Origin of the sequence: Bacteroides sp. RTP31139st1_H2_RTP31139_211217 (genome assembly GCF_040227615.1) — a bacterium.
GTDB classification, from domain to species: domain Bacteria; phylum Bacteroidota; class Bacteroidia; order Bacteroidales; family Bacteroidaceae; genus Bacteroides; species Bacteroides uniformis.
On record NZ_JBCNZM010000025.1, the window covers coordinates 1 to 45,371 of the forward strand.

Annotated in this window: 34 protein-coding genes and 2 pseudogenes; 14 read left to right on the forward strand and 22 right to left on the reverse strand. The window is 45.7% G+C overall.

All coding sequences use genetic code 11. From position 1 onward, the window contains the following. Positions 1 to 149: 149 nt before the first annotated feature. Positions 150 to 1,853, forward strand: a complete 1,704-nt coding sequence (locus tag ABUA47_RS06095) for an AIPR family protein (protein WP_035449084.1) — start codon at positions 150 to 152, stop codon at positions 1,851 to 1,853. Positions 1,854 to 1,965: 112 nt separating this feature from the next. Here ABUA47_RS06095 and ABUA47_RS06100 read toward each other — a convergent pair whose 3' ends face one another. From ABUA47_RS06100 to ABUA47_RS06145, 10 genes are all read right to left on the reverse strand, one after another. Further along, a complete protein-coding gene (locus tag ABUA47_RS06100) occupies positions 1,966 to 5,949 on the reverse strand; it encodes an Eco57I restriction-modification methylase domain-containing protein (RefSeq protein ID WP_005777385.1) in 3,984 nt (1,327 codons plus the stop codon). Between the two features lie 6 nt (positions 5,950 to 5,955). After that, positions 5,956 to 6,972, reverse strand: a complete 1,017-nt coding sequence (locus ABUA47_RS06105; RefSeq protein WP_349831461.1) for a restriction endonuclease subunit M — start codon at positions 6,970 to 6,972, stop codon at positions 5,956 to 5,958. Between the two features lie 251 nt (positions 6,973 to 7,223). Next, on the reverse strand, positions 7,224 to 8,435 hold the full coding sequence (locus tag ABUA47_RS06110) for a site-specific integrase (RefSeq protein WP_035449082.1): 1,212 nt from the start codon (positions 8,433 to 8,435) through the stop codon (positions 7,224 to 7,226). Positions 8,436 to 8,440: 5 nt separating this feature from the next. After that, a complete protein-coding gene (locus ABUA47_RS06115; protein WP_005777379.1) occupies positions 8,441 to 9,229 on the reverse strand; it encodes a hypothetical protein in 789 nt (262 codons plus the stop codon). After that, positions 9,226 to 10,278 carry a relaxase/mobilization nuclease domain-containing protein gene (locus ABUA47_RS06120; protein ID WP_032541434.1) on the reverse strand — a complete coding sequence of 351 codons (1,053 nt, stop codon included), beginning with the start codon at positions 10,276 to 10,278 and terminating at the stop codon, positions 9,226 to 9,228. Before ABUA47_RS06120 ends, ABUA47_RS06115 begins: the two co-directional genes overlap by 4 nt. Continuing rightward, positions 10,275 to 10,625 carry a plasmid mobilization protein gene (locus ABUA47_RS06125; RefSeq protein ID WP_005777375.1) on the reverse strand — a complete coding sequence of 117 codons (351 nt, stop codon included), beginning with the start codon at positions 10,623 to 10,625 and terminating at the stop codon, positions 10,275 to 10,277. The genes ABUA47_RS06120 and ABUA47_RS06125 overlap by 4 nt, the downstream gene beginning before the upstream one ends. Before the next feature lie 176 nt (positions 10,626 to 10,801). After that, the gene (locus tag ABUA47_RS06130) at positions 10,802 to 11,521 is read right to left on the reverse strand and encodes a hypothetical protein (RefSeq protein WP_005777373.1); all 720 of its coding nucleotides are present in this window, start codon (positions 11,519 to 11,521) and stop codon (positions 10,802 to 10,804) included. A gap of 34 nt (positions 11,522 to 11,555) precedes the next feature. Continuing rightward, entirely contained in the window at positions 11,556 to 11,867 is a 312-nt protein-coding gene (locus ABUA47_RS06135; RefSeq protein WP_005777371.1) for a helix-turn-helix domain-containing protein, read from the reverse strand. Positions 11,868 to 12,040: 173 nt separating this feature from the next. Then, positions 12,041 to 13,231, reverse strand: coding sequence for a hypothetical protein (locus ABUA47_RS06140; RefSeq protein WP_032541432.1), 1,191 nt, complete (start codon positions 13,229 to 13,231; stop codon positions 12,041 to 12,043). A gap of 10 nt (positions 13,232 to 13,241) precedes the next feature. Further along, on the reverse strand, positions 13,242 to 14,612 hold the full coding sequence (locus ABUA47_RS06145; RefSeq protein WP_005777367.1) for a site-specific integrase: 1,371 nt from the start codon (positions 14,610 to 14,612) through the stop codon (positions 13,242 to 13,244). A gap of 187 nt (positions 14,613 to 14,799) precedes the next feature. Between ABUA47_RS06145 and ABUA47_RS06150 the strand changes: the two are divergent. The 7 genes and pseudogenes from ABUA47_RS06150 to ABUA47_RS06180 form a co-directional block, all read left to right on the forward strand. Then, positions 14,800 to 17,418, forward strand: a pseudogene (locus tag ABUA47_RS06150) (SusC/RagA family TonB-linked outer membrane protein); the annotation flags it as partial. 32 nt (positions 17,419 to 17,450) lie between these two features. Then, positions 17,451 to 19,244, forward strand: a complete 1,794-nt coding sequence (locus ABUA47_RS06155; RefSeq protein WP_005833034.1) for a RagB/SusD family nutrient uptake outer membrane protein — start codon at positions 17,451 to 17,453, stop codon at positions 19,242 to 19,244. 22 nt (positions 19,245 to 19,266) lie between these two features. Beyond that, positions 19,267 to 20,445 carry a hypothetical protein gene (locus ABUA47_RS06160; RefSeq protein ID WP_008665153.1) on the forward strand — a complete coding sequence of 393 codons (1,179 nt, stop codon included), beginning with the start codon at positions 19,267 to 19,269 and terminating at the stop codon, positions 20,443 to 20,445. A 310-nt stretch (positions 20,446 to 20,755) separates the two neighbouring features. Continuing rightward, positions 20,756 to 22,093, forward strand: coding sequence for an alpha-amylase family glycosyl hydrolase (locus ABUA47_RS06165; protein WP_008665154.1), 1,338 nt, complete (start codon positions 20,756 to 20,758; stop codon positions 22,091 to 22,093). Positions 22,094 to 22,096: 3 nt separating this feature from the next. Beyond that, the gene (locus ABUA47_RS06170; RefSeq protein WP_051642928.1) at positions 22,097 to 24,244 is read left to right on the forward strand and encodes a glycoside hydrolase family 97 protein; all 2,148 of its coding nucleotides are present in this window, start codon (positions 22,097 to 22,099) and stop codon (positions 24,242 to 24,244) included. 378 nt (positions 24,245 to 24,622) lie between these two features. Next, complete coding sequence (gene gdhA, locus ABUA47_RS06175) at positions 24,623 to 25,960, forward strand: NADP-specific glutamate dehydrogenase (protein ID WP_005827003.1); 1,338 nt, start codon at positions 24,623 to 24,625, stop codon at positions 25,958 to 25,960. Between the two features lie 138 nt (positions 25,961 to 26,098). After that, positions 26,099 to 27,262 (forward strand): M24 family metallopeptidase, encoded by a 1,164-nt coding sequence (locus tag ABUA47_RS06180; protein ID WP_035449341.1) that lies wholly within the window; start codon positions 26,099 to 26,101, stop codon positions 27,260 to 27,262. Between the two features lie 195 nt (positions 27,263 to 27,457). On the opposite strand, the gene ABUA47_RS06185 is transcribed toward ABUA47_RS06180, so the two are convergent. Together ABUA47_RS06185 and ruvA are read right to left on the reverse strand one after the other, a co-directional pair. Continuing rightward, positions 27,458 to 28,450 (reverse strand): DUF3843 family protein, encoded by a 993-nt coding sequence (locus tag ABUA47_RS06185; RefSeq protein ID WP_035449080.1) that lies wholly within the window; start codon positions 28,448 to 28,450, stop codon positions 27,458 to 27,460. A 23-nt stretch (positions 28,451 to 28,473) separates the two neighbouring features. Continuing rightward, positions 28,474 to 29,076 (reverse strand): Holliday junction branch migration protein RuvA, encoded by a 603-nt coding sequence (ruvA, locus tag ABUA47_RS06190; protein ID WP_005833022.1) that lies wholly within the window; start codon positions 29,074 to 29,076, stop codon positions 28,474 to 28,476. A gap of 195 nt (positions 29,077 to 29,271) precedes the next feature. Here ruvA and ABUA47_RS06195 point away from each other — a divergent pair, with 195 nt between their 5' ends. Next, complete coding sequence (locus tag ABUA47_RS06195) at positions 29,272 to 30,171, forward strand: diaminopimelate dehydrogenase (protein WP_005826990.1); 900 nt, start codon at positions 29,272 to 29,274, stop codon at positions 30,169 to 30,171. Between the two features lie 133 nt (positions 30,172 to 30,304). Here ABUA47_RS06195 and rseP read toward each other — a convergent pair whose 3' ends face one another. The 7 genes and pseudogenes from rseP to tsaB all read right to left on the reverse strand — a co-directional run bounded on the left by rseP (position 30,305) and on the right by tsaB (position 37,170). Continuing rightward, positions 30,305 to 31,636 carry an RIP metalloprotease RseP gene (gene rseP, locus ABUA47_RS06200; RefSeq protein ID WP_005826988.1) on the reverse strand — a complete coding sequence of 444 codons (1,332 nt, stop codon included), beginning with the start codon at positions 31,634 to 31,636 and terminating at the stop codon, positions 30,305 to 30,307. Between the two features lie 112 nt (positions 31,637 to 31,748). Then, entirely contained in the window at positions 31,749 to 32,894 is a 1,146-nt protein-coding gene (locus ABUA47_RS06205) for a 1-deoxy-D-xylulose-5-phosphate reductoisomerase (RefSeq protein WP_035449079.1), read from the reverse strand. Between the two features lie 36 nt (positions 32,895 to 32,930). Beyond that, entirely contained in the window at positions 32,931 to 33,788 is an 858-nt protein-coding gene (locus tag ABUA47_RS06210) for a M23 family metallopeptidase (RefSeq protein WP_005826982.1), read from the reverse strand. Beyond that, positions 33,785 to 34,321 carry a ribosome maturation factor RimM gene (gene rimM, locus ABUA47_RS06215; protein WP_035449078.1) on the reverse strand — a complete coding sequence of 179 codons (537 nt, stop codon included), beginning with the start codon at positions 34,319 to 34,321 and terminating at the stop codon, positions 33,785 to 33,787. Before rimM ends, ABUA47_RS06210 begins: the two co-directional genes overlap by 4 nt. A 1-nt stretch (position 34,322) precedes the next feature. Next, positions 34,323 to 35,637: pseudogene (murA, locus tag ABUA47_RS06220) on the reverse strand (UDP-N-acetylglucosamine 1-carboxyvinyltransferase). Positions 35,638 to 35,735: 98 nt separating this feature from the next. Then, the gene (locus tag ABUA47_RS06225; RefSeq protein ID WP_005826977.1) at positions 35,736 to 36,356 is read right to left on the reverse strand and encodes a DUF4290 domain-containing protein; all 621 of its coding nucleotides are present in this window, start codon (positions 36,354 to 36,356) and stop codon (positions 35,736 to 35,738) included. Between the two features lie 121 nt (positions 36,357 to 36,477). Next, on the reverse strand, positions 36,478 to 37,170 hold the full coding sequence (gene tsaB, locus ABUA47_RS06230) for a tRNA (adenosine(37)-N6)-threonylcarbamoyltransferase complex dimerization subunit type 1 TsaB (RefSeq protein ID WP_005833019.1): 693 nt from the start codon (positions 37,168 to 37,170) through the stop codon (positions 36,478 to 36,480). Positions 37,171 to 37,261: 91 nt separating this feature from the next. Between tsaB and ABUA47_RS06235 the strand changes: the two genes are divergently transcribed. The 5 genes from ABUA47_RS06235 (at position 37,262) to ABUA47_RS06255 (ending at position 41,909) form a co-directional block, all read left to right on the forward strand. After that, on the forward strand, positions 37,262 to 38,146 hold the full coding sequence (locus ABUA47_RS06235) for a YicC/YloC family endoribonuclease (protein ID WP_035449074.1): 885 nt from the start codon (positions 37,262 to 37,264) through the stop codon (positions 38,144 to 38,146). Positions 38,147 to 38,182: 36 nt separating this feature from the next. Continuing rightward, positions 38,183 to 38,746, forward strand: a complete 564-nt coding sequence (gene gmk / locus ABUA47_RS06240; RefSeq protein WP_005826973.1) for a guanylate kinase — start codon at positions 38,183 to 38,185, stop codon at positions 38,744 to 38,746. Continuing rightward, positions 38,743 to 38,979, forward strand: coding sequence for a hypothetical protein (locus ABUA47_RS06245; RefSeq protein WP_005826972.1), 237 nt, complete (start codon positions 38,743 to 38,745; stop codon positions 38,977 to 38,979). Before gmk ends, ABUA47_RS06245 begins: the two co-directional genes overlap by 4 nt. A gap of 22 nt (positions 38,980 to 39,001) precedes the next feature. After that, positions 39,002 to 39,571, forward strand: coding sequence for a nicotinate (nicotinamide) nucleotide adenylyltransferase (gene nadD, locus ABUA47_RS06250; RefSeq protein ID WP_008665167.1), 570 nt, complete (start codon positions 39,002 to 39,004; stop codon positions 39,569 to 39,571). A gap of 133 nt (positions 39,572 to 39,704) precedes the next feature. Then, the gene (locus ABUA47_RS06255) at positions 39,705 to 41,909 is read left to right on the forward strand and encodes a beta-N-acetylglucosaminidase (RefSeq protein WP_117945632.1); all 2,205 of its coding nucleotides are present in this window, start codon (positions 39,705 to 39,707) and stop codon (positions 41,907 to 41,909) included. 95 nt (positions 41,910 to 42,004) lie between these two features. On the opposite strand, the gene ABUA47_RS06260 is transcribed toward ABUA47_RS06255, so the two are convergent. The 3 genes from ABUA47_RS06260 to ABUA47_RS06270 all read right to left on the reverse strand — a co-directional run. Then, complete coding sequence (locus ABUA47_RS06260; protein WP_035449070.1) at positions 42,005 to 43,186, reverse strand: GTP-binding protein; 1,182 nt, start codon at positions 43,184 to 43,186, stop codon at positions 42,005 to 42,007. A gap of 186 nt (positions 43,187 to 43,372) precedes the next feature. Continuing rightward, the gene (locus ABUA47_RS06265; RefSeq protein ID WP_005826963.1) at positions 43,373 to 44,710 is read right to left on the reverse strand and encodes an NADP-specific glutamate dehydrogenase; all 1,338 of its coding nucleotides are present in this window, start codon (positions 44,708 to 44,710) and stop codon (positions 43,373 to 43,375) included. Positions 44,711 to 45,073: 363 nt separating this feature from the next. After that, the coding region (locus ABUA47_RS06270; RefSeq protein ID WP_349831462.1) for a phosphate acyltransferase at positions 45,074 to 45,371 on the reverse strand (298 nt) is incomplete at its 5' end.

Here is a 45,371-nt window from a genome sequence, read left to right on the forward strand (position 1 = left end):
GGTTTGATTGTATTCACTGCCGCAAAGCTACAACCAAACCTCAAAGTGTAAAAGGTGCATTTGTTCGAATGCTTACTGTAAAAGAGGTATTATATATTTCACTAATAAATGCTAAATAGAATATTAACACCATATAAATAAAAGCAAGTATGTCAAATAAAAATCTTACAAATAATCAACTTCTACTCAAAGAAATAATATCTCAAGAATATGAAGACAACAATCAATTTGCCTCACTTGATACTTTTTTTGAATTATTTTCAGCGGGTCAAATATTAAAAGATTACGCATTTAGTAATGAAGAAATAGAAAGTGGCCTTACAGGCGGAGGAAATGATGGCGGTTGTGATACTGCCTACGTTCTCTTAAATAATGAAATTATTACTTCTGACCAAATAGAATCTCTTGACTGTCCCAAGGGTTCATCTTTGCAGTTTATTATAATCCAGTCTAAGAATACATTGGGTTTTGGTGAAGATGCTATTATGAAATGGAAAACAATATCAGATAATTTGTTAGAAATGTCTAATGACATAAACCAATATAAAGAAAGATATAGCGAGGGAATCAGAGATGTTTTCGTTTTGTTTCGCGACGCAATGACAAAATTAATCACTAAGCAACTTAAAGTTTCTTTTAAGTATTATTACGTAACCTTGGGAATTGAAGTACATCCAAATGTATTGGCTCAGGCAGACGAACTTAAAGATATTGTCCGAAAGAAATACCCTAGTGCTACAATTTCTGTACAGTTTGTAACAGCAGACGAACTAATGTTATTATATAATAGTGAACCTGATGTTAACATAACTATAACTTTAGCCGACCAAGCTATTACACTTGGTAAACAGAATGAATATGTGACACTAATAAATATAGCAAACTACTATAAATTCATTACAGACTCCTCTGGTAATCTATTAAAAGGTATTTTTGAATCTAATGTTCGTGATTACCAAGGGAATAATTCGGTAAATTCATGCATAGCAAACACCTTAAAGAATAAAAACGCAGAGGATTTTTGGTGGTTAAATAATGGTATTACCATATTGTCTGATAAAATCACGCCAATTACAAGCAAACAGTTATCTATTGATAATCCTGAAATCGTTAATGGACTTCAAACGTCCACGGAGATATATAATTATTTTTCAGAAAACAAAGATAAGTTAGATAGTGAAAATAGGAATGTGCTTGTAAGATTTATAGTTCCAGATACAGAAGAGGTTCGTGATGATATTATATTTGCAACTAATAATCAAACCAATATCCCAAAATCTTCACTCAGAGTTACAGATGCAATACATCTCCAAATAGAGATGTTCTGTAAAACGAGAGGTTTATATTATGATAGGAGAAAGAATTATTATAAAAATCTCAAGAAAAAAGCTACAGATATTATTAGTGTATCTTTCTTGGCTCAGTGTCTAATAACCCTATTATTAAGAAAACCAGATTTTGCTCGAGCACGACCATCAACATTGCTTACGGATGATAGAACATATAATCAATTATATGCTGAGAATGGTAATTTATTAGTCTATTATAATGTTGGCAAACTCGGAAAGAAGGTGCAAGGCAATTTACGCAAGACGCCAGATTGGACCTCATCTGAAAAAAATGATGTACTATTTTATGTGCTATATGGTGTTGTTATAAAATTATTAGGTAAAACAGATATTAAACCTGTTGATATTGTAAACATAGACTTAAATACAGTATCAGAAGAATTTATTGATTCAATAAAATGGAAGGTATATCATAAATACAAGGAATTGGGAGGCGATGGCCGTATTGCTAAAAGTCCTAATTTTATAACCTATATAGATAAAATTATAGGGGATAACGAATAATATAATATTGTGGATTTTCCTATAAATTGTATCAAGGAATGTACTCTATATTATTTATGAAGCAAATGAGTTTTAACGAGGGCAATAGTATGACGCTTGCCCTCGTTTATTTTTACATCGGTTTTATCATTGATTCTATGAAAGTAATTTCTTCTTCTGAAAGTTCGTATTTCGCATAGAGTTGTCGGTCAATTTCGGCAACACTCTTTTCCCAATCAATGTCGGATTTTGAGGTAAAGTCTTGCAACGGAACAAAACGCCACGTTTCTTTACTATTATCTTGTGTAACTTTCAATATTCCAAGCAATGTTCTGGCAAATTTAGATTTGACATATTTCAGAGCAGCCATAGCTTCTGTTTGTTCATTAAATGTACCAATCCCTATAAAGGATTGCGTATAACCGATTAACGGTTCACCGATTAACGGTTCACCGATTAACGGAGTTGACAGCACCTCTCCTATAGCTCCAGTACCATTACTTTTAGGAACTATAACTTTCCATTTACCTAAACAAGGATGGTCTTCGATGAATGACGAATTTATCCATCTAATCTCTCTGACATTCTTTATCAAACCAAGCATTTCAATATCCTCAGCCTGCATTTTTTGCACATGGAATATTTCACTAAGCCCAAAAATGGAAGTAGTTAAACGACGTTCATTACCATTGCTGCCAATTCTCGATTTTAATTCTGGATGTTCTTTATAAAGAATGCTTAAATCAAATTTGTTTTGCGGATATATAATGTTGCTTAAAGGAGTAAAGGTCTCATTATTAGCGACCACCTTTCGGTAAATACCATTAAGTTCTGAATATGCTGTAAATGAGCCAATCTTTCCAAAAGAGTAATTAGCGTCACGATAGCATACAGCAACACCTCCTTTTATATCAACATTTGGGAAAACATCTGTACTTTTTGCTTTATACCATATTATCTTAAAATGCTCATCGTTAAGCATTTTAAGATTCCAATCATGGGGTGTCTTGCCTGCATCAAACAGATAACGTGCGGGAGTAATAAGAGTAGCCTTGTCTGATATTCTAAATGAGACATCCATAAAATAGTTGTAAACTGGAGTGTCGCTTGTCCGTTCTGTTATTATCTGATACGGTGGATTCCCCACTATCGCATTGATTTTCATATTCTTTATTCCTGTTCTGTCCGTAATAAATTTATCTACCTGCTTGATAAAATGTTCCGGTTTGTTTTTGATTTGATTGATTAAGTCCTCGAAGTATCGGGTGTTTACCTTTGCTTTTCGGAAACCTATAAGGGTGCGTTTGGTAATGCTCTTTGCCATCGGAGTTTTGCAGATGACAAAGATGTTTTCAGCCACTACCTTGTCCCATATTCGTTGTTCATCTTCGATACTTGACACCGAAAATAATGAGTTCTTGACCCTTGTGCGATAAATGCTATATGCCATATAAAGAGGATATAATCCAGACTTTGAATTTATTTCAAGGATTCGTGAATCTGGGGCAAACACATTGGCTGTCACTTCGCCACGGTCAATGAAACGAGGGTCGGACAAGGTGGTTTCATAGTCCTTTTCAAAGAAGTTATATCCTCCCAAACAATCGCCAAGGTGCATGTTCACCACACGCCAAGGCGTAAGCACCGTTTCCTTGTCGGGATTGCGGAACGTGCTGAATATATCCGTTATACGCTCGATGCGTTCCTCCACACTAAGTTTGTCCGCGGCACGAGCCATGGCACGGATGCGCTTGCCTGCCGCACAGAATATCTCCGGATCGTAATATTTCTTTATGCTGTTGAACTTCTGTTTGGTTACGCCTTTGGGCATGAACTCCTCCCATGACTGAGAGTCAATGAGGGAAGCGAAGTTGTCAATGGTTATCTCTTGTGATTCATCTTGTAACTCTGCACCGTAGATAAGCAACGGCATACGGATGGAGATACCCCGAAGAATGGAGATGGCAGCCTCGCGGTTCTCCTTTTTCTTCTTTAGTTCCGCGAGACGCTGCTTTTCTTCCTCTGTCAATGGTTGCTTGTCCCTGCCTCTCTTCTTGGATTTCTTTTCAAGGTCTTCAAGTTCCTCGTATTGCTCATCGGTCAGTCCTTGGTTGTTGATGTCCACCTGATTGGTCTTTGGCATTGCCTTGGTTTGGCCGATAATCTTTTTCAGGTCGTCAAACTCCTGCAATTCCAAGTCGTTGAGCTTCATCAACTCGTCATTATACAGGCTCCTGTCCTCGAAACCGTTGCGGACAACCCTTTCCACATAAACACGTTTAAGCTGTTCCAACATCTTGGGTACATCGAACTGGCTCATCTTGGAGCCTTCGATGGAGATAATCGGACAGAAGTTCAGGAACTCGCCCATAATCTTACGGTCGTTGCCGCTGGTCTTTCCTGCCTTGGCAGAAATCTTTGCTGTCTCGGCAATGACTTTCAGTGTTCTGTCAGGAGCGAAGTCAAACACATAACACTGCTCTTTGACCCTTCCGTTGATGGTGGCAGGTGTCTGCACACGGAAGATGGTCTGCATATAACTTGATGTGGCGGTATTATAAGAGCCGGACAACATGAATACGCCCGTCCACGCCTTGACACTGACACCCGTGGTCAATCGTCCGCAAGACAAGGTAATGGTACGGGTGGCATCAGGGTCTTTGCCGATGGCTTCTTCCACCGCAGCAAGAGCATCCTTGCTCTCTTCGTCCTCGTCACCGTCTCCTGCCACATTCACCACCTTGAAATGCTGGAATACAGGATGTGATTGTAGTAAAGCACTCATGGCACGAGCCTCCTTCACACCCGGCAACATCCATAGCGTATGACGGAAGATGTTGCGGTATTCCTCGTTGGCAAACGGATAGCAACTGTCCTTGTCCTCCTTGGAGATAAGATTCAAAAATGCCTTCACATCTTTTTCATGGATGAAAGTTCCGTTATCATTGACCCGAAAAAACTCTCGGAAGTTGAAAGCCACATCTTCATCCACGAACTCATGGAGTAAGCGTCCAAGGTCGTAGGTATAGATGTTCATCGTAGGTAGAGAGGCGTATGGATTCGGATCACCGAAATGGGTCAAATCCCATGAAGCCTTTGCCCGTTGCTCCATCACATAGTCCCAAGTGTAAATCTCGTCCTCCTTGAAGTCGTCCAACAGGTTGAACGGAGTGCCGGAAAGTCGCAGTATCTTTGTATTTGCTTTTGTCAGTTCCTGCATGACAGCCTTGCCGAGTTCCGTCTGTGTCCCTTCGTGCGCCTCGTCCACGATGATGCAATCCCAAGCTGTGGCAAACACTTCATTGTTCTTGTCGAAGTTGCCGCCCACAAGTTCAGAACCGCGCAAATCCTGCATGGAAGCGAAATACACATATTGGCATTTGCCCTGTTTTGCTCTCGCTTCAAGTGAAGCATGGCTGTCACCATTGTTCTTTGAGCCGTATGCAAAACAGGGACAGTCATAGAATATCTTGCCGAAATCCTCGAACCAGCCGCTATCCACCACAGGGCGATGAGTAAGAATCAAAGTGCGGCTGAAATCCATGTCTTTCACCACCTGCAAGGCCGACAATGTCTTGCCGAAACGCATCTTGGCGTTCCAAAGCATCTGGTTACTTTTCCTGAATTGCTTCTTGGTCTTTTCGATGGCTTCCCGTTGTTCGGGACGGAACACAATCGGTGTTTGGTCGTGTGAGACTTCGGCAGAAGACAACGATTCCCGACCTTCCTTTACGGCTGTTATTGCCCGCTTGACGGTTTCAAGGTCGGTGATGAACCACTCGTTGGCTTTGTTCTCGGTATCGAATATCTTTTTCCTAATGCCGGAACGTTCCAAAACGCTATGTACTTCCTTGTCGTTGAAAGAGCACAAGCCCTTTTTGCTGTTGTATATCGTAAGTTCCGTATATAAGAGGTCGTATGCAATGCCTGCCGTTTGCGTATATTGGTTGATACGTTTCTTCGCGGACTCGTTGAGAGCCTTGCTGTTCGGAGCAAGACCGAAGACATTGTCATTGTCACAAGTGGCCTCGCCCACTTTCAGGCATCCCCTGTGTGCAGCATCATTGATGCGGAACACATATATCAGTTTTAATTTTAGTGAAGATGTGAATTTCATACTGCACTATTTTATGAGGTCGATAAATCGGATTCGTTTTACCATCTTTCCCGCTTCAGGGTCTTTGGCCCGCCAGTCCTTGATTTGGCAATAGATACCATTATGCCTGCGGATGTCATCTTTCTGACAGCCTTCGCATTGACTGACTTCTTCCCTTGTCCCGAACAAGTCGGCTACAATAGTCCGGCGTTCACCGCAACTGTTTGGGATGACACCTTTAAGCCCGTCCATCTGCCAGACGTTCCATGAAATGATGTAGGCGATATAATTGATGGATTTCAACAAGGGTCGCTTGCCGAACTTTTGTTGATAGTATTCGATAAAGGAAATAAGCATGGATTCACGGGCAATCAGCAAGTTATCGCCTTGCCATTCGTAAGCGTAAATGCTCTTATACGCTTCCTGTACCCATTCCAACCATTTGCCGGAAGTTTCCGTATTTTCGCCTACAATCCGCAACTTGCGGTCAAGCAGCCCGATACGCTGTTCTAAGGGAATAGCCTCCCCCGTTGTGGTGTCATATCTGCTTATAATATACGGGGCTTCCCCGCAGGTTATCTCCAATCGGTTGTCACGTACATAATCTTTCCAAGTCTTACCTTCCGGAAATTGAATTTTCTCTGAGTTGGGTCTCCACCGATGACAACCCTGTTCGTCGGTGTACTCCGTATTGAACACATCCTTTCTTCCAAACCATGCTTCATCGATCAGGTTGTTCTGCGCATTGCATATCCATGACGGAGTGAACACCTCTGCCATTTCTTGCGAACGTGCGGTTTGGGTGTCACGACTTTTGAGAATACGCGGCATGATGACATGCCCGTTATCTCCAGTAATAAGACAGGGAAGAATTGGCGAATCATATTGATACCCTTCGCCCAGATATTCATAATCGGAAGTAGCCCAAAAGATATTGCGCTGAATATCCTCCTTGCTCGTCGTATGGTCTTTGAGCAGGATATTCAACAGTTCGGGCGAAAGCCGAAAGATACTATCTTCCAATATATCAACTTCAACAGGCATTTTATATCGGGTTTATGAGTATCTCTTGATAAGAGAGCCATCCCGAAGAAATAAGCACTAATAATCAGTGCTATAAGAACCCGATTTGACGGATTTACAAAACAGATCCTCGCAAAATACCTTTCATATATCATTATAAATGAGGATTGAACACGGTTTTTGAAATATTATGCGTACCTTTGCGAAATAAACTATATCTCTTATCAAGAGATTCGTCTTTTCGCTCAACACATTTCACCATAAATATCCGGTCAAAAATCTTTCAGGATAAGGCTGTTCGCCTTGTCCACCACGCTTGTGTCAAGCGATGCGAGATAGATGCGCGTGGTCTCTTCCGAATCATGTCCCATGCCCTCACTGATGACAGAAAGAGGGATGTTCTTGCTCTTGGCAACGCTCGCCCAACAATGCCGGGCAACGTGCATGGTCAGCGGTATGTTCAATCCTGCCAGACCAGCGACTTCCTTCAACGCCACATTGATGCGGCAGATGGCGTTACGGTATTGTGTCCGCTCATCGGAGCATGGGTTGGTGATTATCGGCAGGAGGTAGCGGGTGGCCGTATTCTCGCCGTACTTGGCGATGATGTCTTCCATGCACTTCTCCCATTTGACTGTGAGCTGCTGCCCGGTCTTTCTTCTACGGTACGTGATTATTCCGTTCTTCAAATCCGATTTTTTCAGATAGGCCATATCAATGAATGACATGCCACGGGTATAAAAGGAGAAGAGGAACATATCCCTTGCATAGTCCAGATGCGGTTTCAGAGTCAAATCAAGTTCCTTAATGTGCTTGATGGACTTCAATGGAATGGCGCGTTTTACCGTCTTCCCGATGCCAGTGTAAACGTGCTTGAAAGGATGCTTCTGTTCCGTCAGTTCCTTTTCCACGGCACGGTTGTAAACGGCACGGAGTATGCGCATATAAAAGGAAACCGTGTTGGGGCAGATGCCCTTGCCTTTGAGCCAGGCCTCGTAAAGCATCATGGTGTTGCCGTCTATCTCGCACAAGAGTATGTCCTGCCCCTCACGGAACTTCATAAAACTGGCCAATGCCGCCGTATAGGTTTCTGATGTGCGGACTTTGCCAAGCTGCTTCAACTGTCCTATGATGCCTTGCATGAAACGGAACAGCGATTGTTCGCCCGTTTGCCCGTTGAACTTCTCGACGATGCTGTCAGCGGAATAAATTCCTCCCTGCCTGTCGCATTGGGCGACTATGGCTTTCAACCGTCCGGTGTCCCAGTCGATATGTTCCGCCACTTCACGGAGATACCGTTTTCTATTTTCGCCGATTTCGGGCAGGATTTTAACAGAGGAAGTTCTCTTGTCCCATTCCGTATCAAATATGCGGTAGTCCGTCTTGACTTGGCGGACTATGCGCCCGTGGATTACCTGATAATATATGCTGCCCTCCCTGCCGCTCGCGGTGGAAGGACGAAATTTCACTTTTATGGATGCCATTCACTTTATTTTTGTTGTTTGGATTGTTTTTCTTCCTCTCTCACTGTCTTGACTTGCCGGTTGAATATGGCCAGCGTGGAGTCCACACCGACAACATCCACCAGTTTCTCGTAAGCCCCGACAGTTACTGCCAGTTCCGGGTACAGTTCGTTGAGCATGACCGTGGTCACATGGTGTTTGTCTGCAACCGTTCTCAACCGCCTGTTTTCTTCCCGGTACTCATGCCATTGTACCCAACTGACGGCAAACAGGACAAAGAATACGAGCGTACAGCCCATGCCAGTCCATACATATGGGTTCTTGTGCCAGCCATCGGGAACTTTGCTCCATAACAGCCTTATTGCATTTATTGCCTTGTCCGAGCGGATTATCTGCCATAGTTCCGATATGACACTTTGCTTTTGCCGCACCTGTTCCGAAGTCTGCTTGTCTTTTTCCACATGGGCAGTCAGCATTTCCAATATTTTGTTGAGCAGTTCCTTGATAGTGGGAACTCCGTGCTTACGCATATCCTTCTCGTTGGCTTCGGTGTATAACCGCAGACTTGCTACCGCTTCATCACCTATTGATTGCTTGTATTCCTCGATGGTCTCTTTGCTTCCGAAAATGTCATTGACATTTTCCGGGGCATTGCCATTGAAGAACCGTATAACAGGTTCCAGTCTCACCGTCAGCCTTTTCAATGCCTCGTCCTTGTCCGAACTGTCTTTTGCGTCCAGCTTTTTCTTGACATCCTCGATGTCTTCTGCCAATGCCCCTATAAGGTCGGCTATGCTCTGTTTGTTGTCCTTCATCTTCTTCTCCTCCTTGGTTTATGTTTGTCCTTTTCGTTGTCATTCTCGCCCCAGCCGCTTTCGTTTCTTCCACCTCCGCCGCCGGATGACACCTTGGCTTGGTGCGGTTGCACGCACAACTCCATGAGTGTGCCGATGGTCACTTGAACGATGTTTGAACTGGGTTCAGCAGGGATGCTTCCGTTGCCGTCCACTTCCGCTTTGGCCGGTGACGGCTCTCTTATAAAAGTATCAGCCGTATTGTTGTGGAATCCCACATCCTGCCGGGTCGGTTGTGGCTGTTCTTGCACACGGGGCTTCCATTCCATGCCCTCTGCGATTTGGTTCCCGAAGAGCCTGTTCAACTTATAAAAACTCATACTCCGGTCTATCTGTGAGCCACTGAACGAGATTTCATTCTTCGTGAACGATACTCCGATGATTTTACCTTCGTTTCTATTGTATTTGAAATTCACCCCGATACCCTGTTTTGCCAGCCTGTCACACAAATCCGACCAGCAGTTGCAATGGGGTAATGCCGCCTTGATAGCATCATAGATTTGGTATTTCACCTTGTCCTTGCCACGCAGACGGTCACGCTTCACGTTCATCTTGCCCTTGGAGAAGTGCAGTCCGTATTCCCTCGTGAGAGCTTTGCATACTTTTACATTACGCACATTATCGTTGCTGTCACTGATGGTGTTCCCGTCATTGTCCACCCTGTTGGCCACGATATGCAGATGCTGGTGTTCCCTGTCGGTATGACGGCACACGATGTACTGGGTGTTCGTTATGCCCATGCGCCGCATATATTCACGGGCAATTTCGACCATCAGGGCATCCGTCAGCTTGGGTGCATCCTCGTGTGCGAAGTCCAGCGAAATATGGTACACCGGATTTTTCAGCTTGCGTCCCGGCTTGTCATCCGCCTGTCCCTGCATACTCCTTGCGATGGTGGTGTTGTCATCCTGTCTCACGTCCTTACTGTCGATAAGCCTTGCCTTCTTCGGGTTGTTCACGTAGTTCACCACTCTGGCGAAACTCGCCCGTTTTTTCAAATCGCCCATCATATCCTCTCGATGATTTTATTGAACTCGTCCAGCAAGTCCATGATTTTGCCTTTCAAAAGAGAAAAGCCCTGTTGGTGCGCCATCTTCGTCAGTTGGTTCAGGTTGTTGCATCCTCCCTCCAGCATCCTTATCTGCTGCCTGTCTTCCTGTGTCCGTGCAGACACAACCTTGCCGTATAATAACAAATCACGCAGGAAGTGTGACGGTTTCTTTCCTGTATCTGTTATCCGTTTCATGACCGCTTTCCATTCGGCAAGCGTGAGCCGTGTGGATATGGTCTTTGTCCGCGCCTTGCCTTTCACCGTTTTTGGGCGGCCTCCCTTGTTCCTGTTCTCCTGATATGTCATATCCGTTTTCTTTTATTCGTTAAACCGTTCTGTTTTTTAGGGCTGAATTTGCGGCTTGCCGTTTCCTGTGTGGCCGGATCGCCGTTTGTGGCGTGGTTTTCGTGGACGAAAACATTAACTTGCCAGCCCTAAAAAATATCCCTTCTAAAACATTGTCGCTTGCCATTCCTGCCGCTTCATTCCTGTGGCTGTTTCCATTCCCGTGAACCGGACAGTGTGTTGCCATCCTCTAAGACAGGTGTGTCGTCGGCATCCACGGCTGCATTTTCCGCAGTGCTTTCCATTCCGCTTTCGGTTGTTGCTGCCGTTTCGGTTTCCGCTGTACCTGTTTCTTCTATAATAGGATTGGAATGGGTCGGATTCATGGACGGCAAGCCATCTATTCCCTCTGCCGTTTCTTCTATCGGTTTTTCTTTCTTCTTCCTTGCCGAACTGCGGCGCAAGGTCTCTAATTGTTGCCCGTTGAAAAGGAATACACGTACCCCTTCGTATGCCTTGATTGTCTGGCGGTATGTCGGATTCTCGATGAGCCGCCCTGCTATCATCCACGACTTCACGCACACCATGTCTATGATGGAAGTCACGGGATTGGAATCAACACGGATTAGCCCGCGTTCCGAGAAATCCTCCAACAGGCGGGACACCGCCTTGCGCCCGATGCCCCATTCCTTGGCCAGTACCAGCATGGAGCCGTCCGCCTGTCCGGGATGGACGGCATAGCCCAATCCACGTTTGGTGTTCTGCACTTCCGATACTGTCATCTTCGACAAAAGGGAAAGAAGATAGGTAAGGTTGCATATCCCGTCCGTGCTCCCGTGCAGGAAGTACCATGCCTCCACGGACATTGCCATCTCCAATTTGTAGCACGGCAAAACAAGCTGCTTCAAATTCTTCATAAGTCTTGATTTTTTTTGTTGTGCGTCTTGTAAATTATCCCTTGGCGTTCTTGTCGGCCTTCCTGTTGGTGGCTTTCAGGCTCTTGATGCGGTCTATCTGTTCCTTGGGAAACAGGACACGCCGTCCTATCCGCTGTCCTTTGATGTGTCCCAGCTTCTCGTGCCGCCAGATGGTCGCTATGCTCACGCCCCATTTCTCCGCCAGTTGCCGGATGGTGTAATACTCCGATGTGTCCTGTGGTGTCTGTTCCTGCCGGTATTCCTCAAACGCGCACCTCACGCTTGCGCCGATAAGCTGTTGAAGCTCGTCGCGCGATACCAGTACCATTTCTGTCTTATCTGTCATAATCCACTGATTTTAAGTTCATGGCGGCAAAGGTAGGGCAATAATGAAACCTGTGAATTTGTGGTATTCTGTGAAATGACACCGAATGAAAAAAGCCGTCAAACAACTGGTGCTTAACGGCTTGTGGAAGTCTGTGGGTTGTGGTGAATTGTAGCCACCTGTGGGTTATGTCACTATTTTATCATGGGAAGCAGCTCTTTGAGCTTCGTTATAAAGGTTTTCTCCACGTTATACTTGGCGAGGCTTTCGGGTGTCAGCCCCATGGAACGGGCTGCGGATGCCCTGTAACCTTTCCAGTCCTTGAAGTAGGCTTTGGACAGCAGGATGGCGACACAGCGCATCTTGCCTTTCACGCAACTACCGTATATCGTGGAATAGTCGGCACGCATGACGGCACGGAGAAAGTCCCGGTCGGAAACGGCATTGCCGTCCAATAGCGACTTACCCTTGTCGGGGCCGCTCTGTACGGTGAAGGTGGTAAGGAAACGGTACAGCCTTAAAACGGGAACCTGCGCGGTCGTGCTGAACGCACCGCCTTGCATTGTATCTGTAGCGGTAAAACCGGATGATGCTTCTTCTGTACAAGAGGGTATTGTTTTGGATGTTGCCAACTTGGATGCGCTTTCATGCAGTACGTTCCTCTTGACATATCCCATCGTCATGGCGATATGGAACATCTTTATTCCGGCAGACTGTGCTTTCACATCATCATTTTGGGACAGCATGGAAAGGTGGATGGCTTCTGCAAAATATTCCGTGAAAAGTTGTGCCAAATCCTTGTCGTTGGCATTGACAATATACTCCTTGACGGCTTGGATTTTCGCCTTATCCACTTTGGCAAGCATGGCATACATTTCTTTCCCTCTGTTCCCGTCTGAATCCTTTGCACACTTCCGTATGGCGGAACGGATGGTGTCGATGCAGTCGGTGGCTTCGGTACGTGTCATTGGCTTGGGAGAAATATCAGAACCTTCCGGCGATACTTGCTCCTGTTCTTTTTCGGGAAAGAAGTATTGCCTTATGACTTCCATGCTCAGGTAAGCCACCCCTGTACGGAAAGCCGCCTTGTCCAAGTCCGCATATTTGGAGCAGATGCCATGAAGCCTTTTCGTGTCATCGTGCAGCCCGACGAATTTCCGTGCCAGATCCTTATCCTCGTGTTCGGTGACATATTCCCTGATGCCGGCCAAAAGAAAAGGCAGGGGCTTCAGGCTGTATCTGATGTTCCGGCAAATATCCTTGCAATCCGTTTCGTCACTGCCGGAAGACTTGTCGGCAAGCGATTCCGCAAGTTTCAGGCTCCCACTGATTACGTTGGACAGCTTGAACAGGTCGCTAATGATGTCAAATCTTGATTTTTCCATAAGCACCTTCTTATATTTTGATGATACCCTTGAAGTCCTTTAATGCTATGACGGCCTTTTCCTCCGCATCCAGTTTCAGGTAGCGGCGCAGTTGCGCCTCGCTGCTGTGTCCGGTGATGGCTTGGATGGAAGGCAGAGGGACGCCAGCCTTATACGCGTTGGTGGCGAAACTCCTTCGGGCTGTATGGGAAAGGAGCATGTCGCAGAACCTCCTTCCCCGTTTGGGGTTGAGACGCTTCTCGTCAAAACCGCAGTCATGTGTCCAGCCGAGCAACAGGCCGATGGTCTTCACCAGCTTGTTCATTTCATTGGGATGAACCGGGGGCAACTTGCCGTCATACTTGGCAAGTATGGCTCTCACGCGCCTGTCAACGGGGATATAGACTTTCTTTTCCGTCTTCTGTTGGGTGATGAGTATGAACTCAGTGCCGCCGATTTCCGTTATCATGTCCTCGCATATCCTTGAATAGTCGGAAACACGCTGCCCGGTCAGGCAGCCCACGACGAAAATGTCCCTCACGTGCTCCAGTGTCCTGATATGGGTGATGCGGCATTTGGAAAGTTGTGCCAATTTCTCGTCCTCGCTGATGTCAAGTGATTCCAGTCTCTTTTTCACAGCTTCCTTGGTGGAAAGGTCAAGGTCAAGCATTTCCTGTATCTGTTCCGGCGTGAGATAGATGTTGTCCACTTCCTCCTTTTTCGGCACGAAGTCGGAATGACGGAAATCATCGCATTTGGTCAGCTTGTCCTCGTAAGCCGCCTTTGCCACCGTGCGGACATCGGTCATATACGAGTTGATGGCGTTGGGCATCAAGCCCCGTTCCTTCCAGTAACCGACAAGGCTGTTGCGTGTCTCCATCGTCATGTCATCCAGTCCGAGTTTGCGGTGGGTTTCCTTTTGGTAGTTAAGAATCTGTTTTTGGATAATGCGCAGACCTTTTATATAGGCAGGTGATACTTTCACGGTACGGCCTTTCTTGGTGCGCCGTCCGGTTTCCATGTCTTCTATATAAGAGGTGAGGAAATCCTCGAACAGCATCCTGCCTTTGGGCTTGACCTCCACAATCTGTATCATTCCGTTGAGCACGTCGTGTTTCACGCTCTCGATGATGTTCTTGGCCTCCTTGGGGTTGAAGCCTTCCGCCTCGAATGCCGCCTTTATCCTCGCGAGGACTTGGGCGAACTGCCCGTACTTTATCCCGATGCTCGACATCAGGGCTGACGAGGTGTATTGCAGGCTGCGGTACTTTTCCCATTCAAGCTGCTTGATGGTGAAGCCCGTCACGACTTTCATGTTCGCCTTTCCGGTGCGCACACGGGCATAGATGGAACCGTAGTCCTCCTTTCCGGCCTTGGATGATTTGATGAAGATGAAATCCATACGCGATATATCTTGGTTACTGTGATGCAAAGGTACAAAATATATCCCGAAATATGGTATCAAATAGTACCAATATTTTCTAAAACCGTGAAATTTCGTGAGTATGCAAACCAAATGAAAACATCTACAAATAACTGATATACAAAGATAACCTATAAAACGGAATTTCACTGAATATATTTAGTGAATAGTGGGCAACGGTTCATTGAGTAAAAAAGAAGTTTCCAGTTCCATTGTACAAGTGGATAAGAAAAATTTTAATTTGGGGGCTATGAATAACCCGATGGAAATGGTATCGGGAAAAGTCGCGGGCTTGAATGTCAATACGCAGGCAGCTGCCAATCCTAACTCCAGTTCTTCATTACAAGTACGTGGTGCAACATCTGTTTCTGCAAGTAATAGTCCTTTGATTGTCATAGATGGTGTGGCAGGTGGCGATATCCGTAACATCGCTGCACAGGATATTGAATCTATTACGGTATTGAAAGATACGGGTTCAGCTGCTATTTACGGAACGCGAGGTGCTAATGGTGTGATTTTAGTTACAACGAAACGTGGCTCGGGTGAAGCTGGAAAAACGGTAGTCACATATGACAGTTACATCGCTTTTAATGTAGCCAAGCCCTCTCCGGATATTCTGTCGGCTGATGAATTCCGTCGTTCGAGACGAGGTACAGACTATGGAGCCGACACTGACTGGTATGGACTGATTACTCGTGATGTAGCATACGACACAAACCAATATATATCTATTGATGGTAGCACAAAGAATGGTTTCTATGGTGCTTCCTTCAATTACAAAAGTGCCAATGGACTTGACATCGTGAGTGGTCGTGAAGAATTTGGAGGTCGTTTTTCTATGGAACAGCGTGTACTGGAGAATCGCTTACAATTCAACGGTTCGTTGAGTGCACGTCGTGTAAATGAAACCTGGGGAAATGATGGTTTCTTCGATAGGGCACTCACAATGAATCCTACAATGCCGGTATATAATGCAGACGGTTCGTATTATCAGCCTACTTCTCCTACGGGTGCAACCAATCCGGTTGCGGAGCTTGCTTTGAGAGATAACAACGGCCAGCGTATGTATTTGTTGGGTACGGCTGAGGCTAAACTGAATATTTTGCAGACAGAAAAGCATTTGTTGAATACAACATTAAGTTACTCATTGCATTACAATGACATGAAGCAACAATATTATGCTTCGTCTGCCGGTTCGGAGTCCTATTGGAATGGTTATAAAGGACGTGCGGAAATGAAGTATCAGAAATGGTACACCAATCGATTGGAGTGGTTGGGAAATTATGCACTGAACTTGGGCGACCACAATATTAAGGCTGTAGTGGGCTATACTTATGAGAAGTCTATCTGGGAACAGATTGGTGGTAGTAACAACGACTTCTCTTTTGATAATACGAAATATTGGGATTTGGGCAGTGGCTCTTATCTGAAGGATGGTTTGGCAAGTTTATATAGCGGTCGCTCTGAATCGACACTTATTGGCTTCTTTGGTCGGTTGAACTATAATTGGAAGGATATGCTTTTTGCATCGGCTTCGTTGCGCTATGAAGGCTCTTCCAAATTTGGTGCTAACCAAAAGTGGGGGTACTTCCCAGCAGCTTCTTTGGCTTGGGAAATGATGGAGATGGGCTTTATGAAGAATACCCGGAAAGTGTTGACCAGTTTGAAACCGCGTGTTTCTTTCGGAATTACCGGTCGTTCGGATTTTGATGCTTATAAATCACTTTCTACTTACAATACCAATGGTAGTTATCTCTTTGACGGGCGTTGGGTAACGGGCTATGCTCCCTCCAGTAATGCTAATCCGGATTTGGCTTGGGAAAAGAGCGTTGCGATTAATCTGGGTGTTGACTTTGTTCTATGGAATCGTTTACGTGGTTCAGTGGAGTATTTTGACCGTAGTTCTAAAGACTTGCTTTATACGTACACGGCACCTCAACCGCCTTTTGTCTATTCCACTATTTTGGTTAACGTTGGAACAACGAAAAATACCGGTATAGAAGTATCTTTGGATGGTGACATCCTTACTAAAACAGCAGTGAAGTGGACGAGCGGAATCAATTATTCTTATGGAAAGACTAAGTTGACCAAACTTTCTAACGATATTTACAAGGCATCTTATCTCGACCTTTACTTAAAACCGGGTACTGGTTCCAGCGAATATTTCTTCCGTGTGCAGGAAGGGGGAGAGATAGGGCAGTTCTACGGTTATGAATATGCAGGTGTTGACGAAAATGGCAATATGCTTATTTTGAATGATAAAGATGAGCAAATACCGATTTCTCAGGCTGATGCCAAGTATAAACGTTATATTGGCAATGGTGCTCCCAAGCACTTCTTGTCTTGGAGTAACAACCTGACTTGGAGAAACTTTGATTTGAGTGTATTCTTCCGCGGTACATTCGGTTTTGATGTATTCAACATGCGTAAATATGGTATGGGGCTTCAGGGATGTGGTACAGATAATGTTCTTCGCTCTGCGTATCTGGAAGATAAGAATATCCGTACCGGTGGTGGAGTAATATCTTCCTATTTCCTGGAGGATGGTAGCTTCATAAAACTGGAAAATGTAACCTTGGGATATAATTTTACTCCTAAGAACCGTAAGTTACTGGATAATATGCGCATATATCTGTCTGCCAAGAATCTGTTTACCTTGACCGGATATTCTGGTAATGACCCTTCAATTATAGACGTGAATGGTATCCAGCCGGGAGTAGATAGTAATAGTGCTTATCCTACAGCAACTCAATTGAGTTTAGGTGTGACTCTTCGCTTCAAATAAATGAGAAACAAATTATTAAAAATATGAAAGATATGAAATATATAAAATGTCGTTGGTTATTGGCGATGATTATGTCATGTTCACTTTTCTCTTGTACTAATTTGGACGAGGAAGTGTTCGATCGTGTGGATGCCGGAATTTATTATCAAGATGAGACGAGTGTTCAGGGGGCAGTGGCAGCCATCTATTCGAAAGCTGCATATAGTTATTTGGAATACTTCTGGTATTTGCAGGAGTTTTCTGCCGACCAGGTGGCATGGCGCAGTTGGAACGGTGGACTTTGGGGATGGGATGAGGCATTGAAGTTTGCTTTGTCTTCACATACCTGGACGTCAGAATCAACCATTATTCGCCAAACTTGGGAGAATGCGTGGACCACTATTGGGCTTTGCAATACGCTTATTACAGATTTGCAGGCAATCAGCCCCGCATCTATACGCATGACTGAGGATGCTTTGAATAGTTATATTGCCGAAGTACGTACCCTGCGTGCTTGGGCATACTACAATATCTTTGAGATTTGGGGTGGAGCACTTCCCTTGAACATTTCTTCGGGTGCGGAAATCCCTGGTTCTGCAGATACTGATTTTGATAAGGGGTGCAAGATTATCTACGATTTTATCAGTCAGGAATTAGATGAGTCAGTTACAGATCTTATGAAAGAAGATGGTTCTGGAAAGACTCGCAACCGCATGAACCAAGCTGCCAATCGTATGATTAAGATGCGCTTGTTGCTGAATTCTGAGGTGTTTATCAAACAAAACAGTTATAATGAGTGTGCCACTCTTTGCCAAAAAATTCTGAATGGCGATTATGGTACTTACAGCATTACCGATGACTATCGCGATATTTATTCGATAAACAATGTAGAATGTCCGGAAGTTGTAATGGCATTGGCGATGGAAGTCGGTCAGGTCAATACCGGTTGGATGCGTAACATGCCTTTCATGCCTTACAATTGTTGGGATTACTTTGGAGGTACATACAGCCAGAGCGGATGGAATTGTGTATGCTTGGCACCTTCATGGGATAATTCTGGAAATGTACAGCCGTATGGTGGTACTGACAATCCTAAGAGCTTTCTTACTGACTACGGTGATAAGTTAGGAGCAGTTTATGAACGTTTCCACGATAAAGATATCCGTAAGCAGAACTATGTGTATAATGAAACAACAGGAAACTATCAAGGCATTTTTTTGAAAGGGGCTATTAAAGCCAACTATGGTAAGGGTGCGGCTTTGAAAGCAGATGCCGACCGTGACGGTCAGGATTTGGTTTATGTGGATCAGGTGGGTACATTCCTTAATTTAGGACGTAATCTGGAGACTGTCATGTCACCTCGCTGGGGTGAAACGAATTCAGGTGTCCGTTTGGTAAGATATCCGGTTTATCCGGAGAGTGCAGGCATTGATTTCCAAAACATCGATGAGGTGGAATTCCGTTTGAGTGAAGTGGTCTATACTCTTGCTGAATGTAAAATGCGTGCAGGTGATACAGAAGGTGCTAAAGAGCTGGTATATAGAGTTAAAACACGCTATTTTACAGATAAATCGGCTCTCGAACAGCCCGGTCCTGGTTTTACATCCTTTGATATGGATTGGATGTTGAGTGAATGGGGACTTGAATTCTTGGGAGAGGGGCGTCGTCGTCGTACAGACTTGCGTCGTTTCGATAAGTTTACGCAAGGGCAATGGTGGTTCTTTGGCCGTGCCACGGACGACGGTTTAAGCTATCCGGCTAAACGTGACCGCAAATACGAGTGGTATCCCTTGCCCCAGTCTGCCCTTATGGTAAATCCGGGACTGGTACAGAATCCTAATTATTAATCATCCTATAATAATAGTAACAATGAAAAAATATATATGTAATCCGCTATGGCTTTTGTTGCTTTTTGTAGCTTTCATCAGTAGTTGTGACAAGGAGGAAATTGTGTTTGACCATGAGTTGCCGCAATTTGAACTTCGTAGCGATGCTATCTTGCTGGAGGTGATTATGCCCCAAGGAACTGGTGCCGATGAAATAATTTATATTGCAGGCGATTTCAATGGAGGTCAGGATGCTGCTTCCGGAGACCTTAAGTGGCAGATGGAGAAAGCTGCAAACAATGATGTTAAATGGGGCATATACCTCTATCCGGAAGATTTTGTTAATGGAAAGACACTTGCCGATGGCTTTTATTTCGTTTCTAAGACACAAGGTATAGAGCGTACTTTGCAGAATGGGGATGCTTTACATCAAATTTCGGCTAAGGTAGGTACTCGCACTGATATAACGGTAACCCGCTGGAATGCTTATTTTGAGGAGCCGGAAGACCCAAGTGAAGTGATTCATGACGGTTATGCTGTGTTCGTGATGGACAATACAGGTTGGGATGCACTGACACTTTATGCGTGGGGAAATGATTTGCCGGAACTTTTTGGAGGTTGGCCCGGTATTTCACCTACTGGTAGCGTTGAGATAAAAGGAATTACCTATAAATACTTCGATACAGGTGAAGCAAATAAGGGATTGGTTTACAATTTGATATTTAACGATAATGGAGTAGGTTCACAATTTGATGGACCACAGAACTTTACTCTTGACCGTGACATATATTTGGAAATCACAGAAAGCGGTTGGACGGAAATAGATCCGGATGCAGTGGTCATCCATGATGGTTATACCATTTTTATTGAAGACCAGTCCAGATGGGCAGAAACAACCATATATGCGTGGGGAAATGATATACCGGAACTCTTTGGCAGTTGGCCAGGAATATTACCAACCGGTAGTGTTGAGATAAAAGGTGTCACGTATAATTATTACGATACAGGTGAAGCAAATAAGGGATTGACTTACAATCTGATAATGAATAATAACAATGGAGGCTCACAATTTGACCTCGCAGCAGTGACGCTTGATCGAGATTATTATTTCCGTATTACGGACATAGCTGGTGAGGAGATTGACCCTAACAATCCGGACGGAGACTCTGAACCGGAATCTGAAGCGGCTTTTGTTTCTAATCAGAATAATTTCTTGAAATGAGTTTTGTATAGTAATGAAGATGTTAAATGACCTATTGGTGGAATGAGATTGGGGATAGGATATCTCTTTTCAATCTTGCGGATATATGTCCCAAGGCTTGGTTTTTCTATCCCAAGTCTTGGGATAGAAAAACCAAGCCTTGGGAAGAAGTTATCTCTTAGCTCTTTTGTTTTTTAGTATTGGCTTCCGGGATTTTTAGTATTAAGTCTTAGTATCTTTTCTGCCAATGCCCATCACTGGAGAGTTTGGATGCTCCTTTTGCAGATATCAGTTCCGCCAATGAGTATAAGTATAGATAAAAAGTAGAAATATGAAAAAAGTAATAATTGCGACACTGCTCTTTACGATGCTACATTCTTGTATGGGGTGTAGTGATAGTCAGAGTGACATGGAACCGATTCCCGTCCCACAGGAAGAATACATGGCTTCGGATATGGTGATTTATGAGGCAAATCCCCGCATTTTTGCCGAAGAAAATGCGTTCTCTGCCATCAAAGCAGAGCTTGACCGTATTCAAAGCCTGGGAACTACCGTGCTTTGGCTGATGCCTGTAAATGAGCCGGGAGTACTGAAAAGTGTGAATTCACCTTATTGTATAAAGGATTATAAAAAGCTGAATACACGTTACGGAACAAAAAAAGACTTGAAAGAACTGGTAGATGCTGCCCATGCCAAAGGAATGAAAGTGATTCTTGACTGGGTTGCCAACCATACTTCGTGGGACAATGCTTGGGTGACTGAGCATCCGGATTGGTATACACAGGATGCAAATGGCAATGTGGTACAACCTCAAGAACAGCCTTGGGCGGATGTTGCTGACTTGAATTTTGACAACGAAACCATGCAGCAAGCCATGATTGATGCCATGAAGTATTGGGTAACAGAAATTGGTATTGATGGATACCGTTGTGATTATGCCGAGGGGGTACCAGATGCTTTCTGGAAGAAAGCAATCGCCGAGCTCCGTACACTTGACAATAATTTGCTGATGCTTGCCGAAGGCGGAAAAACGTCTTTAATGAACAATGGTTTCAATCTGCTCTACGGCTGGAACTTCCATAGTAAACTGAAAGACTATTATGCCGGTAAATGCTCACTTACTGACCTTTATGCTATGAATACTTCCGAATTGGAGGGAATGCCGAAGGGTACGTTACGGTTACGCTATTCTACTAATCATGACCAGGCAAGTGAGGCTTCACCGATAGAATGTTATGGCGGTGAGCGTGGTGCCATGTCTGCTTTTGTATTGACGACTATGCTCGAGGGGATACCTCTTATTTATAGTTCGCAGGAAGTAGCCTATCCGCGGTCACTTAACTTTTTCAATTACGGAGTTATAGACTTGAAGTCCAATGAAGTCTTTGCGCAAGAGATGGCAGAAATCATCAGAGCCTATAAAGCTACGAGCAGTGTACGTGGTGGTGAACTGGAAGTTTATACTACCGGAGATGTCGCTTCATTTTATCGGGCAGCAGGCAGTCATGGCATGTTGGTCATGGTGAATACTGCCAATGAGTCTGTACAAGTGAAAGTACCTATGGAGCATGCTGGCAAGACCATGACCGATGTGATTGCCGGTGTGGATGTGGAGTTGCCTACAGTAATGACGATGGAACCTTATCAATATTTTATATATCAACAATAACGGATGTATATGAAACATGTATTATTAACAGTTGTATTTCTGGGAATTGCTTGTGTGGCGATGGCACACGAATTGTTATCTCCCAATGGGAATCTGAAACTCAATGTTGTGCTTGATTCCGAGGGGGGGCCGGTCTATAGCTTATATTACAAAGGAGAGCCGGTTGTAGAACCTTCTGCCTTGGGAATACTTATGGAAGAAGCGGATTTGTCAAATGGCTTCCGGATTCTTGATGCAACAAATTCTACTTTTGATGAAACTTGGATGCCTGTATGGGGAGAGTATGAAAAAGTCCGTAACCATTACAATGAACTTACTGTCACTCTCTCACAACCGGCAAAGCACGACCGTATGATGATTGTACGTTTTCGATTGTTTGACGATGGACTCGGATTCCGTTATGAGTTGCCGGAGCAGAAAACCATGAATTATCTGACGGTAAAAGACGAACTGACGGAATTCAATCTGACCGGTAATCATACACTCTATTGCATTCCCGGTGATTATGATACGAATGAGTTTGCCTATACTACTGCGGCCATTTCCGAAGTGCGCGAAGCTATGGAACGTAATCTACGTAAAAAAGGATATGAAGCTAAAGCGACTTCATTCACAGTACAAACACCCCTTATGATAAAGACTACCGAAGGACTTTATATCAATATTCATGAAGCTGCCTTGGTAGATTATTCTGCCATGTTGCTGAATGTGGATGATAAAGAGTTTAACTTTTCTGCTCATCTTACTCCCGATAAATTAGGAAAGAAAGGATATCTGCAATTACCGTTGCATACCCCGTGGCGTACAATTATGGTTAGTGACGATGCACGTAGCATCCTTGCTTCTCAGTTGATTCTTAATCTGAATGAACCTTGTAAGCTGGAAGATACTTCTTGGATTAAGCCACAGAAATTTATCGGTGTCTGGTGGGAGATGTTTACTGGTGGAGGAGGTACATGGGCATATAGCGACTATTATAAGGCTAAACCCGGCATAACCGACTATTCAAAGTTAACTCCTAATGGACATCATCCGGCCAATACTGAACATGTGAAAGAGTACATAGACTTTGCGGCGGAGAATGGTATTGATGCGGTATTGGTTGAGGGCTGGAATGAAGGTTGGGAAGATTGGGCATCCTATCGTAAGGATCGTCAGTTCCTTTTTGACAAACCTTATCCGGACTTTGATGTTGCGGTACTACATGCCTATGCCAAATCAAAGGGAGTAAAGATTATCATGCATCATGAGACGGCTGCTAATGCTGCCGACTATGAGCGGCAGCTGGATGTAGCCTTTCAATTTATGGTAGATAATGGCTATAATTCTGTAAAGACCGGATATGTGGGCTCAATCATTCCCCGTAGTGAATATCATTCCTCACAATGGATGAACAATCATTATATACATGTGGTGAAGCGTGCTGCTGATTATAAGATTATGGTAGATAGTCACGAGGCTGTTCGTCCCACCGGCTTGTGCCGTACCTGGCCCAACTGGGTAGCGCAAGAATCTGCCCGTGGTGGTGAGTTTGAATCTATGGGGGGCAATGATCCGGATCATACTTGTATCTTGCCGTTTACTCGGTTGAAGGGTGGTCCGATGGATTACACTCCTGGTATTTTCCAGACAAAACTTTCGTATTATAATGGTTCGAAACCTAAAGGTCAGGCGGGTACTACATTGGTAAAACAATTGGCTCTATATGTAACGATGCCCTCTCCGTTACAGATGGCAGCAGACCTGCCGGATAATTATCGCCGTTTTCCCGATGCGTTTCAATTTATTAAGGATGTAGCGGTGGATTGGAGCAATTCTTGGTATCTGGAAGCCGAACCGGGTGATTATATCACAGTGGCTCGTCAAGCCAAAGGAAAACAAGAGTGGTATGTAGGTGCTATTACCGACGAACATCCTCGTACGGCAACTATTCCTTTCTCTTTCTTACCCGAAGGAAGGAAATATATTGTTACCGTTTATGCAGATGGTCGGGATGCAGACTGGAAAGATAATCCGCAGAGCTATGACATCCGTCGTGGCATAGTAACGTCAAAGAGTGTGCTGCGTCAACCTCTGGCAAGTAGTGGAGGGGTGGCTATCAGTGTTCGAGAAGCAACAAAAGAAGAGGTAAAAGGATTGAAGAAATTATGAAGCTTGTCCGTACATAGTAATTATTATGTTGCGGATTTAATACAAGCATTTAAGAATTAAAGTTAGCAATTGGAAAGGCATAGTCCGTGAGGATTGTGTCTTTTTTCGTAAATTATTCGTCATTTCTTATTTTCTTTATTATAATTTTTTCTATATTTATGCCGTTATGGCGAATTGTTGACAGAATAGGAAAAGAATAGACCATTTAGGTATGAATAGAGAATGCCGGGGATTTGACATTTTATCATTCTTTAATCAAAATATAACCGTAAAATTTAGCTGTTTTGAAAAGTTTTCCTATATTTGCGGTGTTATTCATTGACATTTTGTTTGAATAGCGTGAAGTCAACAAGGTAATAACCTTTAAAACGTAATATTATGAATATCGAACGTATCATGGCCTCTTTAGAGGCAAAGCACCCCGGCGAGTCTGAGTATCTTCAAGCCGTAAAGGAAGTTCTTCTTTCCATCGAAGATATCTATAACCAACATCCTGAGTTCGAGAAAGCGAAAATTATAGAACGTCTGGTTGAACCTGACCGTATCTTTACTTTCCGTGTAACGTGGGTGGATGATAAGGGTGAAGTTCAGACGAACCTCGGCTATCGTGTGCAGTTCAACAATGCCATTGGCCCGTACAAAGGCGGTATTCGTTTCCATGCTTCCGTAAATCTTTCTATCCTCAAATTCCTGGGATTTGAGCAGACTTTCAAGAATGCTTTGACTACATTGCCTATGGGCGGTGGTAAGGGTGGTTCCGACTTCTCTCCGCGCGGAAAGAGCGATGCTGAAATCATGCGTTTCTGTCAGGCCTTCATGCTGGAATTGTGGCGTCACCTCGGTCCGGATATGGATGTTCCTGCCGGTGATATCGGTGTAGGCGGTCGCGAAGTGGGCTATATGTTCGGTATGTATAAGAAGTTGACTCGCGAATTTACGGGCACATTTACCGGTAAAGGATTGGAATTTGGCGGTTCGCTGATTCGTCCTGAAGCAACAGGATTTGGTGGCTTGTATTTCGTAAACCAAATGTTACAGACAAAAGGCATTGACATCAAGGGCAAGACCGTGGCTATCTCCGGTTTTGGAAATGTAGCTTGGGGTGCTGCTACCAAGGCTACCGAATTGGGTGCCAAGGTGGTTACCATCTCCGGTCCCGACGGTTACATCTACGACCCGAACGGTATCAGTGGCGAAAAGATAGATTATATGCTGGAACTCCGGTCATCGGGCAACGATATCGTAGCACCGTATGCCGACGAATTCCCCGGCTCTACTTTCGTGGCAGGCAAACGCCCGTGGGAAGTGAAAGCGGACATCGCTCTGCCTTGCGCTACCCAGAACGAGCTGAACGGCGAAGATGCACAACACCTCATTGACAACAAGGTGACATGTGTAGGCGAAATCTCCAATATGGGATGTACGCCCGAAGCTATCGACCTTTTCATTGACAACAAGATTATGTATGCACCGGGTAAGGCTGTCAATGCAGGTGGTGTGGCTACCAGCGGACTGGAAATGTCGCAGAACGCCATGCACCTCAGCTGGAGTGCAGCCGAAGTGGATGAAAAACTCCACGCCATCATGCACGGAATTCATGCTCAATGCGTAAAATATGGGACAGAACCTGATGGCTACATCAACTACGTGAAGGGAGCGAATATCGCCGGTTTCATGAAGGTGGCTCATGCCATGATGGGTCAGGGAATTATCTAAGAGAGAAACTTTGTTTAGTTGTATTTGTATTTGTGGTTTGTGCTGCTCTACGCCTGTGAAGGTATCGGGCAGTACTTTTTTTATTCTCAATTAAAAAAGTTGTATCTTTGTATCCGAGAAACCATAAATGACAAAGAGATGTTACTACCTGAATTGAAACTGAGACGTGATAAAATACGCTCTCTCATGGCTCAACAAGAGATTGATGCCGCTCTTATCGCTTGTAATGTAAACTTAATCTATACGTATGGACGTGTCGTCAGCGGTTACTTGTATCTGCCGTTGAATGCTCCCGCCCGTTTATTCATCAAACGTCCCAACAATATTGAAGGGGAACATATCCATCCTATCCGTAAACCGGAACAACTGCCTGACTTACTAAAGGAATGTGGTTTGCCCATACCTGCCAGGTTGATGCTGGAGGGGGATGAGTTGTCTTTTACGGAATATAACCGTTTGGCAGCGTGTTTCCCTGAAACGGAGGTGCTTCCTTGTGGTACGGCCCTTATCCGGAAGGCCCGAAGTGTCAAGACTGAAATAGAGATTGAGATGTTCCGTCGTTCCGGCATTGCACATGCCAAGGCCTACGAACAAATACCCTCGGTTTATAGACCGGGAATGACAGACTGCCAGTTATCCATCGAAATAGAGCGCCTGATGCGCCTGGAAGGTTGTCTGGGCATTTTCCGTACCTTCGGACAAAGTATGGAGATTTTTATGGGAAGTCTGCTGGCAGGAGACAATGCCACTGCGCCTGCCCCCTATGATTTTGCTCTGGGAGGCGAAGGACTTGACCCGTCACTGCCTATCAGTGTGAACGGTGCACTGTTGCAACCCGGCCAGAGCTTTATGGTTGATATGGGGGGTAACTTCTATGGCTATATGGGCGACATGAGCCGTGTATTCTCTATCGGAAAGTTGCCGGAAAAGGCATCTGTTGCCCATCAGGTTTGCCTGGACATACAAGAGGCTGTTGTAGAAAAAGCGAAACCGGGTGCTGTTTGTGAGGACCTTTACAATCTCGCTATCGATATTGTCACCAAAGCGGGCTTTGCCGACAACTTTATGGGAGCCACTCAAAAAGCCAAGTTTATCGGTCATGGCATCGGACTGGAAATCAATGAAATGCCGGTGCTGGCTCCACGCATGAAGCAGGAGCTGGAACCGGGCATGGTCTTTGCTTTGGAACCGAAGATTGTTTTGCCAGGCATTGGTCCCGTCGGTATCGAAAACTCTTGGGTTGTAACAGCGGAAGGAGTGGAGAAACTGACGTTGTGTAAGGAAGAGATTGTGGAACTTTGAAAATTGATAATGGATAATGGAAAATTGCCATGCGGTTTCAATAAATACGCTGCACTGTTTATTTTTCCATTATCCATTTTCAATTATTTTACCCTTCTGTTAAGCTGATTATTCGCTTTCGAAGGTTTGGATTTACCAATCCGTTTTCCGGTTGGCTTGGCCTTGTTGCTCCGTTTGGGCTTTATGCCGGAATGGTTACTCGCCTTCATAATATTCACATAAGTAGTAGCGGGCTATAAAGTCCCAATATTGATGCAGTGTTTCTTTTCCTTTCAGGAAGGGAAGTTCCACATCGGGTAGAATTCCTTTGGCCATTCCGTATTTCAGCAGGTCGAACGGACACTCTCCGGGTTGGCAGAACATCTTGTAACCCTCTGCAGCAGCGCGTTTGGCATCGTACATCGGGTTATGTTCTTCACAGAAATAGGCGGCCACGTTGTGGGCTACGAGCATACCTTTGGCGTTGGCATAAATCACGAACTCTTTTTGGTATTCCAGGTCGGGCAATAGTGCGGACCGTTTGTTTTCCCATCCCAAGACATCGACAAAGAAAGTGCAAAGCTCCTTGTAATCGGTGAAGTATAGCAGCGGTTTCCCCTGGCTGTATTCCAGACAGCGGGCGGCATCTTTACTCAGTTTGGTTTCCGGAGTGACTTCCGGCAGCGGAGTAATGGGCATATCCAGTAAATCAAGTCCCATTACCCAAAGGAAGGAAGATTCTCCCTCGCTGATGGGAGCTTCTTCGAAACGTGCATCCATCAGTTCATAGGCGCTTTGGCTTAATGCAAGCAGGTCTTTGTCATAAGGACTGAACAAGGTGTATTCCTTGTCAAAAATACTAAATTGTGATTTCAATGTCCACAGTACGAATGCAATGTCTTCCTGATTTATTTCATCGGGCGTATAATCGTCACCCAGTGGATAGAACGGCAGGTAAGTTCCGTATACTCCTTGAAAGGCTTCGGAGAAAAGTTTCCAGCCTCCGCTTTGGGCAATGGCATCTTGAAAGTACATGCCGAGGGAGATGGCTGCGTCAATTTGGGTACGCAGGTCTTCCTTGTTGAACAAGGGAGAGGTCTTGACGAGGGGCAGGATGCTTGTGGCAAAGTCGAGGTACCATTTGTCCGTTGGCAGTACGTGGGTGCGTTCATTGGCCCCCAACCAATATTGCATGTTGATTGTTGTCATGATTTGTTTGTTTTAGATAAATATTATAGTCTTTTTAATGCCAATTTGATGACTTGTTCCACCGGTGCGCTTGGTTCTTCCTTCAAAATGGCAAGCACTACTTTTTGTGAGGGGGCTTGTGCAAAGCCCAGCATGGTAAGGGCGGCTACGGCTTCTTCTTGTACTTGTGCGTTGGCTGCCGATACCAGTGTACCTATGGTCCCTGCGTTGCCGGCTACAACGCTGCCGGTCTTGATTTTGTCTTTTAAATCCACAATTATCCGTTGGGCTGTTTTCAGCCCGATACCCTTGACTGTTTTCAGTAGAGTGGCGTTTTCCGTGCTGATGACATTTATCAGTTCGGATGGCGAGAGTGCCGAGAGAATCATGCGAGCTGTATTTCCGCCGATGCCTGAAACGGAGATGAGCAACAGGAATAGTTCGCGTTCCTGCTTGTCAGCGAACCCGTAGAGGACATAGGCGTCTTCACGGATAGCTTCGTATATATATAGTTTGCATTCTTTCTTGCCCTGGATGGCGGCATACGTATTCAATGAAATATTGACGCCGTATCCCAGTCCGTTGCAGTCTATTATTGCGGTTGCCGGACTTAGTTCGGCAATTCCGCCTCTGATGTATTCTATCATAATTCTTTTGCTTGTTGGCCCCAAATGTGCCTTGCGTACATATCATCTGCGAATGTATGAATTATTATTGGACTTTCACTCACTAAAAAAAGAAAAACTGTGTGAAACAGCAGGGAGTTCTGCCGATATAATAAATTAAAATGCTTACTTTTGCGCCGATAAAGTAGAAAACTGATAAATAAATTCATAAAAAGAATGAAAAAAGTAAGAGCAGCCATCGTTGGCTATGGTAATATCGGGCATTATGTGCTCGAAGCCCTGCAAGCAGCTCCCGATTTCGAAATTGCCGGTGTAGTACGCCGTGCCGGAGCTGAAAACTGTCCTGCGGAACTGAGTGCATATCCCGTTGTGAAGAATATCAAGGAACTGAAAGGCGTGGATGTTGCTATCCTTTGTACGCCTACCCGCAAAGTGGAAGAGTATGCAAAGGAGATCCTTGCTTTAGGCATTCATACTGTGGACAGTTTCGATATCCATACGGGTATCACTGCCTTGCGCCGCACACTGGATGCAGAGGCTAAAAAGCATAATACGGTATCCATCATTTCTGCCGGCTGGGACCCGGGTAGTGACTCCATTGTCCGCACCATGCTGGAAGCCATTGCTCCGAAAGGCATTACCTATACTAATTTTGGTCCGGGCATGAGCATGGGACATACCGTGGCTGTAAAGGCCATCGAAGGTGTGAAAGCCGCCCTTTCCATGACTATTCCTACAGGAACCGGCATTCACCGTCGTATGGTGTACATCGAGTTGAAGGATGGCTACGAATTTGACAAGGTGACTGCAGCCATCAAAGCCGACCCGTACTTTGTGAATGACGAAACACATGTAAAATTGGTTCCGAGTGTGGATGCACTGCTCGATATGGGTCATGGGGTAAACCTGACCCGTAAAGGTGTGTCCGGCAAGACGCAGAACCAGCTATTTGAGTTCAACATGCGTATCAACAATCCTGCCCTCACGGCACAAGTGCTGGTATGTGTGGCGCGTGCCGCTATGCGTCAGCAGCCGGGTTGCTATACAATGGTTGAAGTTCCGGTAATAGACTTGCTTCCAGGCGACCGCGAAGAGTGGATTGGCCATTTGGTATAAGACACAGAAAAAACAGATGATGTGTTTGGTTCAAACGCATCGTCTGCTTGCCCCGAATACATCATCTGTTTGATGCAAACGCATCATCCGTTCTACCGCGAATGGATGATGCGTTTTTTATATGTCTTGTTCTTTAAAAGAAATACCTCAGTATATCATTGAAGTTTGCCCAAATCAGCAAACCGAACAAGAGGAACATGCCCACCATCTGCGCACGTTCCATAAACTTGTCGCTGGGCTTGCGGCGTGCAATGATTTCGTAAATGAGGAATAACACGTGTCCGCCGTCCAGTGCAGGGATGGGCAGAATATTCATAAAGGCAAGGATGATGGAGAGGAATGCCGTCATGTACCAGAACTGGTGCCAGTCCCACGTGGCGGGGAAAATACTGCCGATGGTTCCGAAACCTCCGAGTTGCTTGGCTCCTTCCTTGGAGAAGAGATATTTCATCTGGCCTACGTAGCCTTTCAGAGTCTTTACCCCCAAAGATACGCCGGCAGGGAAAGAGGAAAGGAAACTGTATTCCTTGCGGACAACGGGCAGCAGTTTGTCGGTTGCCGTACGTGCTGCTACGCCTATTTCATAGTCGGCATTGGTCATCATGCTCAAGGTGTCTGTCACACCGTTACGGACGTATGTCAAGGTTACCTCATGGGATGCATTGGCTTTCTTGCGCTTCAGCATCTCTTCTTTGAAGTCGTAGTAGGCTATTGACTTTCCATCCAAGTGGGTGATGCTGTCACCTACTTGCAGACCGGCGGAAGCGGCAGGGTATCCTACAATCAGGCTGTCGACTACATAAGGGAAACGGAAACTGGCGAAACGCACGCTGTCTGCCAGCAAGCGGTTCATCATGTCTTCGGGGATGTAGACTGAAGCAGCTTCCCCGTCACGCAATACGCTTACCTGGCGGGCATCGACAATACTGGTCAGCAGGTCGCCGTCATAGCGTTCGAATGGTACCCCGTCGGCAGATATTAGGATATCGCCGTCGCGGAAGCCTATGGCTTTGGCTGTTTCGTTAAAATCCATACCCAATGGGGCTTTTTGTACTGGTATATATTCGTCGCCCCAAGTAAAAAGTATCATGGAATAGATGAACAATGCGAGCAGGAAGTTGAACAATACACCGCCTACCATAATTAGCAGGCGCTGCCATGCCGGCTTGGCACGGAACTCCCATGGCTGCATGGGTTGCTTCATCTGTTCGGTATCCATAGATTCGTCTATCATACCTGCTATTTTTACATAACCACCTAAGGGTAGCCACCCGATACCATATTCCGTGTCACTGTGTTTGGGCTTGAACTTGAATAATGTGAACCAAGGGTCAAAGAATAAGCAGAACTTTTCTACCCGCGTCTTGAACAGACGCGCAAAAAGGAAGTGCCCCCCCTCATGAACAATAACGAGCAACGAGAGGCTCATAATGAGTTGCAGGGCACGAATCAAGAATGTTTCCATCTAATTATTTGCTGTTTTACGATTTTTATAATTTTCGCAAAGGTACGTTTTCTTATTTAACGTATCAAATGAGTAGATGTTTTTTATAATTCTTTTCATTCCGGTGTATCTATCAAATCAGCTCTTCTGCTATCCGTCGGGCTTCGGCATCCGTAGCCACATAGTCTTCATAGGTGGGCTTCTGTAAGTAGGATACGCGCGACATGGTCTTTTCTATTACTTCACTCATGCCAAGGAACGAAATTTTGTCCTGCAGGAAGGCAGCTACCACCACTTCATTGGCGGCATTGACAATGCAAGGCATATTGCCTGCACGATGTAGCGCTTCGTAGGCCAGGGCGAGGTTACGGAAACGGGTGGTGTCCGGTTGCTCGAACGTCAGTTCCGTGCACAGCTTGAAGTCCAGGCGCGGGAAAGAGGCTTTCAACCGGTCGGGATAGGAGAAGGCATATTGGATGGGCAGGCGCATGTCCGGCATTCCCAGTTGTGCTTTCACGGCACCGTCCTCAAACTGTACCATGGAGTGGATGACGGATTGCGGGTGTACCACGACTTCTATCTGGTCGGGACGTACACCGAACAGCCATTTGGCTTCGATTACCTCGAACCCTTTGTTCATCATGGAAGCAGAGTCTATCGTGATTTTGGCGCCCATGTCCCAGTTGGGGTGTTTCAGTGCTTGCGCTTTGGTGACGGTTGTTAGTTGCTCCATAGTGCAGGTGCGGAACGGACCTCCGGAGGCAGTCAGTATCACTTTTTCTATTTGGTTGCCTATCTCACCGGCCAGGCACTGGAAAACGGCGGAGTGCTCGGAGTCGACGGGTAGGATGGGGACACCGCTGAAGCGTGCCAGGTTATTGATGAGCTCTCCCGCCACCACCAGCGTCTCTTTGTTGGCAAGGGCTATCGGCTTACGGGCTCGGATGGCATTCATGGTGGGCTTCAGCCCTGCATATCCCACCATGGCGGTCAATACCATATCAATGGGATTTTCGGTCACAATCTGGCAGAGGGCATCTGCGCCGGCATATACCTTGATAGGTAGGTCGGCAAGCGCTTCTTTCAGTTGCGTGTATTTCGATTCGTTGGCTATTACCACTGCCTCAGGCTTGAATCTGCGTGCCTGGGCTATGAGTTCCTCTACGCGGTTATTGGCGGTCAATACGTATGCTTCGTACTGGTCGGGATGTTCTTCGATGACCTGCAACGCTTGTGTACCGATGGAACCGGTAGAACCGAGTATGGCAATCTGTTTCATTTACTATTATGCTATTTACAATTTACTATTTGGAGACTAAAATACGATGTAAAGCTCGGGATTTACGGCCCTGCCCTTATGCCACAGCTCGAAGTGAAGGTGGGGACCGGTGGACAGCTCGCCGGTGTTTCCTACCAGTGCGATGGCTTCACCCCCTTTCACCGCATCTCCTTCCCGTTTCAGCAGAGAGCCGCAATGCTTGTAGACTGACACGAAGTCCTGGTTGTGCTGTATTTCTATCAGATAACCCGTCTCGGCAGTGTAGGTACTCAGTATGACGGTACCGTCTAAGGTGGCCAATACGCTTTCGCCCGGATTGGCGGCAATGTCCGTGCCGAAGTGTTTTGTTTCGGCATTGAAGGGAGATGAAATCATGCCGCGTGTGGGGCGGTAGAAAATCAGTCCGTCTATTTCGGGGCGAGCGGTGATGCTCGTCAGGTTGTACTTTTCTGTCTCCTCGTACTGTTTGCGGAATTCGGCTTCCCGTTGTGTACGTTCCATGAGCGAATCTTCGCGCAGGTGGGTCAACGAGTCGATGGAATGTATGGTATCTGCCTTTATCTTGCCCTGGAAGATGTCCTGGATATTCATGATATAGAGGTTCTGTCTGTTCACCAGTTGCTGGAGGGAATCTACGCGCAAGGCATTCTCCACTACCTGGGCACGGATTTCACTGTTCATATATCCCGGCAGGTAGTTGCGCAGCGGGGTGAAGGCTACGATCAGGGAGGCGATGAGAAACAATACGAACAGCACGGAGAGCAATACGGACAGTCCGTTCAGCTTGGATACGCGCAACGTGATGATATCCTCAAGGGTATTCTCGTTCGTAATCGTCAGTCTGTACTTGAACTTGATGTTACTCCAAAATGCTTTTCTTCGTTTCTTTTTCATACCTCTTCTGTTTCGTCCAAAGCTATCAAACCTTCCGGCAGGTCTACGGTGATGACCTTGTGCTTCTGGTCAATGTCTATGATAAACTCTTCTTGTGCCGGCACCAGCAGTTCTTCTCCCTGATAATCTACCACAAACAGTGTGTTGATGGTCGATGTGTCCACGTCCGTCACTTCTCCCAGCGTGCCGTGATGTACTTCCTCCATACGAAAACCGACGAAGAAGTCCCAACTCAGTTCACCTGGTCCTGCCTCTTCTGCATGCTTTACGGGGAAGTAGACCTCAATATTAGTGAACATGCGGGCGCGTTCTGTCGTGTCCACGCCTTCCAGTTTGACAAGGGCGGTGGTGTCGGAGCGGAAACGGTATTCTTCCAAGAAGAAAGGCACCAGTATACCATCCAGCAGGCAGATTAGGTATTCGGCTTCCACCCGGTCGAAGATGTCATCCGTAAAAGTGAACGATAGTTCTCCGTGAATGCCGTGGGGCTTGTTGAATATACCTATCTTATATACTTCTTCTCTCTTTATCATCTTATTCTATTCTTGTTATTCTTGCTCCGAGCGCATTCAGTCGCCCTTCGATGTTCTGATACCCACGGTCTATCTGCTCTATGTTGTGGATGCGGCTGATGCCGTCCGCACTCATGGCAGCTATCAGCAGGGCGATGCCCGCACGGATATCGGGCGAGGTCATGTTGCCGCCACGTAGTTTAAAGCCGTGGTCGTGACCGATGACAACGGCGCGGTGCGGGTCGCAGAGGATAATTTGCGCTCCCATATCTATCAGCTTGTCCACAAAGAACAAACGGCTTTCGAACATTTTCTGATGAATGAGTACACTGCCTTTTGCCTGGGTGGCAACCACCAGCAGCACACTGAGCAAGTCTGGTGTCAGTCCGGGCCAGGGTGCGTCGGCAATGGTCATGATGGAGCCGTCGATAAAGTACTCTATCTGGTACGTCTCTTGTGCGGGCACGTAAATGTCGTCTCCCCACTGCTCCATCTTGATGCCGAGTCGACGGAAACTGTCGGGGATAATTCCCAAGTTCTCGTAGGAGACATTCTTGATGGTCAGTTCGCTACGGGTCATGGCTGCCATGCCAATGAAACTGCCCACTTCAATCATGTCGGGGAGGATGGTATGCTCGGTTCCGTGCAGCTCGTCTACTCCGTCTCGTGGGCTCGGAGATGTGTATAAGCGACAGGCCTTCTATCTTAGCTCCCATCCGGTTCAGCATTCTGCAAAGTTGCTGCACGTAGGGTTCGCAGGCGGCGTTGTAGATGGTGGTCTTGCCTTTGGCAAGGACGGCTGCCATTACGATATTGGCTGTTCCCGTTACAGATGCCTCGTCGAGTAGCATATAACTGCCATGCAGTTGTTTGGCTGAGATTTCGTAGATGCCACGCTCCTCATTATAGACAAAGTCGGCTCCTAAATTCTGGATACCGATAAAGTGTGTATCCAGACGGCGGCGTCCTATCTTGTCTCCGCCCGGCTTGGAAATCATGGCCTTGCCGAAACGTGCCACCATCGGCCCCACCAGCATGACGGAACCGCGCAGGCTGGAACATTTTTTCAGGAACGCGTCACTTTCCAGATAGGCGAAATCAATGTTGGCAGCTTGAAAGCTGTAAGTGTCAATGCCTTTTTTAGATACGCTGACTCCCATATCCCGCATCAATTGGATAAGGTTGTTGACGTCCAGTATGTCCGGGATATTGTGCACAGTCACCTCTTCGGCAGTGAGCAATGTGGCGCAGATAATTTGCAACACCTCGTTTTTTGCTCCTTGGGGGTAAATGTCACCGGAAAGTCTGTGTCCTCCTTCGATTACAAATGATGCCATGAAATTAGTGATTAGGGGTTGGTGATTAGTGATTAGTGATTAGTGGTCTGCATGGTGATGCCGCATGGCATTAATCACTAACCACTAATCATTCAATTTTAGTATTTCCGTTTATTGTTCCGGTTGTTGTTCCGGTTATTCTGGTTGTTCACTTTCGGACGGTAGTTCTGGTCAATACGTTCGGCCATGAGACGGACGATACTGTCTGTCATTTGCAGTTTTCCGTCAGAGAGTTCGGTGAGATCATCTGAAATCTTACGGTCATCGACGGTATCTTTGTTCCATGCCATGTAGTCTTTCTTCATGTGGTTACAAATGAGCGCTATCAAGTTCTGCTTCTCTTCTCCTTCCGGAAATTCGATGGCTTTCTTTATCAGTACTTCCAGTGTACGGCCATAGTGGCGGTAGCGGATTTTGGTACTGGGGTAGGGGATGCTCTCCGGCTTGGTATTCAGATTGTCCTTGCGGATAATTTCGTACGGATAATCTATATCCAATTGGAAGTTGGCCATGATGGCAAGGTGGTCCCATAGCTTATGTTTGAAGTCGGGCACATCGCGCAGATGGGGAAACATGTTTCCCATGATGTTGATGATTGTGTTTGCGCAACGCTGGCGTTCTGCACGGTCTTCGATTGTCAGCGCGTGGTCTACCATATTCTGGATGCTGCGACCATATTCGGGTAGGGGCATCCGTTTTTGTTGAGTGTTATATTGCATCTTTAATTAGTGATTAATGTTCAACGATTAGTGATTAGGGTTTAGCGATTAGTGGTTAGTGATTAATGGGCTACGTAGTGATACCGCATGGTATTCATCCCTAATCCCTAATCGCTAAACCCTAAATAAGTTTCTTTGGCGTGCCGGCTACGAATTCCTTCAAATAGAAGGGTTCGAAATAGGCCACATCCTTGAAATCTTGTTCGGCTATTGCCTTTTCTGCCAACGGGAACATCATGCCGGCAAGCGGGCGGATGCCGTCGATGAAGTGTGCATTGGGATGCGTGATTTTCTCTTTGCATTTGGCTGCACCGTCACCGAAGAAATAGACGGGATGTTGCTCTAAAAATTCTAGGTAGGAGTTTTCGTCCACAATATCGGCTGCAATGTCGCGCACCGATTTCAAGGCACGGTCGTAGATGGCAGCATAGACTTCCATGCGGCGGGCGTCAATCATCGGGCAGAGTAATGCGTCGTCGGGCAACTCATCGTGGTAGAGCAATACCGGTACACACTGAACTTTCAGGGTTTCCAGCCCGATAAGTGGCAGGTTACGTCCATAGCAGACACCTTTTGCCATCGACACGCCGATACGCAACCCGGTATACGAACCAGGGCCGCAGCTCACGGCGACTGCATCCAACGGCATGGCATGGCTATCGGCAAAGGATAGCGCCTCGTCCACAAAGATTCCCAATGAAACGGCGTGTGAAGGGCCATTCAGGTCCTCTTTCTTGAAAACGTTCTGTCCATCCTCGCTCACGGCTACGGAGCAGGCAGAAGTGGACGTTTCAATATGCAAGATACATGACATAACTTTTATTCTTGATTTTATTGTGGCAAATTTACGTGATTATTTTCACTAATTAAAATAATCGTGTAATTTTGCGCAAAACTATAACATTATGATACAATCTATGACAGGCTACGGCAAAGCAACCGTCGAACTGCCTGATAAGAAAATCAACGTTGAAATAAAGTCGCTCAATAGTAAGGCAATGGACCTATCTGCCCGCATTGCTCCGCTTTATCGTGAGAAGGAGATGGAAATCCGTAATGAAATATCACGGAAACTGGAGCGCGGAAAGGTGGATTTCAGCCTTTGGATAGAAAAGAAAGAGAGTGCGGAAAGCGCCACTCCCATCAACCAGACATTGGTTGAGGGATATTACAAGCAGATTTGTGCTATATCAGAAAATCTAGGAATACCTGTGCCGGATGCGATGGACTGGTTTGCCACGTTACTCCGTATGCCGGATGTGATGACGAAGAATGATACGCAGGAACTGAGTGAGGAGGAATGGGCTGTGGTCTATTCGGCTGTGGAAAAGGCTGTCGGTGCGCTGGTGGACTTCCGTAAGCAGGAAGGAGCTGCCCTTGAAAAGAAGTTCCGTGAGAAGATCGCCAATATCTCCCATTTGTTGGAGACTATCGCTCCCTACGAGAAAGAGCGTGTGGCCAAAGTGAAGGAGCGTATTACCGATGCACTGGAAAAGACCTTGAGCGTGGATTATGACAAGAACCGTCTGGAGCAGGAACTCATCTACTACATCGAAAAACTGGATGTGAACGAAGAGAAACAGCGTCTTGGCAATCATCTGAAATATTTTATCAATACGCTGGAAACCGGAACCGGACAAGGCAAGAAGTTAGGGTTCATCGCCCAGGAGATGGGACGCGAAATCAATACCTTGGGCAGTAAGTCCAATCATGCGGAGATGCAGAAGATTGTCGTTCAGATGAAAGATGAATTGGAGCAAATCAAGGAACAAGTATTGAACGTCATGTAGTATCAAATAGTAAATCGTCAAATCGTAAATAATTCGATGGCAAAACTTATCATATTTTCAGCCCCTTCGGGCTCTGGCAAGTCAACGATTATCAACTATCTGCTGACTCAAAATCTGAACTTGGCATTCTCCATCTCAGCGACCAGCCGCCCGCCCCGCGGAACGGAGAAAGATGGAGTGGAGTATTTCTTTCTGACTCCTGACGAGTTCCGTCGTCGCATAGCCAATGATGAATTCCTGGAGTATGAAGAGGTATATCAGGACCGTTTTTACGGAACACTGAAGGAGCAGGTGGAAAAGCAATTGGCTGCCGGACAGAATGTAGTGTTCGATGTGGATGTAGTGGGTGGTTGCAATATCAAGAAATTCTATGGTGAGCGTGCTTTGTCTGTTTTCATTCAGCCACCTTCAGTGGAGGAATTGCGCAAACGCTTGGTGGGGCGCGGAACAGATGCTCCCGAAGTGATAGAGAGCCGCGTGGCGAAAGCCGAATACGAACTGGGCTTTGCACCGAAGTTCGATACCGTGATTGTGAACGATGACCTGGAGACAGCCAAAGCGGAAGCATTGAAAGTAATCTCTCAATTCTTGAACGAATGAAACAACGTGGAGGAGTGTACAACCAGTTGGCACCGAGGAGGAAGAATAGCCCGAAGCTGAACAAGGCATTGCTAATTATTAATAGCGTTCTGTTCGTCTGCTCCCTTGTTGTGGGTGTATTGTATATACATCATGGCGAGCCTCGTTCCAGTATTTCAATGTTTCTTATCTCTGTAGTGACGATTTTCAATGCTTGGGCTGCCTGGCGTGCGTTGCAAAGACGTCCTTTGTAAGGTTGTATATGAATAAGAATAAATGAATATAGGAATCTTCAGCGGCTCGTTCAACCCGATACACATCGGACATTTGGCCCTCGCCAACTATCTTTGCGAATACGGGGACCTGGACGAAGTGTGGTTTATGGTCACCCCCCACAATCCGCTGAAGGAAGAAAACGATCTGATGGATGACAAGTTACGTTTGAAGCTGGTGCAGCTAGCCACTGAGGGTTATCCCAAGTTTCGCGCTTCCGATTTTGAATTCCATCTGCCTCGGCCTTCTTATACTGTTCATACGTTGGATGCGCTGAAACGGACTTATCCCCAACACACTTTCCATCTTGTCATTGGTTCGGACAACTGGAGGCTGTTCCACCGTTGGTACGAGTCGGAACGCATTATTGCCGAAAATCATCTTCTGGTTTATCCCCGTCCCGGCTATCCGGTAGAGGCCACCTTTTTACCGCAGAATGTGCGGACAGTTTCTTCTCCGGTATTCGAAATCAGCTCCACTTTTATCCGTCGGGCCATAGAGGAGGGAAAAGACGTACGCTACTTCCTGCATCCGGCTGTGTGCGATGAACTCAAACGGATGCAGAATAAATGAATCTTTAAACTGAAATAAATGTCTGTATTTGTACGTGTTTTCATATTTATTTCTTATTTTTGAACGTATCAACCTTGAATGCATGGAAGAGTTTTCTTAATACATAGATATTCCTTAATTTAATAATCCGCTTATGAGAAAAGAACTACTGTTACTGGGAGCATTCGGTATGCTGACGACAGCGACGCTTTGTGCGCAAGAGTTTCATTTGCAACCTACTCCCCAAGAATATATTACGCAAAAAGATTCTGTTGATATTCCCCGACAATACCAGATCCTTTCCGGCAATTCCGTGCAGGACGGACCTGCGTTGCCTTTACTCCGTTCATTGATGCCGGAAGAGGTGCTTGGCGCTTCTTTCCGTGTATATATAGGAGTGAAAGGAGATAAGATTATCAAGAAATACCAACATCGGATTCCACGCAAATCCGAAGGTTATTTCCTGAAAATAGAAAAAGACTGCATCGTCATAGCCGGTGCTGACGAACGGGGAGCGTACTATGGTGTACAGACTCTTGCGCAGTTGCTTGCTTTAGACAAGCTGCCTTTGGCTGAAGTGACGGACTATCCTGATGTTCCCTATCGGGGTGTGGTAGAAGGTTTTTACGGTGCTCCCTGGAGTCAGGAGGCGCGTATACGCCAGCTTGATTTTTATGGTCGGAACAAAATGAATGTCTATATCTATGGACCGAAAGACGATCCTTATCACCGGACTCCCAACTGGCGCAAGCCTTATCCTGCTCGAGAAGGAGAAGAGTTGAAAGTATTGGTGAATAGGGCGAAGGAGAACAATGTTATTTTCTATTGGGCCATTCATCCGGGTCAGGATATTCGCTGGAATGAAGAAGACCGCTCGTTATTGTTGCAGAAGTTCGAAAGCATGTACCAGTTGGGTGTGCGTGGTTTTGCCGTTTTCTTTGATGATATTTCGGGTGAGGGGACAAAGGCAGACAAGCAGGCTGAACTGTTGAACTATATTGACGACCATTTTGTAAAAGTCAAGCGGGATGTTGCACCATTGATATTGTGTCCCACAGAGTACAACAAGTCATGGACCGATGTGGAGGGAGGCTATCTCACTACGCTTGGTGATAAGTTGAACGAGGGTATCAAGGTGATGTGGACCGGTGATATGGTAGTTGCTACTATAGATAAGTCTACGCTGGACTTCGTCAATCCGCTGCTGAAACGTAAGGCGTACATTTGGTGGAATTTCCCCGTTTCGGATTATGTACAAGACCATTTGCTGCTAGGGCCGGTTTATGGAAACGGGCTTGATGTAAAAGATGATATGTCTGCTTTTGTTTCCAATCCGATGGAACATGCCGAGGCTTCCAAAATCTCTCTGTACAGTGTAGCTGATTATACTTGGAATATGGAGAATTATGATAGTGAAACTTCTTGGAAACATGCAGTCAGAGACCTTATGCCACTTCATGCCGAATATTTGGAAATCTTCGCTGCTCATAATTCCGACCCGGGACAGAATGGACATCGCTTCCGTCGTGAAGAGTCCGTTGCCATTCAGCCTGCTCTCTCTGCCTTGTTGAAAGCCTATCAAGAGAAAAACGAGATAGATGAAGATGCCTATCGGCAGGTAGCTGAGGAATGCCGGAAGATAATCGTTGCCGCTGATGGATTGCTTGCGTCGGGAAATGAGAATCGTCCGTTGATAACTGAAATAAGGCCTTGGCTCATTCAGTTCAAACAAGTGGGAGAGTATGGTGCGGAGGTGCTGAACATGATACGCCTGCGCCAGCAGAAGGATGCATTTATAGGTAGCTACGAACACGCCCGCGCCCTGCTGGTGCTGATGGGTGAGACGGATGCCCAATATAAAGCGGGCATAAAGAGCGGCAGCCTGCATCTGATGCCTACTTTCAATGCTTTGTTCGAAGCGGCGACAACGGGCTATAATGCAGCGTTCCATGCCGGGCTTGATACAAAGGCTGTTTATTCTCCCTACACGTTGAAGAGCGACGTGAATCAGTTGGCTTCGCTTCCTATTCAGCAGAAGGGAAAGGTGAATACAATTATTCCGTCCAATGAAGTCATCAACTGGCAGGCAGGCGGTGTGCTGGCCATTTCGATGGATTATGCCCGCCAGTTGAGTTCGGTGCTTATTGATTTGGGAGATGCGGAGGTGGCTAATTCTAAGTTTAAACTGGAAGTAACTTCGGATGGTACAAACTGGCAGGCGGTGGATTTGAAGCCGGGATACAGAACGCAGGTGAAGGCATCTCTCAAGGATTTGAGCGTTGCGAAGATGAGGCTGGTGAATGTATCCGACACAGAGCAGAAGGTGTATTTCAAAATGTTCCGTTTTACGGAGAATTGATATGGTTCTTGATTCTTAAAATAGAGTTACGCGTCTGGGACGATGCTCCCCGTTGTTCTTAAGATCGGAATGACGGGGAGCACTTTTTTAGGAAGTTATTCAAGGCATTTGTCCAAGTCGCGGATGATTTGCTCTTTATCCATATTTTGTCCGATGAATACTATCTTCAGCATGCGGTCGCCGTATTGCTCGTCCCAGTCTCTTAGCAATCCCGGTTCTTGGCGCATCAGTTCTATCATGTCTTCTTCGGGGGCGGTGGCATACCATTGTCCGGCTTCAGTTATTTTCTTCTGTATACCTGCTTGTTCAAAGAGGAAGGACATGTCGCGGTTGTGGCTGAAGTAGCAGACACCCTTGGCGCGGATAACGCTGCGGGGCCATTTGGTAGCGACATAGTGGTCGAACTTATGAATGTCGAATGCAGGACGGCGGTAGTAGACAAATGTGCCAATACCGTATTCTTCTACTTCACCTCCTTCGTGATGGTGGTGATGATGACCCTCTTCATGATGGTAATGCGCCTCTTTTTCCTCCTCTTCGCTTACTTGTTGCTCTATGCCACGAATCCATCCGGCGGAAGTTGCGGCACGTTCAAAGTTAAAGAGGTGGGTATGGATAATCTTATCCAGGTCTACATCTGCATAATTACACTCTATAATTTCGGCACCGGGTTGCAAGGTGCGGATAATCTGTTTGATACGTTTTAATTCCTCGGGCTGTACTTCTGCTGCTTTGTTCAGCAGGATAATATTACAGAACTCGATCTGCTGAATGATGAGGTTCTCTATATCTTCCTCATCAATACCTTTGCGTGTCAAGTCATCTCCGCAAGAAAATTCACTTTGCAGACGTAAGGCGTCCACTACGGTGGTAATGCAGTCTAAGCGGCAAATACCGTATTTAGTATACGCTCCTCCCATATGAGGAATGGAGCAGAGTGTTTGGGCAATAGGTTCCGGTTCACAGATGCCACTCGCCTCAATCACGATGTAGTCGAAGCGTTGCATTTTCATGATTTCGAACATCTGCTCTATCAAGTCAGTCTTCAGCGTACAGCAGATACAACCATTCTGCAGAGCTACCAGACTTTCCTCTTTCTTTCCCACCACGCCACCTTTCTGTATAAGGTCTGCATCGATGTTCACCTCGCCTATGTCATTGACGATAACGGCAAACTTAATGCCACGTTTATTAGAAAGGATGTGATTTACCAACGTCGTTTTGCCACTGCCTAGATAACCGGTCAACAGCAGTACGGGGATTTCTATTGTATTCATAATCGTTTGGTTTGCTTCAATGATAATGGTCTTCTCTTATTAACTTCCGCAAAGTTATCTGATTTATGTGATAATGGATTGAAAAAAACAAAATTTTGTTTCTTCTATATTATTAAACAGAAAAAAGGTGAAAAGCTTTGAGCCCCTCACCTTTCTTCTGTTGTAGTTGTACTATGGCTTTAGTTCTTACAGAATCCCTTGCGCCATCATCGCCTTTGCCACCTTCATAAATCCGGCCACATTGGCACCCTTCACGTAATTTACATAACCGTCGGCTTCCGTACCATATTGCACGCAAGCTTCGTGAATGTTCTTCATGATGCTCTTCAATTTCTCGTCCACTTCCTCTGCACTCCAGCTCAACTTGATGGAGTTCTGAGTCATTTCGAGACCGGATACTGATACACCGCCGGCATTGGCTGCCTTACCCGGAGCATACAGAATCTTTGCATCTTGGAATACGCGGATTGCTTCAGGGGTAGAAGGCATGTTTGCACCTTCGGACACAGCCATGACACCATTAGCAATTAGTTTTTTGGCATCATCTCCATTTATTTCATTCTGAGTTGCAGAAGGCAGGGCGATGTCTGCCTTTTCACCCCAAGGACGTGCACCTTCTACGTACTTGACACCCGGATATTGTTCAGCATATTCGCGGATACGTCCACGATAGAGGTTTTTCAGCTCCATGATGTAATCCAACTTTTCGCGGTCAATGCCGTCCGGATCGTATACATAACCGTCAGAATCAGACATGGTCAATACCTTACCACCCAATTCCAATACTTTCTCGGCCGTATATTGAGCTACGTTACCGGAACCGGAAATCAGACAAGTTTTGCCTTTCAAGTCAGTACCCTTAGTCTTTAACATTTCCATCAGGAAGTAGATGTTACCGTAGCCGGTAGCTTCCGGACGAATCAGCGAACCGCCGAACTCACGGCCCTTACCGGTGAAAGTACCCGTAAATTCATGAGCCAGCTTCTTATACATACCGAACATGAAACCTACTTCGCGACCACCTACACCGATATCACCGGCAGGTACGTCTGTTTCAGGACCGATATGACGCCACAACTCCAGCATGAAAGCCTGAACGAAACGCATAACCTCAGCATTCGACTTGCCGCGCGGAGAGAAGTCCGAACCGCCTTTACCGCCACCCATGGGCAGAGTTGTCAATGAGTTTTTAAATGTCTGCTCGAAAGCAAGGAATTTCAGGATGCTCAGGTTTACAGAAGCGTGGAAACGAACACCGCCTTTATAAGGGCCGATAGCGTTGTTGTGCTGCACACGATAGCCCATGTTGGTTTGTACGTTACCTTTATCGTCTACCCAAGTAACACGGAATTGGTAAACGCGATCGGGGATGCAAAGACGTTCAATCAGATTGGCTTTGTCAAACTCCGGATGCTTGTTATACTCTTCTTCAATCGTAGAAAGAACTTCTTCTACTGCTTGATGATACTCCGGTTCGTTGGGGAACCGTCTTTTCAGGTCTTCTAATACCTTAGCTGCATTCATAATCTATTTCTTTTATTGGTTGCTACTATATGTTACCTAAAACAATTCGATTTTCGGTTTGTTTCCTTTTCCTCTCATTGCGGTTGCAAAAGTACACATAAAAATGAAACGAGCAAACATTTTATAAAGAAAATGCGGTATAAAACAACAATTTTATTGTTTTATACCGCAAAATGGAATAAAAAGATATTATTTATCCTCTTTTTAGAGACTTTATGACGGGAATAAATACTAAAGCCGCCGAAATGGCAAGCGTTAGAATGATTGGACCGTCAATTCGTTCGATAGATATCAAAACAATGTAGCAAAGTGCTGCCCAAAGCAGCACAATGCAAACTATTTGGAATTTTGATAACGGTCGTCTCATTTGACTGCCTTCTTTTTGTCTACGATAGCATCGATAACTGCTACTGCAGTGATGTTAACGATATCGCGCACAGAGCTCTCAAAATCGGTAAAGTGGATAGGCTTGTTCAATCCCATTTGGATAGGACCAATCAGTTCGGCATCTGTATCCATGGCCTGCAACAGTTTGTAAGCAGAGTTTGCAGAACTCAAGTTCGGGAAAATCAGTGTGTTTACGTCTTTTCCTTTCAGGCGTGTAAACGGGTACTTGGCATCACGCATTTCGCGGTTCATGGCGAAATTCACCTGCATTTCT

What these genes read in the sequence shown, in the direction of transcription:
- ABUA47_RS06095 (WP_035449084.1), top strand. Translation starts at nt 150, where the DNA reads ATGTCAAATAAAAATCTTACAAATAATCAACTTCTACTCAAAGAAATA.
- ABUA47_RS06100 (WP_005777385.1), bottom strand. Translation starts at nt 5,949, where the DNA reads ATGAAATTCACATCTTCACTAAAATTAAAACTGATATATGTGTTCCGC.
- ABUA47_RS06105 (WP_349831461.1), bottom strand. Translation starts at nt 6,972, where the DNA reads ATGCCTGTTGAAGTTGATATATTGGAAGATAGTATCTTTCGGCTTTCG.
- ABUA47_RS06110 (WP_035449082.1), bottom strand. Translation starts at nt 8,435, where the DNA reads ATGGCATCCATAAAAGTGAAATTTCGTCCTTCCACCGCGAGCGGCAGG.
- ABUA47_RS06115 (WP_005777379.1), bottom strand. Translation starts at nt 9,229, where the DNA reads ATGAAGGACAACAAACAGAGCATAGCCGACCTTATAGGGGCATTGGCA.
- ABUA47_RS06120 (WP_032541434.1), bottom strand. Translation starts at nt 10,278, where the DNA reads ATGATGGGCGATTTGAAAAAACGGGCGAGTTTCGCCAGAGTGGTGAAC.
- ABUA47_RS06125 (WP_005777375.1), bottom strand. Translation starts at nt 10,625, where the DNA reads ATGACATATCAGGAGAACAGGAACAAGGGAGGCCGCCCAAAAACGGTG.
- ABUA47_RS06130 (WP_005777373.1), bottom strand. Translation starts at nt 11,521, where the DNA reads ATGAAGAATTTGAAGCAGCTTGTTTTGCCGTGCTACAAATTGGAGATG.
- ABUA47_RS06135 (WP_005777371.1), bottom strand. Translation starts at nt 11,867, where the DNA reads ATGACAGATAAGACAGAAATGGTACTGGTATCGCGCGACGAGCTTCAA.
- ABUA47_RS06140 (WP_032541432.1), bottom strand. Translation starts at nt 13,231, where the DNA reads ATGGAAAAATCAAGATTTGACATCATTAGCGACCTGTTCAAGCTGTCC.
- ABUA47_RS06145 (WP_005777367.1), bottom strand. Translation starts at nt 14,612, where the DNA reads ATGGATTTCATCTTCATCAAATCATCCAAGGCCGGAAAGGAGGACTAC.
- ABUA47_RS06155 (WP_005833034.1), top strand. Translation starts at nt 17,451, where the DNA reads ATGAAATATATAAAATGTCGTTGGTTATTGGCGATGATTATGTCATGT.
- ABUA47_RS06160 (WP_008665153.1), top strand. Translation starts at nt 19,267, where the DNA reads ATGAAAAAATATATATGTAATCCGCTATGGCTTTTGTTGCTTTTTGTA.
- ABUA47_RS06165 (WP_008665154.1), top strand. Translation starts at nt 20,756, where the DNA reads ATGAAAAAAGTAATAATTGCGACACTGCTCTTTACGATGCTACATTCT.
- ABUA47_RS06170 (WP_051642928.1), top strand. Translation starts at nt 22,097, where the DNA reads ATGTATATGAAACATGTATTATTAACAGTTGTATTTCTGGGAATTGCT.
- gdhA (WP_005827003.1), top strand. Translation starts at nt 24,623, where the DNA reads ATGAATATCGAACGTATCATGGCCTCTTTAGAGGCAAAGCACCCCGGC.
- ABUA47_RS06180 (WP_035449341.1), top strand. Translation starts at nt 26,099, where the DNA reads ATGTTACTACCTGAATTGAAACTGAGACGTGATAAAATACGCTCTCTC.
- ABUA47_RS06185 (WP_035449080.1), bottom strand. Translation starts at nt 28,450, where the DNA reads ATGACAACAATCAACATGCAATATTGGTTGGGGGCCAATGAACGCACC.
- ruvA (WP_005833022.1), bottom strand. Translation starts at nt 29,076, where the DNA reads ATGATAGAATACATCAGAGGCGGAATTGCCGAACTAAGTCCGGCAACC.
- ABUA47_RS06195 (WP_005826990.1), top strand. Translation starts at nt 29,272, where the DNA reads ATGAAAAAAGTAAGAGCAGCCATCGTTGGCTATGGTAATATCGGGCAT.
- rseP (WP_005826988.1), bottom strand. Translation starts at nt 31,636, where the DNA reads ATGGAAACATTCTTGATTCGTGCCCTGCAACTCATTATGAGCCTCTCG.
- ABUA47_RS06205 (WP_035449079.1), bottom strand. Translation starts at nt 32,894, where the DNA reads ATGAAACAGATTGCCATACTCGGTTCTACCGGTTCCATCGGTACACAA.
- ABUA47_RS06210 (WP_005826982.1), bottom strand. Translation starts at nt 33,788, where the DNA reads ATGAAAAAGAAACGAAGAAAAGCATTTTGGAGTAACATCAAGTTCAAG.
- rimM (WP_035449078.1), bottom strand. Translation starts at nt 34,321, where the DNA reads ATGATAAAGAGAGAAGAAGTATATAAGATAGGTATATTCAACAAGCCC.
- ABUA47_RS06225 (WP_005826977.1), bottom strand. Translation starts at nt 36,356, where the DNA reads ATGCAATATAACACTCAACAAAAACGGATGCCCCTACCCGAATATGGT.
- tsaB (WP_005833019.1), bottom strand. Translation starts at nt 37,170, where the DNA reads ATGTCATGTATCTTGCATATTGAAACGTCCACTTCTGCCTGCTCCGTA.
- ABUA47_RS06235 (WP_035449074.1), top strand. Translation starts at nt 37,262, where the DNA reads ATGATACAATCTATGACAGGCTACGGCAAAGCAACCGTCGAACTGCCT.
- gmk (WP_005826973.1), top strand. Translation starts at nt 38,183, where the DNA reads ATGGCAAAACTTATCATATTTTCAGCCCCTTCGGGCTCTGGCAAGTCA.
- ABUA47_RS06245 (WP_005826972.1), top strand. Translation starts at nt 38,743, where the DNA reads ATGAAACAACGTGGAGGAGTGTACAACCAGTTGGCACCGAGGAGGAAG.
- nadD (WP_008665167.1), top strand. Translation starts at nt 39,002, where the DNA reads ATGAATATAGGAATCTTCAGCGGCTCGTTCAACCCGATACACATCGGA.
- ABUA47_RS06255 (WP_117945632.1), top strand. Translation starts at nt 39,705, where the DNA reads ATGAGAAAAGAACTACTGTTACTGGGAGCATTCGGTATGCTGACGACA.
- ABUA47_RS06260 (WP_035449070.1), bottom strand. Translation starts at nt 43,186, where the DNA reads ATGAATACAATAGAAATCCCCGTACTGCTGTTGACCGGTTATCTAGGC.
- ABUA47_RS06265 (WP_005826963.1), bottom strand. Translation starts at nt 44,710, where the DNA reads ATGAATGCAGCTAAGGTATTAGAAGACCTGAAAAGACGGTTCCCCAAC.